The sequence below is a fragment of the Agrobacterium sp. 5Ca50 genome (assembly GCF_055381905.1).
Genome location: NZ_AP026440.1, coordinates 906782 through 964452, shown reverse-complemented (window position 1 = coordinate 964452; position 57671 = coordinate 906782). Strand labels below are relative to the sequence as shown.

Below are 57671 nucleotides of genomic sequence, written 5' to 3'. Positions count from 1 at the left end.
TGGCTGGACGATTTCTGATTACCGGCATCATCAACGGTAACCGTATCACCGCCATCTCCGACCGCCTATCGCGGCAATCCGGCAAATTATACTTCCGCCTTCCAACAGCTCCCGCGGCAATTTTCGATACACAAGGAACACGCAATTCATGAAACGCATACTTCTGGTCCGGCACGGCGAAAGTGAATGGAACGCCGTTCGTCGCCTGCAAGGGCAGGCCGATATCGAGCTTTCCGCGCGCGGTGAACAGCAGGCGCGTGCCTTGGCTCCCATGGTTGCCAGCTTCAACCCCGACATGGTGCTTACCTCCGACCTGAAACGCGCTGCAGATACCGCCGCCCTGCTCGGCCATGCCGACGCAATCAGGGAGCCATTGCTGCGGGAACAGAATGTCGGTGCATGGACGGGTGTCGAAATTGCCCAACTTATGTCGGAAACGCCAGACGCCTATGCCGGTTGGCGCGCAGGCACCTTCGCACCTGAGAATGGTGAGATCTGGGCTCAATTTCGCACCCGCATTGGCCATGCGATTGAGCAGGCCCTAAACACAGATGCCGGTACGGTTTTGATGGTTTGCCATGGCGGCGTGATCCGCGCTGCACTCGACAGCGCTTTGGATCTTGCCCCCAAGAGTATTATACCGGTTGGACCAGCAAGTCTGACAATTCTTGCTTTTCCAAAAGGCGAGGCAAGGCTGGAGGTTTTCAACGCCACAACCTTTGCCCCCATCCTTGACGCACCGGACTGAGATCAATCTCCGTCGACGGAGACCTGCTCACCGGTCTCAGGATGAAAACGCACTTCAATACGGCGACCGTCCTTGTTACGGCCTTCGACTTCGTAGCAGCCGTCATCGATGTCGACTTCACGCACCTCAATACCAAGAGCGGTGGCACGTTCGCGAACCTGTGCCTCACTCATCCACTTGTCGGTCTGGACATTGCCGCAGTGACGATCGTGCCGATCATCGGCGTAGGCGGTAGAGACCAATGCAGTGGTGACAAGTGCTGCGGCGATAACGAGAGTCTTCATGGTCGATCATCCTTTCAGGGGTGGCGGGCAACCTCTGCCCGTTTGATGCCACAACACTATGCGGCGTGCCCTGAGCGATAACTGACAGGCTTTGTCAGCGAATTGTCAGTTTGAGAATGCTAATGTCGGCAGCATGTTGAACCGTATTTTCCATTTCTTGCCCGTAGCATGCATGCTGGTGCTAACCCTGGCACCCATCAATGCCACAGCAAAGGATCTTGATCGTTTGCGCGATGCGGTAAAACGCGGCGATGTGCTACCACTCTCCGTATTGCAGGAGAAGCTGCGCATCTCCTATCCGGGCGACATCATAAAGGTGGAACTCGACGAAGATGATGGCCACTTCATTTACGAGTTCAAAGTGTTGCAGGCCAATGGCCGGCTTTACGAGATTGAGATGGACGCTAAGGATGGCACTATTCTCGATGTTGATGACGACGATTGAGGCCAATGCGGGTTTTGCTTGTTGAAGATGATCTGCGGATTGCCCGCGACGTAAGCCTGCACCTTTCACGGGCGGGCTATCTCGTTGAGCACGAAATCGATGGCGAAAGTGGCTGGTATCGAGGCGACAGCGAGGAGTTTGCCGCCGTCGTGCTTGATCTTGGTTTACCCAGCCTCGATGGCCTTTCCATCCTTAAACGCTGGCGAAGGGATGAGCGCGCGTTACCTGTTCTCATTTTGACCGCACGTGGCAATTGGGAAGAGCGGGTCGAGGGAATTGACGCCGGTGCCGACGACTATCTCGTCAAACCCTTTCATATGGCAGAACTGTTGGCCCGCCTGCGGGCCATCATGCGTCGATCCCAACATACGGCAAGCCCAATCCTGACGGCGGGTCGGATAAGGGTCGATCCACGTAGCCGCACTGTTTCGATAGATACCGAACCTGTCGATGTCACACCCCTCGAATATCGCTGCCTTCACTACCTGATGGCCAATGCGGAGCGACACGTCTCGCAACTGGAGTTGACCGAACAGTTATACGCGCAGGATTTTGAGCGTGACAGCAATTCGGTGGAAGTTCTGATCGGCCGACTGCGCAAGAAGTTTGGCAAGCAGGTCATCACCACCCGCCGTGGTTATGGCTACAGGATTGACAAGGCATGAAGCGACCGCTTTCCATCCGTGCTCGATTTCTAATGGTATCGCTGATTGTCGTGCCCCTAGCACTGGCATTGGCAGCCTTGTTCATGACGTCGATATTCTCAAGCAATCTGGAAGGACGGCTGGAAGACGAACTGAAAGGGCATATCAACACCATTGCCGGCTCGATACGCGTGAGCGCCGACGGTGGAATAGAACATCCACTTGGCTTGATGGATCGACGTTTCTCGCAGGCATATAGCGGGCTTTACTGGCAGATCGGCGACGCTGCACAGCCTGCGCTTTACCGCTCGGAATCCCTTTGGGACACCAGCCTTCCACGACCGGCGGATCTGCCAGACGACGGCGCCGTACATAGTTACGTTGCCAACGGGCCGGAAAACACCAGACTGATTGTGTTGGAACGTCAGATCATGGTCAGTGGGCCAAGCGGCCTGAAGCCGGTTCAGATTTCCGTGGCCGCAGACACGAAGGCACTGGATGACGCAAGCCGTGGATTTACGCTTGAAATCCTCCCTTACCTTGCCGGACTTGCGGTTTTCCTGATTGGCGCTTCGCTAGTGCAGGTAGTCTACGGTCTGAAGCCACTGGCCGACCTGACCAAAGGACTGGACCGCATCAGGGAACGCCATAGTGGGCGTCTCATTGGTACTTTGCCAGCTGAATTTGCACCTGTGGAACAAGCAGTTAATCGCCTGTTGGAAACACAGGCGCAGTCACTCAGCAAGGCGCGTGCCCGTGCCGGTGATCTTGCACATGGCCTCAAGACGCCGCTCACCGTACTTTCCAATGACGCTTTGACCTTACATGAGCGCGGCCATCAGGACCTCGCCGAGGAAATTGAACAGTTGGTGCAATTGATGCGCGGCCATGTCGAACATGAACTGGCACGCAGCCGCATCGTAACCAATGCCGACATGCGCCAGACCGATGCCAATGTCGAAACAATCATCGGGCAAATCGTCAAAACCTTGCAGCGAACACCAAAAGGCGAGGCACTTGAATGGCAAGTCGACATTAACGCGCCGCCGGATGTGCCCGTTGACGCACAAGACCTGCGTGAACTAATTGGGAATTTGACGGAAAACGCCGTTAAATGGGCAGCCGGTCAGGTTTCCATTACCTGGAAAGACGGCCGCTTAATCGTTGCTGATGATGGCCCGGGGGTTGACCCGGAAAAAATCCGCAGCATGACCGAGCGCGGTGTACGACTGGACAGTCAGACACCAGGGAGCGGTTTTGGCCTATCGATTGCACAGGAAATCTGTGAGGTTTATGGCCTGGTTCTGTCCATCGAAAACCGGCAGGGCAGCGGCCTGATGGCGTCAGTGCTCTTTAAAGACATCGCGACAAACAACACCGGCAATTAAACGCAAACGCAGTCACACCCGCCAATATGGTTCAGAAAGGGCGCCTGTTTCACCCAGAAGGTCATCCGGGACGTCTGCCTGCTTCCAATTTTCTCGGATATTGGAAGACCTAAAGCCCAAAGGCGGACATCGTGCCTAGAAAAATGATCCGCCTACGGTCGGCATTGTCCACGCCGACCTGATCAAGATTTTTGCTGGGCTGGCCGCGTCTAAAAAACCGGTGCCTCGCAAAAAAATCGCAATGTCAGTCTTCAAGACCTGTAGCGACGACCGAAATCTTGAAGGCTCCTTCAAGTGTCGGGTCAAAAGAAGCGCCCATAACCACGTCCGTTTCTTCGCTCACGGCTTCACGAACCAGTGTCATGGCTTCATCGATCTCATAAAGCGTCAGGTCTCTACCGCCGGATATCGACACAAGCGCGCCGCGTGCGTGCTTAAGTGACGGCAAGCCCAACAGTGGGTTGGAGATTGCTTCAGCCGCTGCGAGCGATGCACGGTTTTCCCCACGCGCTTCGGCGGTTCCGATCAGCGCACGTCCGCCTCCCTTCATGACGTAGACCACGTCTGCAAAGTCAAGATTGACCAAGCCGTCGCGGAGAATGAGATCCGTTATGGACTTCACGCCCAAGGCGAGAACCTTGTCGGCGATTTTCAACGCACTGTCGAATGTCGTGCCGGGATTGGCGATTCTCAGCAGATTCTGGTTCGGAATAACGATCACGATATCTGCTGCAGCAAGCAGGCCATCGACACCCTGCTGTGCCGCCTTGAGGCGTTTGGTGCCTTCAAAGCTGAATGGCAGCGTCACGACGCCCACTGTCAGGATGCCTTTTTCTTTGCATGCCTGAGCAATGACCGGCGCTCCACCTGTACCCGTTCCACCGCCCATGCCAGCAGTGATAAAACACATATCGTAACCGGCAAGATGATCCATGATTTCGTCCATGGTATCGATCGTCGCCTGCCGTCCGATTGCAGGATCAGCGCCAGCACCAAGCCCACCGGTCAGTTCAGGACCAAGTTGAATAAAACGCTTGGCAGCGGTGTTTTTAAGTGCCTGCGCATCCGTGTTTGCTGCCATAAAATCAACACCATAGTCAGCCTCCGCAATCATGTTGTTGATTGCGTTTCCGCCGCCACCGCCAACACCGATGACGGCAATTTTGGGAGCGGTAGGGGAGGTGTTCATATGCTGCATTTTATTCCTCGTTAACTAACTTTTGCGGACATCACCTATCAGATTTGCATCTGATGCACTATGTCATTTGAACTGCATTTGTTTGCGGAGACATTGTCCTACGCCCCTAGTCCCAAGCATGATCGTATATTTACTATGAGGCGCACAGTGACCGTGAGGCTGAACCCCTTGCAATAGACGGGGAATTTCCAGTTTCTCAGCCACGGGCCTTTTACTATTCTGGTTTACGGAAAGCATGAATATGGGGCCTTGAAACCCTGACCATTTGATCAAATCGCATCAGATTTACGCCGACATCATATGTTCAATGTCGCTTTGTATCGCTGATCAGCCGCCCGAATTTCGTTTTGCAGCATTTGATTCGCTTGCGAACTTATTTGTCGAGCAGGGTGGAAAACATGTTTATCGATTCATATATCAGCGGCGTATTTACCTGCATGTTGCGTATTTTTCATTTTTTGTAGCAGGTTGAATTGGTCGGCGAAAATTCCAACGACATGAAATTTTGATTGTTGCGCTGTCAATTTTTTTTGCTATTAGTGAATACGAACGTTCGTTCTTTTTAGCCAAATTCCTGACGTATGAGGGCACCAACGTGCCGTCCCAAGAGCAGGTGACATCTGAAAACGAGAATTTTGATGACGGAACTTAAAAGTGAAGTTCGATCCCGGCGAAAAGGGGCAATAACCCGCCAAATCATTCTCTTTGAAGCAGAACGATCATTCGCAAAAATGGGTTATCAGCAAACTTCGATCACCAGTATTGCTGAAACACTGAAAATGTCGGCAGCCAATATTCACAAGCATTTTCGCTCCAAGCTCGATCTTGCATACGCCGTTGTCGAACAGAGGTTGCGCCCGGTGCAGGTTATTGCTGGTGTTACGCCAAAAGAAAGGCTGCGCGCTTTACCCCTGAACATTCTTGGCGATCTCTCGCACATGTCGCAGGACGAACCAGAACTGTTCTATATTTTGACAAATATTCTCTCGACCGAAAATGTATCTGACATCATGAGGAGCCGCATTCTCGACGCATGCCCGCAGGTGATAGAAGATATGGAACTGTCCGACGCTGAGAGATTTTCGGAGGCATTGGCGGATATCTTCTTGGCCGTGTGCCACCCGGCCATTGTGGCGACGACGGAATATCGCGTGCTTGTCTCCAGGGTCGACAATATTCTCAACCTGATGAAACAGGTCATGGACATAGGCGCTTCCGCCCCCTTGGCAAAAGCGTGCTGAAATAAATGCAACGGGTTGCCGATGTTATTTATCTTCGGTAACCCGGCTTATTCCTATCTGAATGACATAAAGACATAGCCCTTGGCCAATCTTTACCGACAGTGCCTACTCGTCGGGAAATGTCTCATAGATCTTTCTGATATCACTGAGCAGCGCCTCGCGGTCTTCGTCTGACCATTTGTGAAAACCGAACAATTCCATGCAGGAAAATCCGGAAAGCGCCATGTAGGCTACAAGAGCAGCGCGTGGCTTAGGTCCAGCTTTAATCGCGTTAAGATCATTTTGCTGCCATTGTCGCATAAGTTCTTGCAGACGGTCATCGCTTGAAAGCGAGGCGCTGACGGCCATGCAGACAGCACGTTCCGCTTCTTCCCAGCCTGTTGCAGCAGCTTTTATCCGACCAAAAAGTTCTGGATGTTGTGTCTCAGAGCAAGACGCCACAGACTCTTTGACAAAATCGCCATCTCTTTGAAGTTGCCGATCCACCAAGGCCTCGAGAAGGCCGCTCTTTGTTTTATGATCGTAGACGACCTGAGATTTGCTGATGCCAGCTTCTTTTGCGACAGCATCGATCGAAAGCCCAGACGAGCCCGATTTTAGAACCACCCGTTCTGCTGCATCTAGGACATCATTGGGGCAAATGCGTCTGTTTCTACTCATTGATTTTTATTTGTTTCCCTGTCACCCTCATCCTGTCTCTTATCAAAAATTTGTGACCGGGTCATCTGTCTCATAAGTCAGACTGTGTGTTTGTGGCGTTAAACGCATAAAATCTGTTGGTTGCAGGAAACACAACCCTACAGCTTGGCAGGATGTGCTCGATTTGGTGCAGACGCAGATCGGACAGCGCCGATTTTTCACCTGTTTGAGATGTCGAAGAATGGATTCGTTTCCGTGGAAACAAATCAACAGCAACCGAATCGGTCTGCTGCCGGTCTCTGATCGCCCGAGCATTCTCGCAAACATGTTTCATTTCTGACTTGGTATTTCGTGACGCATTACTTCGCTCAATCGAATGCCATGGCTGTGCGAATGAGGCGACGATCGGCGGCGCACTGATTCTATTTTGATTTTTCAGCGCTAAGTGACGGATGCTGTTAGTCAGTGAAATATTTTTCCATTTCATCCACAATTTTTTCGAATCCCTAGAGACAGCAAAATGAAAGTAATATACAACTCAAGCTGGTTACTGCGTGGAGCTTTTCCAATCCACTGGCAACGCCCCCTCGAAAAGCGCATTGGCCTTTAGTCAAGGCTCCCCGATACTCCATCGGGGAGCAACATTAAGTGACTATTCAAATATTTCCTCACCTAATATTATTCTTTTTCAATTGCATATGCGATTAAGTGACGATTCACGCCGAGTCGTAACTTTTGTTTCTCTTTCGCCACACACCTCCATGAAGCAGGTGAGACAAAGGCCATTCCCAGAGGAACCCAATTGCAACTATAGGTCTTTTCAGTATTTTCAGACTCAGGAAGAGGGGCAACTCACTTCTCAAATTTGCGGGTTTGGGTTCGGGAATATTTTTTCACAAATCGGGTCAAAACTCACCTTTTTCTTTGACTGGAGGTCAATATGAACATCAAGAGCCTTCTCATCGGCTCCGCTGCAGCTCTCGCAGCAGTTTCTGGCGCACAGGCCGCTGACGCTATCGTCGCTGCTGAGCCAGAGCCCCTGGAATACGTTCGCGTTTGCGACGCTTTCGGCGCTGGCTACTTCTACATCCCAGGCACTGAAACCTGCCTGCGCATCGGTGGTGAAGTTCGTTTCACCGTTGGTTTCGGTGAAGACGTTGGTGCAAACAGCACCAGCGACTGGTACTCTGCTACTCGTGGCCGTATCTTCTTCGACACGAAGACCGACTCTGAGCTCGGCACCATCGGCACATACATCCGCCTGCAGGGCAATTACAGCTCCGAAGGTTCTGCTCCTTCTTCCAGCGCATCGCTTGAGCAGGGTTACATCACCATCGGTGGTTTGAAGGCTGGTAAGGCTCTCACATGGTGGGACGACATCGGCATCAACGGCGAGCTGGACGACTGGGATAACCAGACCAACTTCAACACCATCAGCTACCTGTACGACGCTGGCTCGTTCCGCATCGGTCTCGGCGTGGACGACATCTCCAACGTTCACACCGGCACTGCTGGCAACGAATTCGGTATCCAGGCTTACGGCCAGGTTGACTTCGGTGCAGCAAACCTTGCTGTACGCGGCGCATATGACGCTGAAAACGAAGAAGGCACTGTATACGTAACTCTCGTTGCTCCAGTTGGCCCAGGCGAACTGAACATCGGCGCTGCTTGGTCTTCCGGTGCTAACGCTTACGTTAGCGGCATCAGCGATGATCCATACCTCAAGGGCGACCAGGGTGCATACGAGTGGACTGTTTCCGGTTCGTACGCTCTGAAGGCTACTGAAAAGCTGACAGTCACTCCATCTGCTGCTTACTGGAGCACACAGGGCGGCGAAGACATCTGGGGCGTTGGCCTTCTGGCTGAATACCAGCTGGCAAAGGGTCTGAAGGTTGGCGCAACGGTTGACTACACCGACGCTGATTTTGAAGGCGACAACACTTCCGGTTGGGTTCGTCTGACCCGTTCGTTCTAATCTGACCTCAAGTCGATTGGTGAAAGCCCGGCAGCAATGCCGGGCTTTTATATTTTTTGTGATTCAAAAGCGGGAACAGACACTTGATGGTTGGACATCAGTTCCTGACTGATAACCTGATGCCGTGCATACGAAGTTCAGCAATTCCGTCACCGGTTATCCAACCAAACACACTGTCTTGGCGGCATAAATCTCAGAGGCCGGGCGTTTTCAGGACCAAGGGGCAGGCTGGTCGGCGATCACCGAATTGAAATCACTGATCGAGGCGTAACGTGCCGCCCTGACCTTGCCGAACTTGCTGCTATCGACCACGAGGTGCTTTCGGACAGAGCGCTGCATGACCATCTGCTTGATCGGCACCTCGTGGAAATGCGAGCAGGTCACCCCGTGTTGCTCGTCGAGACCACCAGCAGACAAAAACGCCTTGTTGATATTGATGCGCCGCAGCACGTCGATGCCTTCGTCGCCTGAGAACGAAGCCGCTTCCGCGTGGTAAACCCCGCCGAGCATAATCAGGCGTACATCATTGCGCCGTGCCAGTTCCTCGGCAACGTTGAGCGAGTAACAGATAACCGTTAGATGCGCATTGGCTGGAATCTGCCGCGCCAGATGTGGGGTTGTCGTACCGCAATCGATAAACACCGTATCGTAGGGTTCAATCAGCGCCGCTGCTGCGGTACAAGCTCGCGCTTTGGCGACAGCGTGGCTGTCCTTTTCCTGATCGAGCACATAATCGCTGCCGACCGCACCGTCTTGGAAAGGAAGGATATAACCACCAAGGCAACTGAGCTGATCGCTATCGGTGGCAATGTCACGGCGGATGGTTATTTCGGACACGCCAAGCCGGGACGCTGCGTCCCGAAGCCGTAACACACCCGTTTCCTGAACAAGAAGAGCCAGCGCATCCAGCCTGGCATTGCGTGCACTTACTCTGCTCACCGTATCTCCGTTGTGGTTTGTCCCAGCTGCGCTTCATATTGTGATGTTACTTTCTTAGCAATTGCCCTTCCCTGAGCTTGACAAGAGAACACCAAACATGAAACGATCGAAACATAATGATCGGATTGTAACATTATAATTCGCATTATCGGGAGAGGAAAACAACAGGTTTCTGGGTCAAACATCGATCCTTCGGTAATTGGGGCATGGGAAGCCTCTCCGGGAGAGTGAGGAGGCGTCAGGCGCGCGACAAGCGATTGCCGACGTTAGAGATCGAACATTATCGGGTGATACTGCCGTAAAAGGCGTGACCCATTGTGGTTTCATAGGGAGGAGTTGTCAGTGAAAAAAATCTTCGCAACCATCGCGCTTGCTGCGTCGCTTTCTGCGTCGGCTGTTTTCGCGCAGAGCGCCGTAGATACGTCGAAGGTCAACAAGGAGTTGATCACTTCGGCAAGCGGCAAGAAATACACCATCGCAACCGTCGTCAAAGTGGACGGTATCGCCTGGTTCGACCGCATGCGCGAAGGAGTCGAGCAGTTCAAGGGCGATACTGAAAATGACGTCTGGATGGTTGGTCCAAGCCAGGCCGACGCCGCTGCACAGGTTCAAATCATCGAAAACCTGATCGCACAGGGCGTTGACGCTATCGCTGTCGTGCCATTCTCGGTGGAAGCCGTTGAGCCGGTGCTGAAAAAGGCGCGTGATCGTGGCATTGTTGTCATCAGCCACGAAGCATCCAACATCAAGAATGTCGATTTCGATATCGAGGCTTTTGACAACAAGGCTTACGGCGCAAACCTGATGAAGGAACTCGGTAAGTCGATGGGCGGCAAGGGCAAATATGTTGCCACCGTCGGCGGTCTGACCTCCAAGTCGCAGATGGAATGGGTTGATGGTGCCATCGAGTACCAGAAGGCCAACTTCCCTGAGATGTCGCTGGTGACGGAGCGTCTGGAAACCTACGACGACGCCAACACCGACTACAACAAGCTCAAGGAAGCAATGACAACCTATCCGGATATCACCGGTATTCTCGGCGCGCCAATGCCAACCTCCGCAGGTGCTGGCCGTCTGATCGCCGAAGGTGGTCTTTCGGGCAAGGTGTTCTTTGCAGGTACGGGTCTGGTTTCCGTTGCAGGTGAATATCTCAAGAACGACAACATTCAGTACATCCAGTTCTGGGATCCGGCCGTTGCTGGTTATGCCATGAACATGTTGGCTGTCGCGGTTCTTGAAAAGAAGAACGACCAGATCAAGGCCGGTCTCAATCTCGGTCTGCCAGGTTACGAAAGCCTGCTGGTTCCTGATGCCGCCAATCCACACCTGCTTTATGGCGCGGGCTGGGTCGGCGTGACCAAGGACAACATGGATCAGTACGACTTCTGATCTTAATCACGGAGGGAGGGGTAACCCTCTCTCCTCATACATCCGCGTTCCCTCAGCCTTTTACGAGGCCCTTATGACTGAAAATCTGATCGAACTGCGCCATATCGGCAAGCGGTTTGGCGGCGTGAAAGCGCTTGACGACGTGTCGCTAAGCATCCGCCCGGGCGAAATACACTGCCTTGCCGGCGAAAACGGCTCCGGTAAATCCACCGTCATCAAGATCATGTCGGGGGTTTACACACCCGAGGACGGAGAAATCCTGATCGATGGAAAGCCGGTCGGCAAACTTGATCCGGTCAAGTCCGTTCATAACGGCATCCAGGTGATCTACCAGGATTTCTCGCTGTTCGGAAACCTGACGGTCGCCGAGAACCTGTCGATCAACACCTTCCTGATGGAGGGACGTAAAACGGTTGACTGGCGGCGTGTGCGCGAAATGGCACAACAGGCTCTCGACCGCCTTGGCGTGACGATTGATCTTGATGCTGACGTGGAAAGCCTGCCGACATCTGGCAAACAGATCGTGGCAATTGCCCGCGCGCTTATGGCCGATGCCCGTCTGATCATCATGGACGAACCGACCACAGCGCTGACACGCCATGAAGTCGATGCCTTGTTCAAGATCGTCCGCGATATCCAGGCGCAGGGCATTGCCGTGCTGTTTGTCAGCCACAAGATGCGCGAAATGCTTGAAATCAGCGAACGCTTGACCGTTTTCCGTAACGGCAAGAAGGTGGCTGAAGGTCCAATCACCGAGTTCGACGAGTCGGCCATTACCCGCGCCATGACCGGTCAGGAAATCGCCGCTCACAGTTACCAGTGGGTACCGGTCGAGGGCGCTGATGCACCGGCACTTGAAGTGCGAAATCTGACCGTTCCGGGATCGGTTGAGAATGCAGATCTGACACTGCGGCGCGGTGAAATCGTCGGCATTTCCGGCCTGATCGGCTCAGGTCGTACAGAACTTGCACTGGCGCTGTTTGGCATGCGCCCTGACTTTACCGGGTCCATGCGTGTGGAGGGCCGCGATGTTCATCCCAAGACCGTGCAGGACGGCATTGCCTGTGGCATCGCCTATGTGCCCGAAGACCGCCTGACCGAAGGCCTGTTCCTCACACAGTCGATCGAGCGCAACATCATTGTGACGTCGATCGAGAAATTTGTTCGCGGGTTCTTCATCAACCGCAAGAAGGCCGACGACACGACACGCGAGATGTTTTCAGCCATGCAGATCGTTGCACCGGGACCGCATACGCCGGTCAACCATCTGTCCGGCGGTAACGCACAACGTGTGGTTCTCGCCCGTTGGCTGCTGACAGGTGCCAAGGTGCTGATCCTCAACGGGCCGACAGTCGGTGTCGACGTCGGCTCCAAGGCGCAGATCCATAACATCATCCGTAAGCTCGCCGAAAAGGAAGGTCTGGCCGTGCTGATGATTTCCGACGACGTGCCAGAACTTGTTCAGAACTGCAACCGCGTGCTGGTTATGCACCGGGGTCGTTTCGTCGGCGAATTGTCGGGAGACACCATGACCGAGGATGCCGTGAATGACCGGCTCAAGACGTTGAATTGAGGGGCCGAAGAACATGAAATTCGTCAAAAGCACAGAATTTATTATCGCCTGCGTCCTGCTTGCAGCGATGATCATCATCGGCCTTATCAACCCGGCTTTCTGGTCGCTCGATAACATCTTCGGCCTGTTACGGTCCAATGTCGTCATCGGCATCATGGCGCTTGGCGTATTGCTGGTGATGATTTCCGGCGGCATCGACGTCTCGTTTACCGCCTTTGCCATCGCAGCGATGTATTTGACCGTGCGTGCCATGGTTTACCTCGGTTACGACGGCGTTCTCATTCCCTTTATCGCTGCGACATTGATCGGTCTGGCGCTCGGTGCATTCAACGGCTTCATCATTCACCGCTTCAAGATGATCCCGCTGATCGTGACATTGGGCACCGGTTCGATTGTGCGTGGTCTGGTTCTCGGTCTCGTTGGCACCAGCATCGTGAATATCAACAAGATGCCGAAGGAACTGATCGGCTTTGGCAAGACCGACGTGATCTCGCTGACATCTGCCACAGGTTCGACCTTCGGTCTGACAGCGATGTTCCTGGTCTATCTAGGCTTGGCTTTGGTCATTCACCTCATCCTCAACTACACGATGATGGGGCGCAGTGTGTATGCCTATGGCGGTTCGCCGGAAGCGGCCAAGCGGGTTGGTTTCAATACAGGCGCCACGATTTTCTTTGTCTACTGCGTTGCAGGTGCGCTCGCCGGTTTTTCCGGATTGCTGCATTCCTCGATGATCTGGCTTGCCAATCCGCGCGATTTCGTCGGCCTCGAGCTGGATGTGATTGCCGCCGTGGTGCTGGGTGGCGCATCGATCTTTGGTGGGCGCGGCACGGTTCTCGGCACCTTGATGGGCGTCTTCATGCTCGTCATGGTCAAGAACTCACTGATCATCATGAAGGTGGACACCACCTGGCAGAAGGTCGTCGTCGGCCTGATCATCATCGTCGCCACCGCCATCACCGCATGGCGTGATCGTAAAAGCATAGCGTGAGGGGAGAGCGCATCATGAAAAATTCGTTCGACATGCGCCGGCTTCTCGGCAACGACAACAACATCCTGCAGCTTCTTGTCATAACGGTCATCGTTTTTGCGCTGATGACCTGGATGAATCCCAGCAAGTTCCTGAACTACTACAACTTTGAATCCATCAGCTACATCATGCCGGAACTGGGGATCCTCTCCATCGCCATGATGATTGCCATGCTGACGGGCGGCATTGATCTCTCCGTGGTTGGCATTGCCAATCTCGCAGGCATCATTGCCGGTGTCTATTTCCACTCCACCATGGTTCAGGCGGGACAGTCTTCCACCTCGGGCATGATATTTTATACCGGCCTTGGCATTCTGCTGGCCATGGCGGTTGGTCTGGTGGCCGGCCTGGTCAATGGCCTGCTGGTTGCCAAACTGCGCATCACTCCGATCCTGGCAACCCTTGGCACCGGTCAGGTGCTGATGGGACTGGCATTGGTCATGACCGGTGGCCCGGCCATTGTCGGTTTTCCCGACGCATGGAACTGGATCGGCAATGGCAAGATCCTTGGCATTGCCACGCCCTTCATCCTGTTCATTGTGGTCTGCCTGATTGTCGCTGTGCTGCTGACGCGCTCGACGCTTGGTATCAATCTCATGCTGATCGGCACCAATCCGCGTGCGGCCGTATTTGCCGGCATCCGCAAAGACCGGATGATGCTCTATTCCTACATGCTAACAGGTGTGCTGGCATCGTTGGCGGGTATTATTCTGTCTGGACGCACCAATGCTGCCAAATCTGATTACGGTGCATCCTATCTCCTACAGGCCGTGTTGATCGCCGTTCTTGGCGGCACCAATCCAGCTGGCGGCAAAGGCCGTGTTCTCGGCATCGCCATTGCGCTCGTTGCCCTAATGTTGCTCTCCTCAGGCTTCCAGATGATGCGGTTCTCCAACCACCTCATCGATTTCATCTGGGGCGGTTTCCTTATTCTCGTCATCGCCATCAATGCATGGCGCAACCCCGGCAGGTGATCCCATGCAGGAGACAGAATTTAATCTTCGCAGACAGGACTTCACCGAGGTTCCGCATCTTCTGGCCAAAGCCGAGGGGCTTAACGTCACGACATTTCGGTACGCCACCGGCATCGAGGCGTTACAGATCGAAAATCGTCGCGGCCGCATCGTCATCCTGCCCTTCATGGGACAGATGATCTGGAGTGTCGAATTTGATGGCGTCGATCTGACGATGGGTAGCCGTTTTGCCATGCCGCGGCCAGCTGGTTCGATCGTTGAGACATATGGTTGCTTTGCATTTCACAGCGGCATGTTGCGCAACGGGTGCCCATCACCAGAGGACAATCACGCTCTGCACGGCGAAATGCCCTGCGCGTCCATGGACAAGGCCGGTTTCGTCATCGGTCACGATGAACGCGGCGCGTTTATCCGTGTCACCGGCGAAATCGAATATGTCATGGGCTTCGGGGCCAATTATCTGGCGCGACCAACTGTAACACTGCATGCAGAGGATACGCTGTTCGATATCGTCATGGATATCGAAAACCTGTCATCGGCACCCATGGATCTGATGTATATGTGCCATGTGAACTTCGCGTATGCCAAGGGCGCACGTATCGTTCAGCCGGTGGCTTATACGCCGGAACAGGTGAGGGTGCGCACAGCCGTGCCCGGCCACGTTACACCCAACCCCGATTATCTGTCACTTCTGGACACGCTGGCAAAAAAGCCATCCGCCATGGAAGTGCTGGATGAACCACAGCGATATGATCCCGAACAGGTGTTCTACATCAATGGCCTGCCGCAAGATGGCGATGGAAAGACGCATCTGATGATGCAGCGAAACGAGGGTGACGGCTTCGGCATCTCCTATTCACTGGCCGCCTTCCCCAAAACAGTGCGCTGGATATTGGTGAACGGAGATTCGCAAGTCGCTGCTTTTGCTTTGCCCTCGACCTGCGAACCCGAGGGTTATCTGGCGGAAGAAGCCAAAAACAACGTGCAAATCCTTTCTCCGGGCGAACGCAAGGTCTTTCCGGTGCGGCTCGGTTATCTCGACCGTGCCGCCGCCGAGCAGTTCGGCGTCAGGATCGGCACTCTTTGAAACAGCATATTCAGGGAAGTTCATCATGAGCAAGAAAATCGGGGTCGTTGGCTCCAACATGGTCGACCTCATCACCTATGTGGACCGCATGCCGGGACCGGGTGAAACGTTAGAAGCACCAACATTCGAAATGGGTTGCGGCGGCAAAGGTGCCAACCAGGCCGTTGCAGCGGCACGCCTCGGTGCCGATGTGATGATGGTGACGCGGGTTGGTGATGATGTTTTTGCCGACAACACCATTCGCAATCTGAAAAGCTTTGGCGTTGATACCCGCCATGTGGAAAAGATTGCTGGCCGCTCCAGCGGCGTCGCACCGATTTTTGTAGAGCAATCGGGCGAGAACTCGATCCTGATCGTCAAGGGCGCCAATGCCGATCTTCTGCCTGCGGAAGTCGACAAGGCAGCGTCCGATCTCAAACAATGCGGCCTCATTCTGATGCAGATGGAAGTGCCGGTTGAAACTGTCTATCACACGATAGAGCTTGCAGCCAAAAACGGTATTGAGACCATTCTCAACCCGGCCCCGGCGGCAGCCGATCTCGACCCGGAACGTATCCGTCAGGTCACCTTCCTTGTCCCGAACGAAAGCGAACTGGCGCTGCTGTCCGGTCTGCCAACCGATACCGATGATGACATTGTCACGGCTGCCCGTTCACTGATCGCACGAGGTATTCGCACCGTCATCGTGACGCTGGGTGGACGCGGCGCGCGCATGATTACCGCAACGGAAATCGTCAACATCGCCCCGGTTAAAGTCACGCCAAAAGATACTACCGGGGCAGGCGACGCCTTTATCGGTTCCTTTGCCCGGTTCTACGCAGAAACTGGCGACGTCGTTTCTTCCTTAAAAAAGGCGTCGCTTTACGCGGCCCACTCCATCACCCGTCCCGGAACACAGAAGGCCTACGCCAGCGTCGAAGAGTTCGAGGCATTTTGCCGCGAACATGCTGCCGTTAGCGCCTGATCTCAAGAATGGACAGAAAATGAGCGAAAACTTCCCACGAAACAATGGCACACCCCTCAAGCCGGAATGGTTTGAGGATGTGACTGTCAATCGCAGTGCCTCCGAGCGGCGGGCATCAACAATCACCGCGCGGCGCTCGATCAAAAAGGAATATCAGGTCGCATGGCAGATCAAGGCCATCACCTGCATCGACCTGACAACATTGTCGGGCGATGACACGGCCGGGCGCGTCCGCCGCCTTTGCGCCAAGGCGCGCCGCCCGGTCCGCGACGACATTCTGGAGGCGCTTGGTCTTGCCGATGCCGGCATCACCACCGGCGCAGTGTGCGTGTACCCGACAATGGTCGCGCACGCCGTGAAGGCACTGGAAGGAACGAAAATTCCGGTTGCGTCTGTCGCAACAGGTTTTCCATCTGGTCTGACACCGCTTCCACAGCGACTGGCGGAAATTCGTTATGCCGTCGACCAGGGCGCGAAAGAGATCGATATCGTCATTACTCGTGAATTCGTTCTGACGCAGAACTGGACTGGACTTTATGACGAGATCGCCGCGATGCGCGAAGCCTGCGGGGATGCCCATATGAAGGCCATTCTGGCAACGGGTGACCTCAACACGCTGACCAATGTTTATCGTGCCTCGATGGTAGCGATGCAGGCGGGTTCCGACTTCATCAAAACTTCGACCGGCAAAGAGGAAGTAAATGCTACGCTGCCGGTTAGCCTGACCATGGTGCGTGCTCTGCGCGACTACGGCGAACTGACAGGCCAGATTGTTGGCTTCAAACCTGCCGGCGGCTTGAAAACTGCAAAGGACGCGCTGTCCTGGCTCACCCTGATGAAAGAAGAATTGGGCAATCGCTGGCTGGAACCTGACCTGTTCCGCATCGGTGCCAGCTCGATGCTTGGCGATATCGAGCGGCAGCTCGAACATTTCGTAACCGGCCGCTACTCCAGCGCTCATCACCACGCTGCCGCATAAGGACTGAAAAAATGGTATCCATTAAGGACATTTTGCAAACCATGGAATATGGACCTTCCCCCGAGGCGAATGGCGATGTGAAGCAGTGGCTCGATAAACACGGACGCTCATTCGGTCACTACATCAACGGCCGTTTCGTAACTCCGGAAGGCCGCAAAACCATTGCCGTATCAAACCCCGCGAACGGCGAAAGCCTGGCGCAAATCGTTTGCGGCAATGAGGATGACGTCGATCTGGCGGTCAAGGCAGCCCGTGCCGCATTCGGAAAATGGTCGAAACTATCCGGCCATGAACGTGCCCGTTATCTCTATGCCATTGCGCGTCACGTCCAGAAGCGTGAGCGTTTCCTGTCGGTTCTCGAAACCATGGACAACGGCAAGCCGGTTCGCGAAACTCGCGATATCGATATTCCTCTCGTTGCCCGTCATTTCTACCACCATGCCGGTTGGGCTGAGATGGTGGAAGACGAGTTCCGTGGCTTTTCGCCCGTTGGCGTTTGCGGTCAAGTCATTCCGTGGAATTTCCCGCTGTTGATGCTGGCATGGAAGATCGCACCAGCACTGGCCGCCGGCAATACCGTGGTGCTGAAGCCCGCTGATCTGACACCGCTAACAGCCATTGCTTTTGCAGAAATCTGCCATGAGGTTGGTCTACCAGCAGGTGTCGTCAACATCATCCAGGGTGATGGCTCGACGGGTGCAGCCGTCTGTGGCCATGACGGTATCGACAAGGTCGCGTTTACCGGTTCAACGCAGGTTGGTCGTGTGATCAGAGAGCAGATTGCCGGTTCGGGCAAGAAACTCTCGCTGGAACTGGGCGGTAAATCACCGTTCATCGTCTTCGAAGATGCTGATCTGGATGCTGCCGTTGAAGGTGTGGTTGATGCCATCTGGTTCAATCAGGGTGAGGTCTGCTGCGCGGGTTCCCGCCTGCTGGTGCAGGAAGGTCTTGCCGAGACGTTTTACGCTCGCCTGAAAAAGCGGTTGGAAACACTGCGCGTTGGTGATCCGCTCGATAAGTCGACCGATGTCGGCGCCATTGTTTCCGCCACGCAGGTAAAGCGCATCACCGATCTGGTTCGCAAGGGCGTGGATGAAGGTGGCGAACTCTGGCAAAGCAAGAACCCGTTGCCAGCAAAGGGCAATTATATCGCCCCCGGCTTCTTCACCGAAGTTGATCAGGCCTCTACCGTTTGCCAGGTGGAAATCTTTGGTCCAATTGCCGCTGCCTTCACGTTCCGTACCCCGGACGAAGCCGCAGTACTGGCCAACAACACCCGCTACGGCCTGGCCGCATCGATCTGGTCGGAAAACATCAATGTGGCGCTTGATCTGGCGGCACGCGTCAAGGCTGGCGTGGTGTGGATCAACTGCACCAACATGCTTGATGCCGGTGCCGGCTTCGGCGGGTACCGTGAAAGCGGTTTTGGCCGCGAAGGTGCGCGCGAAGGCCTTTATGAATATCTGGCTGCCGATTGGGAAAAGAGCCTTCCGGTCGCCAAGGCCCTTGAAACCTTCACCCCGTCGGCCTTGCCGTCAGGAGACAGCAAGATGGCGGTCGATGGTCTCGACCGGACCATGAAAAACTATATCGGCGGTAAACAGGCGCGTCCCGACGGTGGCTACAGCTACTCTGTGACAGGCAAAGGCAACGCCGTAATCGGCATGGCTGGCATTGGCAACCGCAAGGATATCCGCAATGCCGTGGAAGCAGCATCCAAGGCAACAAGCTGGAGCTCCGCAACAGCCCATAACCGTGCACAGGTGCTTTATTATCTCGCCGAAAACCTCGATGCACGGCGCGACGAATTCGTCGCGCGTATCATCGAAAGCACCGGCGTGAGCGAGAAGAAGGCGACAGAGGAGTTCGAGGCATCCCTGCGTCGAATTTCCTATTACGCAGCACAGGCCGACAAATTTGATGGCGCGGTGCATTCGACCAAAACTCGCCATGTCACGCTTGCCATGAATGAACCATGGGGCATTGTCGGCGTCGTGTGCCCGGACGAAGCGCCGCTTCTGTCTCTGGTGTCGCTGGTCCTGCCAGCGATCGCCATGGGTAACCGCGTCGTAGTCATCCCGTCATCACGACATCCACTGATTGCCGGTGACTTTTATCAGGTGCTGGACACATCGGATGTGCCCGGTGGTGTCATCAACATCGTGACCGGTGAACGTGATGTGCTCGCCAAGACATTGGCTGAACATGATGAGGTAGCTGCTGTCTGGTACTTCGGCTCGGACAAGGGAAGCGCGATGGTTGAAAAGGCATCTGCCGGAAACCTGAAAGCAACCTGGGTCAATAACGGCCGCCAGCCCGATTGGCTGAACCGATCCGAGGCGCAGGGGCGCGATTATCTGCGCAGGGCCATTCAGGTGAAAAACATCTGGGTGCCTTACGGCGCCTGACGCGATCCAACTTCAGGGCCAATCAAGATAAGATCAGTCACGGGGTTTACCGAACCCCGTGACATCTTTGACCAAAGCAACCTCGCCAGATACGGCAGGACCGTATCAACGGTCTCTGATCAAGAAGCGCAACAGATTGGCGTAACCACGTGCGTCATCTATTGCACGATGGGTATGCTCGACCGACCCGAGCCATTCAGCCGGATATTTTTTGACATCGCAGTTCCAGTGCTCACGTCCGGTTTTTCCGGCGACCATCGACATGATGCAAAGTGGTGCATAGCGAAATAACCGGTCCTCCACCCAAGGCCCTTCCAGCAATGGCCTGCCGGTAAACCGTTTCAGATAATAGTCAAACCACGGCCCATCGAGAGAAACCGGATGCGCTGCAAAGATCGGACGGTGTCCAAGCGACCTGATCCAATTGACAAAGCCTTTAATGACGACATCCGGTGGCTGCGCATTTTCTGTGGCCGCCGCATATGCCCCAGGAAACCGCTTCCAGAAATCCATTACAGCCGGGTCACTCCCTGCACCATCGAGGCGTTGCAGAACACCTTCAAACTCGCCAAGAATCTTACCAGTTTCGGGAACCCCGACAGATCCGAAAGAAAGCATCGAATTCAGTCCCGGTATGGGACCGTCAAATTCGCAATCCGTCACGATGTAGATGTAAGCCACAGCAAGCTCCTTGTGTCGTAACGACGATGTCGCCTAAGCGATCTAAGCATGTGAAAATTCAACTGTCATGATGGATTTTCGGCGCCGAAAGCCGATGATCTTTCACAAGGAAGAACACTCTGACCTCTCGGATATCGGGCACGACATGCAAAATCCCTGACATTGCCATCTACCGCATGGTTCATCTGATGTTAAAACAACGCAGGTCTCGACAAACCGCCCAGTTTCAGGCTGGGCAGATTACAAGCCTCTGGACGGATAATGGCGCAATGAAACTTATTGGTATTTTGGGCGGCATGTCCGCCGCGTCGACACAAACCTACTACCGCAAGCTCTGCGAAATCACGAGGCAGCGCCTTGGCGGTCTTCATTCCCCTGAACTTTTGATCCGCTCGCTTGATTTCGCAAAAATTGAGACATTACAAAGCGCTGGCAAGTGGGAAGAAGCCGGGCAGATTTTGAATGCCGAGGCCAAGGCACTGGAACGTGGCGGCGCAGATTTTATCATTCTCGCGACCAACACCATGCATAAACTTGCCGATCAGATGATGAGCGGCGTCGGCATTCCCTTGCTGCATATCGCAGATGCCACCGCTGGCCGCATTAGCAAAGCAGGTCTCCATAGACCCGGCCTCATGGCAACGGCATTCACCATGGAGCAAAGCTTCTACACGGGGCGGTTGATCGAAGCCGGGCTCGATCCGGTTCTGCCTGATGCTGATGACCGCGCAGTTGTTCATCACATCATATATGAAGAACTGTGCAAGGACATCACCACGGATGACAGCCGTTCCACATACGAGCAAATCGCCCAGCGCATCGTCGATACGGGCGCCGACTGCATGATCCTAGGCTGCACCGAAATCGGCATGTTGCTCAATCAGGATAATGTCTCCGTGGAGGTTTTCGACACCACATTGATCCATTGCGAAGCGGCAATTGATATGGCCCTTGCGAGCTGACGAAACCCTTTGACGGATCAAACGACGTCGTCTGCCAGTTGGCATTCTTTGTAAAGAGCCGTTAGCTCCAGAACGACATCCACCAACACTCGTGAGGCCATACGGGCCGCAGGAGCGGTTCGCGGACTTCTATTTCATCACCGACATTCCTCGCCATTCAACCTGCTTTTCAGTATCAGCATGTTTTTCCAGTTCGTGCATGTAAATTAAATTGACAACATGTTGTTGCCTGCCTATGGTCGCCACAGGTTGAGGCTCGGGGAGGGCCAGACCGGGAGGCTTTAGCTACCTTTCGACTGTTGGTCGTGTCACGTCGTGACACGGACTGTTTCCCCGTGTCTTGCAGCGATAATGACCAGACGCAGGAAAGAAGTGATGGCAAGAAAGCGGATCGTACATCTCGGCAACGCGTTTCTCGATACGATCGTTTATCTGCCTTCGTTGCCCACGCAGCCAACGAAAATCCGGGCATTGGACGTTCGAAAAACAGGCGGCGGCATAGCGGCAACCGCGGCCTATACAACGGCCTCACTGGGTGCTGACACTGTCTATCTTGGCCGCCTTGGTCGCGATGAAACAGGTGACCAGATCCTTGCTCGTCTGGCACAGATCGGCGTGGATACAGGCTCCGTGCGCAGAGTGGAAGGCGGGATTAGTCCAATAGGTACGATCCTTGTCTCCCCCGATGGTGACCGCATGGCGTTCGGTTTTATCGGTCGCGATCTGGGAGACGATGCCGACTGGTTGCCACTTGAAAGACTTGATGGTGTTGATGGCGTTCTTGCCGACTATAGCTGGTGGGAAGGTGCCGCCACCATTTTCAGGGCAGCGCGTGAGCGTGGGATCGTTACTGTTCTTGATGCCGATGTCGGCGACATGAATGCGGTCAACCAACTGCTTCAACTCCCTGACCACATTGTCTTTTCCGCCGCCTGTCTCGCACGGTTGACCGGTAGAGATGATGTCGAAAATGGCCTTCGAGATGCGCGTTCGCTTTGCCGTGGTGTCGTGGCCGTTACCGACGGGGAGCGGGGTTTCTTCTGGCTGGATGGTCAGGAAATACGCAACGTGCCAGCCTTTCCGGTGGTGGCGGTCGATACCAATGGTGCCGGTGACATATTCCATGGCGCCTACACGCTTGGCTTGGCCGAAGGAATGGATGTTGAGCAGGCCGCGCGCTTTGCAGGCGCATCAGCTGCATTGAAATGTGCTCGAGGCAGTGGTTGGGAAAGTATCCCGGACCGCGCAGCCGTCGAGCTTTTGTTGAACGGGAGCAATGCATGAACATCACACCAGGCAAACTCTGGGGCCTTCGCCGCCTCGCAGACGACAATGGTCGTTTCAAGATGCTGGCAATGGACCAGACAGGTCCGATCGTCAATCCGATCAAGGCCGCTCGTAAACTTGACCATGCACCTTATGAGGACGTTTCTGCCGTCAAACGGCTGCTCGGCAAATATCTGGCTCCCAAGGCCTCTGCGGTTCTGATTGATCCGCCACTGGGTTATGCCTCGGCTGTTGACGGTATTTCACCCCGCAAGGGCCTGTTGGTTGCGACGGAATGGGCGACTTGGGAAGTAACCCCGACCGGTCGCAAGTCGGAAAACATCCCGGGTTGGGACCCATCCGTCATTCGCAAGGTCGGCGGCGATGGCGTCAAGGTCAATCTCTGGTTCCGTGAGGATGTCAGCGCGGATGTGAAGGCACATCAGCTTGCCTATCTTGATAGCGTCAAGAAGGATTGCCGCGACAACGACATTCCCTTCATTCTCGAGTTCCTGGTTTATCCGTTCCCGGATGAAACCCCGGAAGCCTTTGCCGCCAGACGTGTTGAGCTGGTGTTGAAGTCTCTTGCCGACAAGGAGATCATGAACCCTGATGGCGTTGATGTTTACAAGCTCGAACCGCCAACCGAAACAACTGACGTGCCAGACCCTGACGGCAAGGATGCCGCCATGATCCAGGCCCGGTTTGACAAGATGGCAGCAGGGATCGGTCGTCCATGGGTGCTGCTGAGCGCCGGGTCGACACCGGAAGACTTCTTGCGACTGTTGACCTACGCCTATCGTGCAGGTGCCAATGGTTATCTGGCTGGCCGCGCAATATGGTCACAGGCGTTCTCACATTTTCCTGACCTGCCGGTAATGGAAAAGGCGCTTGCCAATGAGGCACCGGGTTTCATGGACCGTCTGAACAGCCTGACCGACCAGATGGCAACGCCTTGGCAGGATCATGCCAGCACCAGCGGCACGATCACGATGGAACCGGCCGGGGAAGCCTTCGCCCCGCAATACTCACAGTTCATCCGTTCGGCCTCGGCCGTTCACTCCTGAACCTTGCAGCAAAGAGAACAAGCGTGAACTATCTCGATTTCTCAGGTGTCCTGTCGCGTAGCGACCTTCTGATAAAGGGGGTCCTGCTGACAGCGCAGATTTCCCTCATCGCGATGTCGTTTGCGCTTGTCATCGCTATTGTCGCGGCGGTTCTGACGTTAAGCCCGAACCGCCTCATCAGACTACCAGTGCTTGGCTACGTCGAGGCAATTCGCAATACGCCCTTCATTGTACAGGTCTTCCTGATTTATTTTGGACTGCCGGCGCTCGGGCTTCGTTTATCACCGATGGCAGCGGCAATTCTTGCCATGTCGATCTATGGTGGCGCCTATTGCAGCGAGATCGTACGTGCTGGCATCCAGGGCATTCCAAAGGGCCAGATCGAAGCGGGACGTGCGCTTGGCATGTCGCCGTATCTGATTTTTCGCCACATCAGCATGAAGCCGGCAATTGCCGCCGTTTTTCCGTCGCTAGTTGCGCAGTTCATTCTGCTTCTCCTGTCCTCCAGCGTGGTTTCGGCCATTTCAGTGCCCGAACTAACTGGAACCGGCAACGACATTCAGGGCCTGACAATGCGCAATATGGAGATCTACATGGTTATCGCTGTCATTTACGTGGCACTTGTCGCGGCCCTCAAGGGATCGATGACAATCCTTGAGCGCGTGCTCTTTCCCTTCAAGTTTTTGGGACGCTGAGCCATGTTCCAGCAATATAGTCTCACACATGTACAGTTCATGATCGAAGGCCTCGGCTGGACTGTGTTTCTTGCAGCAGTTGCCCTTGTCGGTGGTTCAATCGCAGGCGCAGTTCTGACGTTGATGCGCGTGTCGTCAAACAGCTTCATCAGCCGTGCGGCGCAATTCTATATCTTTGTGATGCAGGGTACGCCGCTGCTGGTGACACTGTTCATCGCGTATTTCGGCGCCGCCTATCTGGGGCTTGCGACCAACCCGCTGATGGCCATCGCCGTTGCGTTCTCTTTTTATGCCGCTGCGTTTCTGGGTGATATCTGGCGTGGCGCCATTCAATCGGTGCCAGCAGGTCAACGCGAAGGGGCTCACGCTCTTGGTCTCAGCCGTACCCATTCGATGTATTACATTATCGTGCCGCAGGCGATCCGCATTGCGACGCCACCAACCGTCGGTTTCTTTGTCCAGCTGATCAAGAACACCTCGCTGACATCGATTGTGGGTTTTACCGAACTGACCCGCACGGCCCAGATCGTCAGCAATGCCACCTTCAAGCCACTCGAGGTCTATCTGACAGCCGCGCTGTTGTATTTCCTCGTCTGCTTTCCGCTTTCCCTATTCAGTCGTCGCCTCGAGCGCCGGCTTGCCACCTGACAATCAACTTTCAACGGAGGAGGACCGTAATGAAAAAGACATTCAGAAGTATTGTAATAGGCGCAACTGCGCTGGTGCTCGCGTCGTCTGCGGCTATGGCCCAGCAGGCAGGCAACACACTGGATACCATCATCCAGCGCGGCAAAATCATTGTCGGCATTTCGCTGTCGACGCCACCCTATGGCATGACCGATCAATCGATGAAGCCTTCAGGCTTCGACGTGGCAATTGCCAATCTGATTGCCAAAGATCTGGGCGTGGAGCTTGAGGTCGTCGACCAGGTATCGCAGGCGCGTATTCCAAACCTGACCACCGGCAAGGTCGATATTGTGATCTCTTCACTCGGCATCACCTCTGAACGCGCAAAGGCGATCATGTACACCAATGCCATCTATGTGGATGAACAGATGGTGATCGCCCCTGCCAGTTCCGACTTCAAGACGCTTGAAGACCTTGTTGGCAAACGCGTAGGCGTGACACGCTCAACCACCAACGACACGATCCTTACTGAAAAGGCCGTCGAAGGCACCAACATCCAGCGCTTCGATGATGATGCCGCCACCAATCAGGCCCTGTTTTCCGGCCAGGTCGATGCCATTGTGTCAGGTGTTGCGGCCGCAAACGCCATCAATGCACAGACTGATCAGTTCCAGCGCAAATTCGCCGTTCGCCAGTCGCCAATGGGCATTGGCGTACGCCGCGGTGACTTTGATCTGCACCAGTGGCTGAACACCGAGATCATGTTGCTGTGGAACTCCGGTGCAATCCAGGCTGCACAGAAGGAGTGGCTTGGCATCATCAACGAAAACGTTCCGCGCTTCTAATTCTTGCAGGACGGCGGCGGGCACAAAGGCCGCCGTCCATCTCACATTTCCATCTGAAAGGTCCGACCGATGTCGCGCATCACACTTCGCCAACTTCTCGATCACGCCGCCGAATTTCAATATGGCGTCCCCGCCTTCAGCGTAACCTGCATGGAGCAGATGCTGGCGGTGATGAATGCAGCCGATGCGGTCGATTCTCCCGTGATCCTTCAGGTCGGAACAAAGGCACGCAGCTATGCGACCGACGTGATGATCGAACATCTGTTCGCGGCCATCGAAAAACTCTATCCGCATATTCCAATCGTTGTGCACCAAGACCACGGAAACAGCGAAGCGACCTGTGCCACCGCGCTCCAAATTGGCTTCAGCTCGGTGATGATGGATGGCTCGCTGGAAGCCGATGCCAAGACACCGTCAGATTATGATTACAATGTTCGCGTTACCTCGACAGTGTCGTCGATGGCCCATTGGATGGGTGCTTCGGTTGAGGGGGAGATTGGTGTTCTGGGCAAACTGGAATCGCGCAGTGATGAACGCCTGCTGACGGATCCCGATCAGGCTGTCGAATTCGTGAAGGCAACAAAGGTCGATGCACTGGCAATTGCCATGGGCACCTCGCATGGCGCCTATAAATTTGACCGCAAACCCGATGGAGATGTGCTGGCCATGGACCGGCTCGAAGAAATCCACCGCCGTTTGCCCGACACACATCTCGTCATGCACGGCTCGTCGTCTGTCCCGCAGGAATTGCAGGACATCATGAACAAGTACGGCGCCGACATCAAACAGACCTGGGGCGTGCCGATTGAAGAAATCCAGCGCGGCATCAAACACGGTGTGCGCAAAGTCAATATCGACACCGACAACCGCATGGCACTGGTTGGCCAGATCCGCCGCGTCATGCATGAAGATCCCAAGGAATTCGACATTCGCAATATGATGAAGCCGGGAATGGATGCCATCAGCAAGCTCTGCCGTCAGCGCCTTGAGGAGTTTGGAACCGCTGGCAATGCAAGCCGCATCAAGGTTATCCCGATGGCGGATATGGCCCGCCGTTACGCATCCGGATCGCTTGATCCGAAGATTGCCTGATAAGCCTGGAGAGCAAGACATGACCGGAAGCGAGATCGTTGTGGAAGCGCGCCAGATGTCGAAATATTTCGGTGCCTTTCAGGCACTGAACGGCATCGAGACAACAATTCGCAAGGGCGAAACGATCGTCATTTGCGGACCATCAGGCTCGGGAAAGTCGACCTTTATCCGCTGCCTGAACGGGCTGGAACACCATCAGTCCGGCAAGTTGAAGGTGTGTGGCATAGAACTGACCAACAAGCGCGAAAGTGTGGATGCGGTGCGGCGACGCACGGGTATGGTGTTTCAGAACTTCAATCTTTTCCCGCATATGACTGTGCTGGAAAATTGCATGATTGCGCCGATGAAGGTCAAAGGCATTGCTCGGGAAGAGGCACGCGCAACGGCTGAACGTTTTCTGGCCCGTGTGAGGATACCAGAGCAGGCAAACAAATACCCGGTGCAGCTATCCGGCGGCCAGCAGCAACGTGTTGCCATTGCACGGGCATTGTCGATGAGCCCGGAACTGATGTTGTTCGATGAGCCAACCTCAGCACTGGATCCTGAAATGGTGCGTGAAGTGCTCGACACCATGGTCGAGCTGGCCAATGAAGGATCAACCATGATCTGCGTGACACACGAGATGCATTTCGCGCGTCAGGTGGCAGACCGCATCATCTTCATGGATCGCGGCGCAATCGTTGAATCCGCCGCGCCGGAAGAGTTCTTCGGTCAACCGCGTACTGAACGTGCCCGCGATTTTCTTGCACAGATGTTGCACTGACGGAAGCTTGGTGCAGGCACTCTAGCGCCTGCGTATTGGCGCAGAAATCGGCCGGTAATCCGGCCGTTTTTTATTCGCTGTCTTCACCGAGCTCGTTTGTCGGCTCCAGATGGCTGGCATCAAGCAGCGCTGACCGTGCCTGCAACAGATGGTATTTCATGTAGCTGCCGGCTGCATCGGCATCTTCAGCTGCAATAGCGTTAAAGATGCGGGTGTGTTCTTCGATGATACGCCGACGGCGTGCCGTTGAACGTTCGCGGGCAAGTTCAAGACCGATATTCATCGTTTCAGTGACAGGCATTCGCAAATCCTCGAGCAATGCCGGGAAATATTGATTACCTGCAGCATGGGCTATGGCGTTGTGAAACGCGATATCCTGTTCCTGTCCCAGCTCATTGGCCTCGATGGCCTTGCTGAGATCATCGATGGTCTGGCGTATCGTGCCGAGATCGGCACGGCTGCGGCGCATCGCGGCAAGGCGTGCGGCCTCCGTTTCCAGCACAATACGTGGCTCGAAAGCCCGCAGAAAACCTGAAAGGCTGGCCGCATCAGCCAGTTCCGTTAGCCGTGTCGAGGGTCGGGTGGACACGAAGGTTCCGATGCCACGGCGTGATTGAATCAGGCCATCAGTGCTGAGGCGCAACAGGGCCTCGCGCACGACGGGGCGTGAAACGTCGAAAGCAAGCGAGAACTCGGCCTCGGACGGTAATTTGTCACCAGGTGCGAACTTGCCGGAGGTGATGCCTGAGAGAATGGCACCGTAAACCGTATCGGCCAGGCGCTCCTTGCGAGCGGGTGTCAGATCGATCTGTGCCATGTCGAGACGTTGGAACTCCGGAAAATTGGCGATGGCGATTCAACTCGAGGGTCTATTCTATCGCGGCTCGCGGCAAGAGGGAAGCAGCGCATTGCCGTTCGCTTGACATATTGTCAATTAAATTTACAAGTTGATTTTCACATCGTTCTTCCCACCCAATCAAAATCCGGACAATGATTATGAGTGCTTTCGACACAATCAGGCGTGTTACCGATCGTATCCTTGAGCGCTCACGCGACACGCGTTCCGCCTATGAGGCAACCGTAGCCGAAGCACTTTCAGAAGACGGCCCACGCCGACAGAGCATGCCCTGCGCCAACATTGCGCATGTGGGCGCCGCCTGCTGTCCCGGCGACAAGCAGGCTATTTTGGGCACAACTGCGCCCAATCTCGGTATCGTCACCGCTTATAATGACATGGTTTCCGCGCATCAGCCGTTTGAGGATTTTCCGACAATCATTCGGACCGCTGCCGCCAAGCTCGGCGCAGTTGCTCAGGTTGCCGGTGGCGTCCCTGCCATGTGTGACGGCATCACGCAGGGGCGCGACGGCATGGAGCTTTCGCTGTTTTCGCGCGACGTCATCGCTATGTCGACTGCGATTGCTCTCAGCCATGATGCCTTTGATGCTGGACTTTACCTTGGCACTTGCGACAAGATCGTGCCCGGCCTGTTCATGGGTGCAGTGGCTTTCGGTCATCTGCCTGCGATTTTTGTGCCGTCCGGGCCGATGACAACAGGCCTTTCCAACGAAGAAAAAGTCAAAGTTCGGCAGTTATACGCAGAAGGCAAGGTCAAACGTGACGCCCTACTGGAATCCGAGACACGTTCCTATCATGCCAAAGGCACCTGTACCTTTTACGGCACCGCCAATTCCAACCAGATGCTGATGGAGATCATGGGCTTGCATTTGCCGGGCTCAACCTTCGTCAATCCGGACACACCACTTCGTGATGCCCTGACGCGGGCGGCCGTCAAACGTGCCGTTGATCTTTCGCTGCTGGGCAAGGAGCCGACACCAATTGCCGATATTGTCACTGCCAAGTCTGTGGTCAACGGCATTGTCGGGCTTCTGGCAACCGGTGGTTCGACCAACCACACCATGCACATGGTGGCCATGGCCCGGGCCGCGGGGATCATTGTAACTTGGGACGATTTTTCAGAATTGTCCGATGCGGTGCCGCTGATCGCCCGTGTCTACCCAAATGGTCCGGCCGATGTAAACCAGTTCCATGCAGCAGGCGGCATGCGGGCGTTGATTGATACGTTGCTCGTTCATCGCCTCGTCCATGCCGACGTTCGCACTGTAGTGGGTGACTGTCTTGAGGACTACATCGCAGAGCCAAAACTGATTGAGGACGAGGTCGTCTGGCAGGTACCGGCACAACCAGTGGTCAATCCCGCAGTAATCAAGACGGCCGATAAACCCTTCCAGGCAAATGGTGGCCTGAAGGTTCTGACAGGCAATATCGGTCGCGCAATCATCAAAATTTCGTCCCTCAAGAAAGACCAGTTTATCATTGAAGCGCCAGCCCGGATTTTTGAGCGGCAGCAGGACCTCATCACGGCCTTTGAGCGCGGTGAACTGAATCGCGACTTCGTCGCCATTCTGCGTTTCCAGGGACCGAAAGCCAGTGGCATGCCGGAACTTCACAAACTGAGTTCGGCACTCGGCGTGTTGCAGGATCGCGGCTTCAAGGTGGCACTTGTTACCGACGGTCGTATGTCAGGCGCCTCAGGTAAGATCCCCGCTGCAATCCATGTCACACCTGAAGCTGTAGAAGGCGGAATGATCGCGCGCATCGACGAAGGTGATATTGTGGTGCTCGATGCCATTGCAGGCACACTTTCAGTACGTGTTGACGAGGATCAATTGGCACAAAGAAAAGCTGCATCCAGTAAGGCGACCACGCGTGGCACGGGTCGGGAACTGTTTCTGCATGCCCGCGAACGGGTTTCTGGCGCGGAGGCGGGAGCAAGCTTTGTCGTATAGGGCGTCACCCTATACGACGGGCCTTCTTGGGGGTTAGGTCGCTAGGCGTTTGGAGCTCAGGACCGTTTTTTGATTGTGCTGTAGATGATGTTTCGGTTGGCGCCGAACCACACTTTGCTGTCTACGGTGCTCGGATCAGCACTGGCATTGGTAACGCGCCACATATCGGCTTCCGAACGCTGGAGAAGCTCCCAGTTCATGTAGGACTCCATGTAACCGTCATCGGCCATTTCATCTGAGAAATTGGCGTAGAGAAACATGCCGCCCGGCTTCAGCATGTCCATGCAAACCTGGGTGAGGCGGATCGCCACCTTGTCGGTCAGATAATCGTACAAGCCTGCGGCATAGATGAAATCAAAGGTTCCGATCTTATGTTTTTTGGCGAGCAGGCCACGAACCGAGCCGTCGATTGGTTCGATGCACGTGCCATGGAACTGGCTTGAAATCGATGCGATGCTGAGCGGGTCCTGATCGAGGGCAACCCAACGCTTGATGCTACCGTTCTTAACCGCCTGAGAATTTTCTGCTTCACGAAGATGGCCTGCAGCAACGGTCAGAATTTCCGTCTCCGGTCCCTTCTCGGCTGCAACCATATCAACATATTCGGTCAGAATGTCGCGGCGCTCGCGAACGGCAACCGGTCCCGGAGCGTTGCGGGTATATTCAAAAATGTTAAGGCCGAGAGGCGTGGATTTTGCCACCTCATGTGCCACTGCCTCATGACCGTAGATGAAGTCGATAAGGCTGGCATCGCCAGAGTATCCGCGTGGTTTTTCAAACGACCAACGGGTGAATGGGCACTGCTGCATGATTTTTGCGGAAGGGTGCGCCTGAATGATCGGAATAAGTCCCTGCCACACGGCCGGACCATATTTCCACCGCAAATCATGCATCTGGGCAATCAGCCATTTTGTCGCTTCGGCGAGGTCGTTACCGGCGCTGAAGCGCTGATTTGCGAGGTTCATGATCAGTACGAACTCCGCCTCTGCCGTTGCCAGAAGATCAGCCTCGGCGGTTTTGTCAGATGGGTGGCGATGGTTAGTGACCGACTGGGGAGTGATAAGACTTTCACCGTCAAGGGAGAACAAAGGCTGAGCCACGCGAACCTCACTGCTGAATAAAGGGTTAAAGAAAAAGATAAAATCTTCAGCATTTTCCGTGCACGTCAAGTTCGCGGCGGTGATGTTTTTCAACAACCCCCACCTTTCCAGTTTGTGAGAAGTTTAGAAAAAGTTAATAACCTCAGGATATATGAGAGTTGGTGCACTCTCGGTTGAGAGTGGCATGGGAGCTTGCGCAGGGTGAATCATCGTTGACTTCCGGCTCTGGCCGGATGGCGGCTAGAATCAATGCGCTGGATGTTGGGTGAATAGGGCATGATGCACTTGTTAGCCGAGACCACCGTGCCCGCGATGCGGCCGGCGCTTTCCCCTGAGCAGATGCGTAGCCTCTATCAGCAGGAAAGTGAACTCAACCGAAAAGACGTGACGCGTCACGGTCTTTGGATCGCTGTTGCCGCTTATATCGCTTACTCTGCGACCGATTACCTGTTCCTGCGCGATGTCGCGCTCTACACCATTGCGGGTCGCGTTGCCGTGGGCATCGTTGCGTTGTGCGTTCTCGAAATTCTGCTGCACTTCAAAGCACGTGCCGATATCATCGATCTTATTGCCGCAGTCTCCGTGCTTTCAGGTTATGTTGTTTGGCTCGCTACGGCACAAATGACCAGCCATGTGAATGCCTTTTCCTACTACATGGTGTTTGGCGCCATCTTCATGATGAGCTTCAACCTGTTTTTCAGCTTCCGGTTTCCACTGGCATTCGCGGCTTCGGCGACGAACCTGACGATCTTCGTCGGTTTTCTCTACGCCTTTGAGCCGATGGGATTGCTTTACAAGCTGATCCTCGGTGCATTCTGTATTTCCTGCTTCATTTTTACATCCTACGTGAACCTGCAGCTCAACAGAGAGCGTTACAAGGTTTTCCTCAACGCCTATGAGGCGCGGCTGCAGCAATCAGCAGCCGACGAACGGGGCAAGGCTTTGCTGCACTTGTCCATCACCGATTCGCTGACCGGCCTTGAAAATCGCCGTGCGATCGACCAGCGACTGCGTGACTACTGGAACAATTGGCGAGAGCACGGCAAGAGTTTTGCTGTCCTGCTCATCGATGTCGACTTCTTCAAACGTTACAATGACTGCTACGGCCACCAGGAAGGTGACCGTTGCCTGATTGCGGTGTCGCAGCGACTGAAAACCGTTGCATCACTGCATGGCGCCATCATTGGCCGATATGGCGGCGAGGAGTTCATTGTCATTGCACCTACCGACACACCCAAACGCGCCGCCGATCTGGCGGAAGCGATTTGTATCGCCGTCCGTGTCATGGCGTATCCGCATGAAGCAAGACGCGACGGAACACCCTTCGTCACCGTCAGCGTGGGTGTTTCGCACACACGCGGTAATGCAGTCCAAGTAGACAGGGTCATTCACGAGGCCGACCGTGCGCTCTATGCCGCAAAGGCAAGTGGCCGCAACTGCGTCAAACTATTCGACACCAAGGACCCCTGGGCGAGCGACGATAGTGAAAACATTGCAGCGATCCTTAAAATCGCCGTTCAACAGCGCCTTGTTACTCTGGTTTATCAACCGATCCGCGACGTCAAGACAGGCGAATTGAGTGGGGCTGAAGCCTTGATGAGATTAAGGATGCTGGACGGAACGCCCGTTCTGCCAAGCACCTTCATTCCGATCGCCGAGCGAACAGGGGCGATTGTCGATCTCGGTCGCTGGGCGATCCGAACGGTTTGCAGCGATCTGTTGGCGACCAATCTTGTGCCCGTTGCCAGTGTTAACGTGTCGCCAATCGAGTTGAAGATGCCCGGTTTTGCGACCTATGTCGCAGCTACACTGTCAGAATTTGGCCTGATGGGTGCGCGGCTTGCCTTCGAAATCACCGAAGGCGTTGAGCTGGAAATGGATCAGGAGGTGGTTCGCTGCATCAGTGACCTCAGAAAACTTGGCGCTCAAATCTGGCTCGATGATTTCGGCACTGGTTTTGCCGGTCTGTCCTGGCTTCGCCTGATCGAATTCGACACCGTGAAGATCGACCGCTCCTTCCTGCATGATTGCGACACAGAGCGCGGTCGGATGATGCTGCGTGATATCATCAGCCTGCTGCGCAACCGTGGCCTGCGAATTCTTGTCGAGGGTGCAGAAACCGAAGCCCATGAGCTGTTGATGCGGCAATACGGAATAGACCAGATCCAAGGTTTCCACGTTGGACGCCCTGTACCCGTCAGCCAATTCGAAACCTATGAAGTGGTGCGTCGGTCAACGCCTGCGGGAAACTCCCTCATCCAGGGCTAAGAGCGCTAAACTCCAGCGCTCCATAGATTCCCAAGGGGCGTCATGAACCAGACGCCCAACATCCTGTGAAAGTCGTTTTAGTTACCAGCGCGGCACGCGTCTTTCGTAACCGGGATCGAACAACTGCATATAGGCAGTGTCGTTGCGTTCCTTCATCTCAGTCTGTTCGTAGAGCGCAGCAAGATCGGCGAGTTTCTGGTGGTCAAGTGACACACCAAGACCCGGGCCTTGCGGCACATTGAGCTTGCCATCGCGGAACGTGAAGGGTTTGCCTTCAATCACATCGACGCCAGTCCATGGGAAATGTGTATCGCAGTCATAGCTAAGGTTGGGTGTCGCTGCGGCAACATGGGTCATTGCAGCCAGCGTGATACCGAGATGCGAGTTGGAGTGCATGGATACACCGAGGCCCAATGTCTCACAGATCTTGCCAAGATGTGTCGAGGCACGCAGACCGCCCCAATAGTGATGGTCGGACAGGACGATCTGGACAGCTTTTTTGCGAAAGGCTTCGGCGATCTGGTCAAACTCAAGAACGATCATATTGGTGGCCAGCGGAATCGATGTTGCTGCGGCCACCTCCGCCATCTGGTCCATACCAATGACGGGATCTTCAAGATACTCCAGAACCCCTTCCAGTTTGCGTGCCATGTAAATGGCCGTGTCTACGGTCCAGCCGCCATTGGGATCAATCCGCAAGGGATGATCTGGAAAGGCTTCGCGAAGCTTCAGCATCGTCTCGATTTCGAGATCGGGATGCAACACCCCCCCTTTGAGTTTCAGGGACTGAAAGCCGTATTTGTCCACCATCCGGCGGGCTTCCCCAACCATCTGGTCTGGCGTCAGCACTTCCCCCCATTCGTCCGGTTCTTGACCGATATGAGCGGCAAACTTGAAAAACAGATAGGCGCTGAAGGGAACCGTGTCACGAACCGCCCCACCAAGCAGGTCACAAAGCGGCCGTCCAAGCAGCTTGCCCTGAATATCAAGACATGGAACTTCAAATGCCGAGGCAACAACGTCCGTCAGCTTGTGATCGGCAACGGCGGTTTTCGCGTTGATGCCTCCACCACCGGGCAAGGCAGCAATCACTCTTGCCTTCAACTCGTGAAGGTGAAACGGGTCAAGCCCGATCAATGACGGAGCCGCCCGTCTTAAACCGTCCAGGGCTTTGATACTGCCATAGCTTTCTCCCAAACCAACCGTACCGTCATCACAGATGACTTCGATGATGGTTCTCAACGCATGGGGCTGGTGCACACCCTTGCAATTCAGCAAGGGTTTGTCGGGGATGGCAACCGGCGTTAATTTGATGTCAGCGATACGCATAAGAACTCCTATCGCCACCAGGTGCGCGCTGCCGTCAACGCGTCATCCAGAGGTGGCAGTTCGGGATGCCAGTGGCGCTCCCATTCGAGACTGAGAGGGATGTGTCGTTTACTCGACCTGACAAGCGACATAAGATTCGCCATGGGGAAATCACCGTGGCCGGGAAGCACGTAATGGCGAAGGCCATCGCTTCCCATCTTGCTGTCCTTGACATGCAAATGGACGACATTGTCGGCGATATCAGGCCACAGGCTGTTGAGAGCAGAACCCTTGGCCCAGGTGTGATGGGTGTCCCATAACATCAAGGCGTTTGGCACGTGTTTGACGAAGGTCTTCAGTTGCGCAGCATCTGCCAGAGCATCATGGGTTTCGATCATCAGATCGACATTCAGCCCGCGCGATTGCCGGTCGGCTTGCCATTGATCAAGCAATGCAGTTGCGCGTCTCATCCCGTCGGCAGCTAACTGTTTGCCGCCGTCAAAGATTCTGAGATGTGCCACGCCTGCCGCTTCCGCCCATGCAACAAAGGGTTCGACGGCCGACAGGTCACGACTTTCAAGCAATCGGATCGATGTATTGAGGGCCACGACCTTGAGGTCGCGTTGTTGAAGAAAGGCCGCAAACTGCGACGGGCGATCAAACTCCGTATCCAATGCCGAAATCACGTCAACCGCGCCGGAAAGTGCACGCAATTCCACGGAAGATATACCGTGCCGTCTCGCAAGGTCAGCGGTTTCATGCAGGCTTAGTTCAGAACATCCAAGCGTCGAAAAACAGTATTCAACAGGGCTCATGCCATACGCTCCATGTCCTGTTTGCGGACGGGGTAGAGCGGTGGAAGGCCGGCAACAAATCGCTCTATTTCAGTAATTGCGACATCGGAAAGGGCACGCAGTTCGTTGCCCAGCGCTCCGGCGATGTGTGGCGTCAGCACGACATTCGGCAGGTCGTAGAATGGGCTGTCGACCGGCAAGGGTTCCGGTTCCGGCGTGTCGATCAGAATACGCAGGCGGCCGGATTGTGCCTCCGATAACAATGCCTGGTGATCGACCAGCCAGCCCCGTGCCGTATTGATGAACACCGCATGGTCGGCCATCAGCGCGAGCTCTTGAGCGCCAATCATATGGTGGGTCTGCGGCAGGATCGGCGCATGTAGCGAAACAATGTCGGACCATGCAAGAAGCGCGTGTAACTCCATTTTTGTCGCACCAAGTGCAACTGCCTCATCCTCAGACAGGAATGGATCGTAGACGGCAATTTCAAAACTGCCTCGTGTCAGCATATCGATGACCTGCCGTCCGATACGAGACGCGCCAACAATGCCGACTTTGCGGGAATAGCTGCCAAGCCAAGGCAGATTCATGCCACGGCGGCTGCCAAAACCACCGGTGCCGCGCTCAGCCCGGTGTTCATCCCGCAGGCGAAACACATCCTTGCCGCACATGATGATGGCCGCATAGGTAAACTCGGCCACGGGTGTGGCCATCACGGATGCGGCTGTTGTCACCAGAATATCTGAGTTGTCCCAAAACTCGGCAGGCGCGACTACGCGCACCGATGATGCCGCATAAGCCAGCATCTTGAGGTTGGGTGCCCGGGCAAGGCGTTCTTTTGTCAACGACGGTGTACCCCAAGCGGCAAGCAGAATGTCGGCATCAGCCAGAGCTTCGCGACCCGTACCCGTGTCAAAATCCGTATAGGGAAATCCATCAATGATATCTGTCACTGCATTCAGTCGCGCCCATTCGTGCGCGCTGAAAAACCCATCGGGAAGCTCGCTGCGCATGGCTATCAACAGCTTCGGTTTCTTATCATGTCTGCTCATGCGCGCACCGGACTTGAAACAGGCCGCACATCAATGCGCGCAATATCGATGTTGATCGGCTTTGAGCCACCCTGCATCAGAACATCGAGACAAAGCTCGGGAGGTGCGTTGCCCGGCCGGAGTTTTAATGGAGGCGTCCGCAATGCACCTTTCCAATGGGTATCGGGAAAAGGGAAAACTGTACCGTCTTCTGCGCGAAAGGGGTTTAACGCACTGGCCTGTTGCCCGTCTTCGGCAACATCCTTCAAGCGTAGTGTTACTCCGAGAATTCCGGGATGAGCCGGCACGTCGATATCGCAGATCGCCTCAATCCAGCTGCCGGTTCCCGGATGTTCAATCTGCCCGCCAAGACGGTGGCTTTGGTCACCTTTATCGCTGAGTGTCTTCGCCGATAATTCGGTGACCAAATTGCCCGCTGGATTGTCGACAGCATCGAAGCGATCATCTTTCGGCAGAAGACGGTCTGGCGCACGCGGTAACATTGCTTCGAGATACCCTGCCAGCAGCTTACCGACAGCAAAGGCACCGCGTACTGAAAAATGCGTTCCATCGTCAGAATAACCGGAATAGGGCTCTCCGAATTCATTATCCGGATCAACCCATGCCGCGTTCCAGTCAAACACATGGCAATTGGGGTGGTTGGCGGCGAATTCAGCACTCTGGCGATTGATCCAGTGCGCCTTAGCCCTTTCGGAACCATGGGCTGGCCACTTGCCCACACCACGCGCCAGAATGGGCAGCAGAATGACCGTCTTGCCCGCCGCCAGCAAAGCCAACGCAATACGTGCTCTGGTATCTGCAATCGTCTGGCGCGTTTCCACCATCATGTCGTTGGTGCCGGCGTCAAGCAGGATAAGGTCGAAATCCGATCGCAGCAATAACGACAACCGCCGTTCGATCTCGATTGCCTTCTGCCCTGACACCCCAAAATTGAGCCCGCTAAAAAACCGGCTGACGCCAGGTCGATTGCTCGGTTCCCAACCGGGCGGCACCGATGGATCGTGATGGACAGGACAACGAAGCCTGCCGTGAGACAGAACCTCGGCCCAACTCATCCAGCCGCGTGCCGATGTCGCGAGCATCCCGGCATCGCCAATGTGGTTTTGCTGGACGAGCGACGTGCCAAGAATGGCAACGCGGCTCGCCCTTGGTAACGATACGGACATGGTTTTACCAGGCTATCAGGAGAACAGGACGCCGCCATTGATGTCGTAGCAAGCGCCGGTGATGTAGGCCGCATCGTCAGACGCGAGGAAGGCTACCAGACCGGCAACATCCTCACTCGATCCTTCGCGCTTCAACGACGTGGCACCGGCCACCCGCTCACGCACTTCCGGTTTGGTGAAAGTGTCGTGGAAGGTGGTCGAGATCATGCCCGGGCAAACCGCATTGACGCGAATGTTAGGACCAACTTCCTTGGCAAGGCCGCGCGTGAAAGTCATCACTGCACCCTTGGATGTCGCGTAGGCCAAAGCGCCTGGACCACCGCCGTCGCGGCCGGCCTGCGACGAGAAGGTAACGATGGCGCCGCCTTTTGCCATCTTCGGCACGGCTGCCTTGGTGATCAGGAAAAGCGAGGTCAGGTTGACGTCGAGTACCTGATGCCAGAAGGCTTCGTCCATCTCGGCCAGAGACTTCCGGGCAATCAGGCCGCCTGCCACGTGCACCAGACCGTGGATCTCTCCGAACTTGTCGGCTGCCGCAGAGATTGCGCCTTCGACATCAGTGGCCTTGGTAAGGTCGGCCTTGACGGCCAGCGCCTTGCCGCCGAGCTTTTTAATTTCGGAAACGGCTGATGCTGCACCTTCCGCTGCGCCGTTATAGGTCAGCACCACATTGGCACCTTCCTGAGCAAACCGGATAGCGCATGCGCGGCCAATATCGCGACCTGCACCAGCGACGATGACAGTTTTGTTTTTGAAACGTTGCATTTGAAAACCTCGTATTGATTAGAACTGCTTGGGAAGAGAGAGTTTGAAGCGCTCGTCATCGACATCGCTGAAGTAGATGTCTGTCGAAAAACCCTGATCATCGATGAAATTGAAAATCCGCTTCGGTTCGCTCAGGCTGTAAGGCACCAGAAGGGTGACCAGACGGTGTCGTGTTGCGGCCGGTACGGTCGCGCTAACGTGGTGATGGATTTCGAGCCCTTCGAATTCCTTCGGATCGATACCGGGAAACCCTTCAACAGCCGAAATCTGCGGCATGCCGGCCGATGAATAGACAAATTGGCCATAAAAGCCGGCTTTCTTGCCGGTGTAACGGAAACTGGAACGACCGGTCTGCGGCGCGCCGATCGTGTGGCAAAGCCATTGCAATTCCTGCCGCTCGGCGCACTCCACCTCATCGACAAACACGAAATAGCTGTTGTTGACGAAATGGATTTCACGCTCTGCCTTGCGAACCAGCGGGTTTGCAACCTGATAGGCCGCCGTCGCATCACCGACGATCTTGATATGACCAGGCTGCTCATCGACTGAAACGATACGTCCGGCGGCACGCCGTGCCAGTGCCTTGTCCTTTTCGGCATATTGGCCTTTGCCGCCAATAAGCACCGCATTTTTCGAGCGGGTCTGGCGGCGCCAGTTCACATGCATTTGTGAATTAAAGGCGACATAATAACCGGACTGGATCGCCAGATCTTCGCCATAGGCATAGAGCACAAAGGCGTTCTGATCGCCGTGGCTGTGGCTCAGCGAACCGTACGGGCTGGATTTGAACACGAACTGCAGATGCCGGTCCGGATCTTCCATGTGTTTCTGGATGGTCACCCAGCCAATGTCATTGAACACGGACAGTGCTGGCAGATCACTTGGCGGAACAGCCTCCACCTGCTGGTAGTCGTGACGATAAACAAGATCGTCAAAATTCAGATCCCACCAGCCGTAATTATAAAAGGCCATTTCGGTACCAGCCGCATCCTGTTTGATGCGATCGAAATACCATTGGTAATGGCCATTGCCGGTCACACCGGCAAACTGGCGCACATTGTAGCCGACCTTCAGACCGGGCAGATCCCCCATGGTGGAATCGTCACCAAAATTGGCGCGGCGCGTTCCCGGAGCCTTGGTGTAGAGCGGAAACCGTCCGGTGTTCTGGAAGAAAGGACGCTGATAGAGGTCGTAACCGATGTAAGAGCGGATCAGGTTGGCGGCTTCGATCAGATACGCCATGCCGGTCATCCAGTAGTGCGGACCTTCGGCCCAGCCACCATCGGTGCCCGCCCATGGGGAATAGAGGGTCGACAGGAACTCAACCGTATAGTCGAGCCATTCGCCACCTTCTTCGCTTTCACCCAGCAGCGAAATGCAGGCTGGTGTCAGCACTGCAGACAAAGAGCGTACGGCGTGACTGTCATAGGGGAAGACGTGGATGCGGGCATGCGAGATCACATGGTCAGCAACCTCTCGCGTACGGCGCAGTAAAACGGTTTTGACCGTCTCGCGCTCTTCCTCGCTCAAATGGTCATAAAGCCAGTCATATCCCCAGGCGAGAGCGACAACGACACGGAAGCCAGCCTCGTCATTGTAGGCGCGGGAGGTCGCGCCAGTCGGATCCCAGGCGGCAACAGCCAGCAGCCAGTCCCGCGACCTGTCGAGCAGGTCTTCCCGACCCAGAACACGTCCCGCAATCGCCAAATGGCGAATGGCGTAAATCACTTCCTGGCAATCAATATACATTTGCCGCCACAAGGTCGCGACGCGGACGTTGTCGGGGTAGGGTTTCGGTTCAGGCATGATCGGCCGGTCCAACCAGGGTTTGACGGACTTTTCAAAAAAGTCGGACCATCCGCAATGATCGGCATCCTTTGCCACCGCGGCTGAGAAGGATTTTAGCTGATCGCCATTCAGCCAGAGCCTTGGATGGCTGGTGTGGGCGGCGGCATGACGGGCTGCCCGGCCTGGTAACGGTGTTTTTGGCAAAGCAGCGGTGATTTCGAAATCGCGCACCTTGCTCCAGTTGGAAAGAGGTTGTCCTGCATTCTGATCCCAGAGCGCGTAGCTCCAGTGATAATGGCCATCCACCAGCACCGTGTCCGGGGTGAAGAAGTTCCAGGCCAGATCTTCATAGACAGTTGTTTTCGCATCGGAAAAATCGGGATCAGTCGAGATGCGCAGCACATAGCGCGCACCGTCATCAATATCGGGAAGCCAGGAAAAACGCGGTGGATTTTCTGCAGGCGGTAATTGCTCACTCGGCATGTAGCCAATGGTCAGGGAACCCGGGCGCGGTTCATCGAGATGAGCTTGTCTGGCGATCGCCGAGGCAGAGGGACGCATTGCGCTCTAACTCCTGTAAAAACAAAAAAGGAGATGGCGGCGACAGGGCCGCCATCGCGATAGACTGATTTACTGGGCCGATTTGTACTGACGGTCGTAGGCCGACTGCATCATCTTGATGACCTCATCGTAACCCAGTGCGGCCAGCCTTTTCTTGTAGGCATCCCAACCGGCATCGACGTCCTGTGCACCCAGGATCCAGGTTTGCTGCATCTCGGTCATGTAGGTGAGAAGGCTCGGCCAGTAGCGGTCGAAGATTGCCTTTTCCTCGGCGTTCAGCGACACGCCCATGAACTCGTCCTTGAGGCAATTGCACTTGTCGTACATATCGATGCCTTCAAGCGCGATCTTGTTGGTCCACTGGCGTTCATATTCATAGTCCATCCAGTAACCGCGCGGCACTTGTGCACCGACGGCCCAGAGCTGGGCATTGACCGGGTCCTTGTTTTCAAGAACTTCCTTTTTGAACTGCGGCTTGCCGTCGACCATCTCATAGGTCAGGCCTTCAACACCGAAGTTCGACAGGATGCGGCCCTGCTGGGAGAACCAGAAATCGAAGTACTTGATCGTTTCGACTGGATGTTCATTGGTGGCGGAAATTGCCCATCCAACCGGCTGAACACGCAGTCTGCGTGCATCTTCGAAACGCTCCCCAGACGCTGACTTTGGTGGCAGCATCGGTTTCAGCGCAAAACCTTCGATCTTTGGCGCCAAAGCATCATTGTAGGTCGAAGTGCTGGCAAACCAGTCATGGGTCATGCCGCCAAGATCGTTGCCCAGCAAGTATTCACGCGAACGGGCACCACGGGTGAAGACTTCCTTGTCGATCAGCCCTTCCTTGTACCACTTGGCAACGTTTGAGATGCCAGTTTTATAGTTCTCTTCAGCCCACGGATGGCGCAGTTCGCCGTCATAGACTGCAAAGTCTCCATAACGCTCAGAACCTGACACGCGTGCGTCCCAGAGATTGATGAGACGGATCGCATCAATCGGTTCACGGGCAAAGTAAGGAACCTCATCCTTCTTGCCGTTGCCATTCGGATCCTTGTCGCGGAATGCCTTGAGGACCTCATAGACTTCCTCCGGCGTCTCCGGCTGTTTCAGCCCCAGCTTGTCCAGCCAATCCTGGCGGATGAACCAGCCACGGGAATATTTTCCATCCGGCACGTATGGAATGAAATAGAGCTTACCGTCAGGGCCGGAAATCGCGTTGCGAATATCCTTGTGGCTATCAAAGAATGCTTTGAGATTGGGGGCATGTTCTTCGATCAGATCATCAAGCGGAACGAATGCGCCTTCCAGCCCGTAGCGGATAAAGTCTTCCTTCAGGCCGCCGGAGGCATCGCCGCCGATGATATCTGGCAGATCACCCGATGCGATCAGCAAGTTAAAGGCATCGCGACTGCTGGTCGTTGCCAGTGACGCAACATTACGCACGTGGATGTTGGTGATCTCAGCGGCTTTCTGCTCCACCGGCCATTTTTCTGAGTAGACGTATTTATCGCGGAAGTGAAAATGGATCGTCAGTTCCAACGGGTCTTCTGATATCTTGCCGGTGTCTTGTGCGGCAACAGGCATTGCCATTGTCACGGCTGTCATTAACGCCAGAAGGGGCGTGCCTTTTCGTAGTTGTTTCACAGGTTCTCCTCCCTTGTGCTGCTACTCTTTGACTCCGCCCAGCAGAATTCCTTTTGTGAAATACTTCTGTGCGTAGGGGTAAATGATCAGAACGGGAATGATCGACGCGATCATGATCGCAGAGGTTACCGTTTCGAATGAATATTGGGCTGTCAGTAGGCTTGAAGCGAATTCATCATTCGAATTGAGATCGACGACGACGCGTTTCAGGTAGACCTGCAGCGGGATTTTTTCTTCACCGCGCAACAGGACCATGGCCCAGAAATAGCCGTTCCAGCGCGACACGATGCAGAACAATGCAACGGTGACGATTGCGGGTTTGGAGAGCGGGATAAAAACCTTCCACAACAGCTGCAACTCGCTCGCACCGTCCATCTTGGCGGCTTCCTCGAAGGATTTGGGCACGGCTTCGAAGAAGTTACGCAGCAGGATGACGTTGAATGCGCTCGCCGCGAAGCCAATGATGATACCGAAACGACTGTCGAGAAGACCGAGGTCACGCATGTTGAGGAAAAACGGGATCATGCCTGCGTGGAACCACAGCGTGAAGGCAATCGCGATGTTGAAGAAGGTGCGACCACGCAACCTTTTACGCGACAAGGCATAGGCGCCGGGTATCATGATCAGCAGGCTCATGAACGTGCCGCCAAAAGTGTAGATGAAGGTGTTGCCGTAGGCGATCCAGAACATTCTGTCGGACAGCACATGTTCATAGGCCGCAAGCGTCACATCAACCGGCCACAAAGTCACGCGCCCGGCGGTCACCGCTGCACCCGATGATATCGAGACGGCCGCGACATAGATAAATGGGTAAAGGGTCGACAGAACAAACAGCCCCAACAGGATGGCGTTGGCCCAGCCAAAAATCCTGTCACCACGGGAATACAAATTGAAACTTGCCATTTTTCAGCTCCTCACCACAGCGATGTCGACGAGACTCTTCGGCTGATACGGTTAGCCGAATAGACAAGAACGAAAGCAATGACCGCATTGAACAGACCGGCAGCCGTGGCCAGATCATACTGCGTGCCTTGCAGACCGGTGCGGTAGATGAAGGTCGACACAACGTCGGCCGTTTCATAGGTGGATGGACGGTAAAGAAGGATGATATATTCGAAACCGACCTCGACCAGATTGCCGATGCGGATAATCAGCATGATGATGATCGTCGGCAGAATGCAGGGCAGGGTGATCCGCCACATCATTTGCCAGCGCGACGCGCCGTCAACACGTGCGGACTCGTAAAGTGTCGGGCTGACACCGGCGATCGCTGCAAGATAGACTATCGATTCAAAGCCGGATTCTTTCCATACCGACGAACCAATGAACACCGGACGGAACCATTCGGGCTGCGTCAGGAAGTATATTGGCTCAAGGCCAATGCCTTTCAGGAAAAGGTTGACGATGCCGATGGAAGGCGACAGGAAGTTGATGACGATACCGGCAACAATTACCACGGAAATGAAGTGCGGCAGGTAGACGACAGTCTGCGCCCAGCGTTTGCCGATTTCGCTCTGCACTTCATTGAACATCAAGGCCAGGATGATCGGCACCGGAAATGCAAAAATCAGTCCGAGGCCGCTGATCGTGATGGTATTCCAGAAGGCACGTACGAACATGTCATTCTGGAAAAGCTCGATGAAATTCGCAAACCCGACAAAGGGACTTTTTTCGATGCCGCGGAAGATAGAAAAGTCCTGGAAGGCGATGATCAGGCCGTACATCGGCTTATAAAGAAACAGCGCAAACCAGATGGCCATCGGTGCCAGCAGCAAATAGAGCTGCCAATCGCGGCGCACATCGTGCCACACATCATAAAGTGATTGTTGGAAATGCTGTTTCATGACCGCGTCTCGCTTGCGGTCTTGAGGGATCGACCTGTTTCGGAATCGAAAACATGGATGCGGGTCGTATCGATAGCGAGCTCAGTCACACCATTGAGCGCGTGGTCCGCGTAAAGCGTTTCAGCCTTGGCTATAAACGGCTGGCCGTCGGCCTTACCATGCAACAGAGCCTCCGCTCCAAGTGGCTCGACAAGTTCGATGTTGCAGTGAAGAACCTCACGCCCTTCTTCCGTTTTTACGGACATGATTTCAGGCCGGATACCGAGCTTGACCGACTGCCCCTGCGTTGCATTTTTTGCAAATGCATCGGGAATTGTCAGGCTCTGGCCAGAGCTGCCGGCAATCACGGCTTTGACGCGGCCGTCCTGTTTGTCGATTGTCGCATCCAGCAGGTTCATCGGCGGTGACCCGATAAAACTTGCAACGAATGTGTTTGCCGGCTCGAGAAACACTTCCATTGGTGAGCCGACCTGCTCGATATTGCCGCGGTTCATGATGACGATGCGGTCCGCGAGCGTCATCGCCTCGACCTGGTCATGGGTCACGTAAACGCTGGTTGCCTGCATGCGCTTGTGCAGCTGCTTGATTTCAGCCCGCATATGGGTGCGCAATTTGGCATCGAGATTGGAGAGAGGCTCGTCAAATAGGAAAATCTTCGGGCGGCGCACAATAGCGCGACCCATGGCGACGCGCTGACGCTGGCCGCCCGAGAGGTCGGCTGGCTTGCGTGCCAGATATTCCGTCAACCCCAGGATTTGTGCGGCTTCGGTAACGGCCTTGTCGACCACATCGCGTTTTTCGCCCCGTACACGCAGGCCAAAAGCAATGTTCTCTGCCACGTTCAGATGCGGATAAAGCGCGTAGTTCTGAAACACCATCGCAACATCGCGGTCTTTCGGGGCGATCTTGTTGACGACGCGCCCGTCAATCGAGACGGTGCCGTCGGAGATATCTTCCAGGCCTGCGAGCATTCGCAGTGTGGTGGATTTTCCGCAGCCCGATGGCCCGACGAGCACAACGAATTCTTGCGGTTGAATGGAAAGGTTGATGCCATGTACGACTTCGAGAGCACCGTAGCGCTTGACGACATCGTTGATTTGAACTGCAGACATGAAAGGCCCCTCCTCAAAAGCCTTGAATGTTCAGTCAGGCAGGGGCCTTGGCTCCTCTTGACACACGCTTTCTCGTGACGCGCGTATTGACCTGCTCAATGAAGGTCCAGATTTTGGGGTTCTTGGAGAGTTCTGCGATCTTGGATTCAAGCGATCCCAGATGACACTGGACGGCGTCGCGCGCCGCTTCAACGTTGCCTGACGCGATCGCATTCACGATCGCCTCGTGCTCTTCGATCACCTTTTCCGTGCGACGCACCGCAAACACCCTTTTAAGGTGGCGCATGCGGTCCATTTCACCTTTGGCCTGGTTTACAACGCTCCAGGCACCGGGCAGACGGGCAGCGGTGAATATTGTGCGGTGAAACTCTTCATCCAGCAGGAAGAAATCGGTGAATTCCTCATCTTCCGCAGCGGTGCGCTGCTGGGAAATACAGGTCTTCAGCCGCGCAATATCTTCAAGCGAATGCCGCTTGGTCGCTTCGATGACAGCGCCCTCTTCCAGCTTGAACCGGATGAAGCAGGCCTCCATGTAACGCTGCACATCAATCGGCGAGATGTAGGTTCCGCCCTGCGGCACAACCGTCACGAAACCTTCCTCGGCCAGGCGGATGATGGCCTCGCGCACCGGCGTCTTGCTGACATGCAACAACGCCGCAATTTCCTTCTCAGACAGCGCCCGTCCCGGAAGCAACTTCACTTCGACAATCAATTTGCGAAGCAATGCGTGGATCCGGTTGGTCATGTTGCCATCGACCGGCAAGTCCTGTGGCGTGACAAGATCAGACAGAGGCAACGATGGAAATTCAACAGCATTAGACATATCAATAACCAAACTGAGATATCAGAATATAACTTGACATATCTGTTGTTTTTTAGAGAGTCAAGCTCGTGATGACGACGGAGACGTCGCCCCGGCCAAAATTCATTCGGATTTTCTCGGAACCCGTCTTCGTCCACAGGGTCAAATGCACTGATTACAAAGCCTTTTCAGCCGAATGGGCACAACAGACGGAAATGACAATGAACAGTTCCAACAGCGAGAAATGACCATGAACCCCGATACCCGTGAGAAACTGATGGGCGTATCCGTCGCAACACTGTGCTCGGCGCTCTACAAGCGCGGCTTGAAAAACCAGACTATCCAGGATGTGCGGCCGGTGCGAGCGAAGGGACGTAACATGGTCGGCCCGGCATTCACGCTTCGCTATATGCCGGCGCGTGAAGATCGTAATCCGATGTCCGTGTTTCGCGACCCAAAACATCCACAACGCCATGCCATCGAGACCTGCCCGGAAGGCTCAGTACTGGTCATGGACAGCCGCAAAGACCCACGCGCGGCTTCGGCTGGTGATATTCTGATTACAAGGTTGATGGTACGTGGCGGGGCAGGTGTGGTTACAGATGGCGGCTTTCGCGATGCAATGACGATTGGGGAACTGGACATCCCGGCCTATCATAACCGTCCATCCAGCCCGACGAACCTGACACTGCATGAGGCAATTGATATCAATGTGCCGATCGGCTGCGGTGACGTGGCCGTTTTTCCAGGGGATATCATGGTGGGTGATGACGACAGCGTTATCGTCATACCCAAGGAGATCGCCGATGAAATTGCTGATGAGGCCGTCGAGATGACGGCCTATGAAGATTTCGTCACTGAGAGGGTCAAAGCAGGCCAGACGATTATCGGTCTTTATCCGGCAACGGATGAAAGCAACCTGGCCCTGTTTGCTGAATGGCGAAGCCAGAACGGGCGGTAACCCGATCCGGGCGCGATTTTGATCGCGCCCACTTCAGCATTAGACGGCGTGAGGCAATGCGCCCTTACCGGTCATTTTGTCAGCGGAAAACGCTACCCCACAGGAAGCAGCTTTCGTGCGTGACGGATATGCCGGACCCGACACCATGAGATAGGAGGTCATGATGGCCTCGAGCCCGGGGAGAGGCTGGCAGTACCTGCCAGGCCGCTCAGCAGTGGCCGGCTCTAACGCCTGCCAATTGTGTAATTTCGTGTGTCGACAGGTCGGCGGTCAGCTCACTTTTCAATTCGCCCATCAAAGTCTTGCGGGCTGCGTCCAATTGAAAGGCTGCCGATTTCGAGGAAAGGCTTTCAGCGATCCCAACGGTATATTCGAGCATATTGATTAGCGCGAGGTATTCCTCATGGCGCTCGCTGAGCTGAATGCTGGCATTGATGTTCGTCATGCTATCCTCGATATGTTGTCGAGGTCATTTTTAAGCACGAAAACCGTTTGCGTGCGCGTTGCAAAAGCGTTGCACACGCGAAACGGGATTTATCATACTTGTTCGCCTTCGTTTGCGCGAAACAAACTACGCCACACGGAAATCTCGTTAAAAGTCCAAGTCTTGGCCGATCGAGCAGCAATTGGTCGCTGGATCACTTCAAGCAGGTCAACGGCATCCAGGCGCTTTTGATCAACCCATGCTTGACTTATTACGTTGCGAAGCACAATCACATCAAAGCCTGCAACTTCCGCGATCCGCGTCCAACTCCTTTCCTTGAAGAAGATGCCACGCGCTGCACGCGAAATATCAAGGCAATCGGCGGCTGCCAGCACACCGAGGTTTTCCGCACGCGCCAAAGTAGCATCAACATTGACCATCGGTATGGTCAGCGGCATGTAGGCCAACTCAGCTGGCCCATGCAGCAAGGCGACATCACCATCGTCATCGCGTCGACCACTGGCATAATCGTCAAAAATCTTGCCAACGCCGATCATGCCGAAGGCTGCACATTCTGCGGCACGCAGCGCGCCCATGCTGGCAGCTCCGAATACCCCGATGTTCTGGGAGAGCGCAAACAGAAGCTCCTTATGCCAGACGGGCGGCACAAATTCGAACTGACCATCGATAAGGCCAATCGCCGTTGCACCGTCCCGCACGGCGCGCATGACATCACCCTGGCAGGCAGGAGGCCTGATCTCGACATCCGACAGTTTGCCAATGTCTGGGAAGCTCGGACCGACGAAGACGACCTTCATTGCAAGGCTCGCGAAATCGCCCGGCCACCAAATCTCTGGCGACGTTCACCGTCGGGGTTTTCAAGCTGCGGAACAACAACCTTTACCACCGCGGCGGGCAACCAGTCGGGTGAGATATCAACCGCGTAGATGTCAGGGATAGCTTTGTTTCGCAGGCGCTCCACAACCCTTTGAAAAGCCTGCTCAGCGCAACTGGCATTAATGCGGGGCAAATCTTGGAGTTGCATGGAAACCGGCGCATCGAACGCGGCGAGGATGGTCGGGTCGGCCGGTTGGCTAAAGGTCTTCGGCATGACGTCATCTCTTGCCCCGGCAATGAAGGTCATGCGTGACTGCACGGCTTCGGTAATCGCCCGCATGACAGCGATCTCAGGAGAGATGGAACATCCTGCCCCAAGTGTGATGTCAACATGACGGAAGCCGTCACCGGCTTGCGGTTGATGTCGCGGCTTCAGAAGCGCAACCACACAGGGGACCGCGAGGTCGCTAGTGATGTCGAAAACAGCGATTTCCATGTCTGCAGCCGAAATTCTGCCGAGCAAACCCTGCAAGTCGGGATTTACGATCTGGCTGGTGTCAATTCTTGGCTGATAGCGCTTCGCTGACGTTGTTACCTGCCACAGTGTCATAGCATCGCGTTCAACACGCTCCAGCAACCCATGCAGTGTCGCTTCGATCAAACTATTGCCGGACGCAAGTCCATCAGACGACTGCCAGAAACGCGGTGCGATCAGCGTGCGGTCGAGTTGAATGGCTTCCACAGGCAGCCAAACTTTTTGTCCTGTCAGCAAATTGGTCGCACTTGCCCATAAAATCGTTTCGTCATCGCGGATCGGCATTGATTTTACAGCCAGCAGGCTATCCAGCGTGTTTACGACCTCGCCAGCCGAGCGGAGAGATGAAGGCGTATCAGATACTATCTGACAGGCCGGGGTGGCGGCAACGGCACGTTCAACGGCTTCCATCACAGCGGACGTTCGCGCAGCATCGTCATTTATGCCCTTGCCTTGCGCAATCACAATCGCTTTGGCGTTTGGCGTATAGGCGCACCAGACCGGCACACCGATACAATCAAGGCTGGTTTGTTTAGCGACCCTGGTAATACCGAGCCGATAAAGAATAGGAGAGACCCGTTGAAAGGTCTCTCCCGCAGAACATGAACGGAAATCGACAGTATCGATTTCTAACTGATCAGGATTCATGGTGTCCCGATGCGGCGACCTCAGCAGACGAAAATGCGACCGCAAAGTTTACACCCTTGACGATTGTCGATCCCTGCTGGCGAAGCGTCTGAGCGTTGGCGAGGTCACTACCAGCAGGAGGCGCGCTCAGTGGAGAAACGGTGCCTGATGTAAAATCTACGAGCCAGAGCTGTTCATCTCCGGGAAGTCCAATAACTGCAACCTTAGACACGATGTTCTCCTTTGTTAAAAACCGGCCTTGATCAGGCCTTCCCGGTAAAGCTCTGTCTGCCAGGGCTCCTTGTGGGGTACCATCTTGAGCCAACGCTCGAGATCGAAATCAGGATTACTTTTCAGAACGCGCAACCTGCAGGTACGTGCCTTTGCCATGTCGCCAAGCATACCCCAGCATGCTGCGGCAAGGCGTGATGCCGGTGCGCTATCGCGCATCTGTCCGATGTAATCCAGAGCCTGACGAAACTCGCCAAGGAAGTAACTGGCGCCAGCCGCAGTCCACAGGTAGGTGTCGGGAGACAGCGGATTGAGCGCAATGGCCGAACTGATCTTGTCCAGCGCAGCTTTGGGGTCACTGGCGTGAACAAGGCTGTCTGCGTGACTGTAGAGCACGTCCGCATAGGTCGGGTTGAATGTTTCGGCCTGGCCTAGTGCCGCCAGACTGTCGTCGATTTTTCCGCCATAGAGCTGGCTAACGCCGAGTTCCTTGTAGGCGCCGGCAAATTCGGCATTCTCGGCTACGGCTATCTTGGCCTGCTCTTCGGCATGCTGGAGAAGATCGCCGTCGCCTCTCGCCGTCAACAGCCATTCCATGGTCAATGTTCTGGAAATTCCAGCCCGCGCAGCAGAGAAGCTCTTGTCACCATCAAGGGCCTGCCTGAAATACCGTCGCGCTTTTCTGATCGATGGCAGATCCAGTTTGGAAAGGCTCTGCAGGCCACGCAGATAGGCATAATAGGCGTCAGGACGGCTGTGATAATCGGCCACATTGGACGTGCGACCACCGACCTTGTCGAAGATCGACTTTTGAATGACCTCGGCGATTTCGAGCTTCTGGATCGCAACTTCGTCGGGTTTCAACTGAAAACGGGTTGCCCACAAAACCTCGTCACTCGGCATGAAGATCAATTGCACAAACAGCTGATCATCAGACCGCTTGGTATCGAGCGCATACATGACCGAGTGTTTTTCGAGAATGCCCGCCTTATCTTTCGAGGCGCGAATACGTTCGGCAGTGTAAGGGGCAACGACCGAGACCGATCGGCTGGTGCAGAGGCCGATTGTCAAATCTTCAATCAGCGCATTGGCCACGGAGCCATATTGCTGGGCACTGTGAAGTGTCTCAGGGGGCAGCAGTGCAATTCGCGGCGGAACGGTAATGTCAAAGGCCGTTTTTACGTCCGATGATTGAAGGTTGGCAGGCTGCGGCGGTAAAAAGCTGACGAGAGGACGGGCAACTGCACCAGTTTGCTGTTCACCCAATTCCACAGGCGACGAAATCGTTCTTCTCACCTCCTCGTCGTCAGGATCGCATTCAAGAAGCAACACTGCAGCACGTCGAAGATCGGACCGGCTCTGGTCGGAGGCCGGTAGCGTTTGAAACTGCATGAATTCGGTACGCAGCTGGCCAACCAAACGCGTGCGGACGTCACGAACCCAGGCATCCAGCGCGCTTGATCCGTCGCCATGCAAGGGAAGAAACTTCAAAGCCACGGCGTCTGTAGTCGCTTTGAGGCGTTCTGTGGGATCTGTCAGCGCTGACATCGCAAGATCACAGCGCATGGCCTGCGGAGCAAGCGACAATGTCGTGCCGTCTGCGACAACCAGCGGGCCTGAGGGATCAGTTGCCATTGCGAGGCGCCGAAGCATGGAGCGCATATTGGTGGCTGCGGCCTCTCCACGGTCAGGCCATAAAAAGCTGGCCACTTGCCGCCGGGCGACCGGCCTATCCATGTCATGAAGATAGGCCAGAAACACCAGTGACAGGCCGGGCACAGATAAATTCTGCCCAGCGCCGTCGCGTAGACTGCTGTCACCAAGTGTCGTTAAAACAAAGCCCATATGGTATCAGATGGAGACGTTATTATGATCTTCCTCACTCGCACTGGACGGGTCGTTTTTTAGCGTCCGAACGAGATTGAGAACACTCTGACGCAAGCGTGGGCTCTTGATCGAGTTGAACGCGGTCACCAAGGCAATTGTCTCCTTGGAGCTCATCAATTCATTAAACTCGCCCATAGGGGAGCCGGCACTGTTGACCAGTGCGTTTGGACCGTTTTCAAAGAAAAAGCTGATCGGGACCTCAAGCACTTCGGAAATGTGCTGTAGTCGGCTGGCGCTGACCCGGTTGATACCCTTTTCGTATTTCTGAACTTGCTGGAAGGTTAGGCCAAGTCCATCGGCGAGCTGTTCTTGCGACAGACCAGCAATCGATCGACGAAGGCGAATACGAGAACCAACATGAACGTCAATAGGGTTGGGAAGTCTATTCATTGCAGTGATCCCCAAAACGTTTCGTTGCAGGAATCTATGCGTGAAAATTCCGGGTTGCGCAATCTACTTTTGCCAAAGATTTTCTACTCCCACGCGACCATTCAGCACCAACGCGCAGTTGATTGTATCAGCTTTGATGGCTCGATAGCGCACTGCGAGATCCCCCGATCAACGGCAGTGACGTTGCAATGACCGGCAACAACAATACTGCCCAGGCGACGCCATAGCCAAAACAGTCGGCAAGCAGTCCGAACAGGTACGGTCCAGCCGCCATCACGGCCAGGCAGATCGTCGAAGCGAAGGCGATTGTAGAGGCAATCGAACTTTTCGGCGCACTCTCGGCAATTTGCAGCAAATAAAGCGGAAACCAGCCAATCCCAAAAAATCCAAGGACGAGCAGAATGGCTGCAATCGTTATCGTTGACGATCCGACCGGCAGGACAGCAAGAAGGATAGCCGACGCAGCAGCAATGAGTGAAACGGCTCCAAAGGATCTGGCACGTAGACCGGGCCAAAGCCGATCACTCAGCCACGGCAACAGGATGCGGCCGGGTATGCCTGCAAGCTGCGTTGTCGCAAACAATGACGATGCTGCGATCAAACCGAGTTTCAACCCGTCTGCAATAAAGCCGATCATGTGGGCCGTGAACGTGAATTGAAATGCTGACATTGCGATGCCGAGGCGCAGTACGGGCCAGAATTGTGGATCCTGACCGACAATCCTTGCCAGCGACAACAGGCGCAGAGGTGTACTCTTTGAAGACGTAAACTCGCTGCCCTCGCGGTAAAGCCCGAAAAACAAAATCGCACCCAGAATGGAAACTGCAGCACCCAGCCAGGTTGCAGCCTGCCACCCGTAATGGATTGCCAAAAGCGGCAACAAAGCTGCGGCAATCATCGTGCCGAACGGAACGGCAGCCTGCCGAAAGCCGGTGGCAATTCCACGGTGCGATGGGGGAAACCACCGCATGATCGCTCTCGTGCCACCGGGCTGCACCGCAGCATAGGTTCCACCGAGACATGCCATGCAGATCAAAAGGGCAACAAAACTGTTGGCGATCGTGGCGGCACAGGCCATGGCAATTGCCATGCCGATCATCGCTAAGCCGACGATCCTCCGCTCGCCATAAAGGTCGATTGCGCGACCGAGTGTAAACATAGTGACGATCTGCACCCCATTCATGACGGTGACGGCAAGTGATGCGGAGGCTAGAGATATACCAAATGCCTCCCGCCAGAACGGCACGAGGATATAGACGCCCTGGGAGACAAAGGAGCCTGCGGTCTGCGTTCCAACCGCAATCACCAAGATGGCCCAGATATTGGGACTTGTATCGATAGAGGATGGTGAGGGTTCGGGGGATAGGCGACGCAGCATAAAAGGGCTCCAGACAGGCAGATCACACCTGCATAGCCATCCGCACCCATATTTGAAATTAGGGCTTGCGCATTACAGCGATAACGGTTTGTTATAGATGGCATGCGCTCCCTTGATCCTGAAGCTGTCGAAGCCTTCCTCCTTGTTGCTGAACTGCAGTCCTTCACGCGCGCCGCAGGTGTCATGAACACCACCCAAGCAGCGATATCCCTGCGTCTGCGTCGGCTGGAAGAATTGTTGGGCGTACGCCTTGTTGAACGCACACCTCGGCGCATTCGGCTGACCAGCGCGGGAGAGCGTTTTTTGGAACCGGCCCGCGACTATGTCAGCGCCGGTCGACGTGCCCTTGATGTGTTCGGCGCAGAGCCGATGCGCCTTGCGGTTGGCGTCTCACATCATCTGATCGGCGCCGATCTTCCCCATTTGTTGCGATTGATCAGCGAACGGGAAACCGGCATCACCTTGCACTTAAGGACCGCTGGCACGAGAAACCTGCTGGAACTCTATGACACAGGTGAATTGGATGCGATCGTGGTGTTGCGCCACGACGATATCAGACGCGACGGCGAAGTGCTGTCGCAGGAAAATTTCGGATGGTTCTGCTCACCGGGTTTTCAACTGCAACAGGATGCGCCCTTGCCACTTGCACTGCAGCCGGAGCCATGCAACCTGCGTGCAATGGCATTGCGCACTCTGGACGCGGCAAAACTGCCCTGGCGGGAAGTGTTTGTTGGCACCGGCGCAACGGCAGTCGGGGCAGCGGCGGAAGCCGGTATTGGCGTCGCCCTTATGGCGCGCAGCGCGGCACCGTCAGGTGTGATCGAAGTGATTGCCCGCACACTTCCACAACTACCTCCACTGGACGTTTTGTTGGTCTCAAATGTCACCGGGGATCTTGCTCCGGCTGCATTGCGACGGATTGCCAAGGCGTTCCGTTCATCCGCCTCGGGGTCGTAATTTTCATGGAGCAACGACAGAACTTGCCTCACAATGGTCCATTTCATTCACACTCACGCGATATTGCTCGATAATCGATTGTCAAAAAGACATCTTTGTCCCACATCGCATTATAAAAATTGTCTTCACAACCAGGATCACAGCTGAATGCACATTAGATATGGTCTCATCGCCCTAATCCTCGCAATCGCTCCACCTGCTTATTCGTTTGAAGGTGCGGCACCGGTTCTGGCACCAAAAGAGCAGCAGGCACAGGCCGCGCACCTGAGTTCGCTGTTTCTCGCCCGCAATGCCTACAAACCGGTCGCCCTGGACGACGCGCTGTCAGCCAAGGTCATGGACCAGTATGTCGACGCCCTCGATCCTGACCGGAATTTCTTCCTGCAGGCCGACATCGACAGCTTCATGGCCAATAGGACCAAGCTCGACGACGCTATAAACACCGAAAATCTCGATATCCCGTTTTCGATCTTCAACGTCTATTCGCAGCGCATGATCGACCGCATGAGCTATGCGCGGGAGCTGTTGAAAAAGAACTTCGATTTCAGCGTACAGGAAAACTATTCGCTGTCAGAAGACAAAGGCCCCTGGCCACAAACACAGTCCGAGATCGACGACATCTGGCGCAAGCGCGTCAAGGCCGATTGGCTGCGTCTGAAACTTGCAGGCCAGTCCGACGCGGCGATCCGTGATACGCTCGATAAACGCTACAAAAACATTCTTGAACGCGTTTACACCTACAAGAGCGAAGACGTTTTCCAGTCATTCATGGCTGCCTATACCGCATCAGTTGACCCGCATACCGACTATTTCGGCGCAGCTGCATCCTCTGCTTTCGACATTTCCATGAAGCTTTCGCTGGTCGGCATTGGTGCCGTTCTGCAGGAGCGTGACGGTTACACCACCGTGCGCGAACTCGTACCAGGTGGCCCAGCACAATTGTCGGGACAGCTGGCTGTCGGCGACCGCATCGTCGGTGTCGGCCAGGGCGAAGAAGGTTCGATTGAAGAAGTCGTTGGAACGCGCCTTGATGCCGTCGTGCAGTTGATCCGCGGCGAGAAGGATTCCGTTGTCCGTTTGGATATCCTGCCGGCGGCCGCTGGCGACGCAGCCACACACCGGGTAATCCATCTGGTGCGTGACAAGGTCAACCTGGAAAAGCAGGCTGCTCAGAAGGCAGTTCTTCCAATCACCAGCGAAGGTGTAACCCGCAAGATTGGCGTGATTACCCTGCCGACATTTTATGAAGACTTTGATGCTCGCCAGAATGGCGACAAGGACTATAGAAGCGCAAGCCGTGATGTCGCCAAACTTCTTGCCGAGCTAAAGCAGGAAAAGGTTGATGGTGTACTGGTCGACCTGCGCGACAATGGCGGTGGCTCATTGTCCGAAGCAATCGAACTCACAGCATTGTTCACTGGTAAAGGCCCTGTGGTCCAGCAGCGTAACGCCGGTGGTAAAATCAAGATACAGGGTGATGATGTCTCCAAAGCGGCCTGGACAGGTCCGGTCGGTGTGCTGATCAACCGTGCATCGGCGTCAGCATCGGAAATTTTTGCCGCAGCGATACAGGATTATGGCCGTGGCGTGATTATCGGTGAACAGAGCTTCGGCAAGGGCACCGTGCAGACAGTTGTCGACCTTGATCAGGTAGCACGTAACAGCGAACCAAGATTTGGCCAACTGAAGTTTACCGTCGCCCAGTTCTTCCGTGTCGATGGCGGAACAACGCAGTTGCGCGGCGTGACACCAGACATCATCCTGCCTGGCCTCTACGATCCGAAGAAACTCGGCGAGGCAAGCTATGACAACGCCTTGCCATGGGCACAAATCAAGCCTGCGAAATACAAGGCTGATGCCAAAATTGCCAATGTCCTGCCGCAACTGCAAAGTCGTCATGACACCAGAGTGAAAACAGATGCCGATTTCCAGCGCTTTGTGGAAGATGTCACCGAGCTGAAGGAACAGCGCGAAAAACGTGCGGTTTCCCTCAACGAGAACGAGCGCCGCAAGGAACTGGCAGCTGCTGAAAAGCTCCGTAAGGCGCGTCAGGAAGAAGATGGCGGCCTGTTCAGCCGACAGGATGACGGCCTGCAGGCCGACGAACGTGGCCTGCAGGCCGACATAGCACTGGAGAATGCCCGCAAAAACGCCAAGGATGTGCTGCGCAATGAAGCTGCTTCCATCGTTGCTGATCAGTCGGAACTGCTCGATACGATCCGCTAAGCTCGGCTGAAACCAGACAAAAACTGTTGGCAGGCATTTTACCAATGCCTGCCAATTTCATATCAGAGACTGCCTTAACGGCCTCAGTTGAGGATAAAGATCGCAGCGTTCAGGGATGTCGCGTAACACAACCACAGGGCATAAGGGCCAAAACACCAACGGGCCGTCTGATCCGTGACCTTTCGCATAAAGGCGATGACGGTGATCAACAGGCAAAGGATGATAAAAAGTCCGAGGCCAACCTTGTGAAACCCGAAGAATACCGGTGTCCACGCCCAGTTCAACAGCATTTGCGTCATCCAAAGACGA

The 57671-nt window shown here is 55.0% G+C and carries 55 protein-coding genes (2 of these 55 running past the window's edge); 28 read left to right on the top strand and 27 right to left on the bottom strand.

Going from position 1 to position 57671, the window contains the following annotated elements:
- Positions 1 to 152 carry the end of an ABC transporter ATP-binding protein gene (locus ACZ5FM_RS26620; RefSeq protein ID WP_312949136.1) on the top strand. Its footprint begins 889 nt before the window's first position, so only the last 152 of its 1041 coding nucleotides appear in the window; its start codon lies beyond the left edge, outside the window; it ends in the stop codon at positions 150 to 152.
- Positions 149 to 748, top strand: a complete 600-nt coding sequence (locus ACZ5FM_RS26615; protein WP_312949138.1) for a histidine phosphatase family protein — start codon at positions 149 to 151, stop codon at positions 746 to 748. The genes ACZ5FM_RS26620 and ACZ5FM_RS26615 overlap by 4 nt, the downstream gene beginning before the upstream one ends.
- 2 nt (positions 749 to 750) lie before the next feature.
- On the opposite strand, the gene ACZ5FM_RS26610 is transcribed toward ACZ5FM_RS26615, so the two are convergent.
- Positions 751 to 1032 (bottom strand): PepSY domain-containing protein, encoded by a 282-nt coding sequence (locus ACZ5FM_RS26610; protein ID WP_312949140.1) that lies wholly within the window; start codon positions 1030 to 1032, stop codon positions 751 to 753.
- Positions 1033 to 1204: 172 nt separating this feature from the next.
- Between ACZ5FM_RS26610 and ACZ5FM_RS26605 the strand changes: the two genes are divergently transcribed.
- The 3 genes from ACZ5FM_RS26605 to ACZ5FM_RS26595 are packed head-to-tail and all read left to right on the top strand — an operon-like array spanning position 1205 to position 3509.
- Complete coding sequence (locus ACZ5FM_RS26605; RefSeq protein WP_312949142.1) at positions 1205 to 1477, top strand: PepSY domain-containing protein; 273 nt, start codon at positions 1205 to 1207, stop codon at positions 1475 to 1477.
- A 5-nt stretch (positions 1478 to 1482) separates the two neighbouring features.
- Positions 1483 to 2142, top strand: coding sequence for a response regulator transcription factor (locus ACZ5FM_RS26600; protein WP_312949144.1), 660 nt, complete (start codon positions 1483 to 1485; stop codon positions 2140 to 2142).
- Entirely contained in the window at positions 2139 to 3509 is a 1371-nt protein-coding gene (locus ACZ5FM_RS26595) for a sensor histidine kinase (RefSeq protein WP_312949146.1), read from the top strand. The genes ACZ5FM_RS26600 and ACZ5FM_RS26595 overlap by 4 nt, the downstream gene beginning before the upstream one ends.
- 244 nt (positions 3510 to 3753) lie before the next feature.
- Here ACZ5FM_RS26595 and ftsZ read toward each other — a convergent pair whose 3' ends face one another.
- Positions 3754 to 4707, bottom strand: coding sequence for a cell division protein FtsZ (gene ftsZ, locus ACZ5FM_RS26590; RefSeq protein WP_192490707.1), 954 nt, complete (start codon positions 4705 to 4707; stop codon positions 3754 to 3756).
- A 638-nt stretch (positions 4708 to 5345) separates the two neighbouring features.
- On the opposite strand from ftsZ, the gene ACZ5FM_RS26585 reads away from it, so the two are divergent.
- On the top strand, positions 5346 to 5948 hold the full coding sequence (locus tag ACZ5FM_RS26585) for a TetR/AcrR family transcriptional regulator (RefSeq protein WP_192490708.1): 603 nt from the start codon (positions 5346 to 5348) through the stop codon (positions 5946 to 5948).
- Between the two features lie 105 nt (positions 5949 to 6053).
- Here ACZ5FM_RS26585 and ACZ5FM_RS26580 read toward each other — a convergent pair whose 3' ends face one another.
- Both ACZ5FM_RS26580 and ACZ5FM_RS26575 read right to left on the bottom strand, forming a co-directional pair.
- Positions 6054 to 6608, bottom strand: a complete 555-nt coding sequence (locus tag ACZ5FM_RS26580; protein WP_250983879.1) for a TetR/AcrR family transcriptional regulator — start codon at positions 6606 to 6608, stop codon at positions 6054 to 6056.
- 70 nt (positions 6609 to 6678) lie between these two features.
- Complete coding sequence (locus ACZ5FM_RS26575) at positions 6679 to 7074, bottom strand: hypothetical protein (RefSeq protein WP_464041276.1); 396 nt, start codon at positions 7072 to 7074, stop codon at positions 6679 to 6681.
- Positions 7075 to 7527: 453 nt separating this feature from the next.
- Between ACZ5FM_RS26575 and ACZ5FM_RS26570 the strand changes: the two genes are divergently transcribed.
- Positions 7528 to 8562 carry a porin gene (locus ACZ5FM_RS26570; RefSeq protein WP_312949150.1) on the top strand — a complete coding sequence of 345 codons (1035 nt, stop codon included), beginning with the start codon at positions 7528 to 7530 and terminating at the stop codon, positions 8560 to 8562.
- A 210-nt stretch (positions 8563 to 8772) separates the two neighbouring features.
- On the opposite strand, the gene ACZ5FM_RS26565 is transcribed toward ACZ5FM_RS26570, so the two are convergent.
- Complete coding sequence (locus ACZ5FM_RS26565; RefSeq protein ID WP_312949152.1) at positions 8773 to 9501, bottom strand: DeoR/GlpR family DNA-binding transcription regulator; 729 nt, start codon at positions 9499 to 9501, stop codon at positions 8773 to 8775.
- Positions 9502 to 9843: 342 nt separating this feature from the next.
- Here ACZ5FM_RS26565 and ACZ5FM_RS26560 point away from each other — a divergent pair, with 342 nt between their 5' ends.
- The 8 genes from ACZ5FM_RS26560 to ACZ5FM_RS26525 all read left to right on the top strand — a co-directional run bounded on the left by ACZ5FM_RS26560 (position 9844) and on the right by ACZ5FM_RS26525 (position 19905).
- A complete protein-coding gene (locus tag ACZ5FM_RS26560; RefSeq protein WP_192490712.1) occupies positions 9844 to 10890 on the top strand; it encodes an autoinducer 2 ABC transporter substrate-binding protein in 1047 nt (348 codons plus the stop codon).
- 73 nt (positions 10891 to 10963) lie between these two features.
- A complete protein-coding gene (locus tag ACZ5FM_RS26555) occupies positions 10964 to 12463 on the top strand; it encodes a sugar ABC transporter ATP-binding protein (protein ID WP_312949154.1) in 1500 nt (499 codons plus the stop codon).
- Between the two features lie 13 nt (positions 12464 to 12476).
- Positions 12477 to 13454 (top strand): ABC transporter permease, encoded by a 978-nt coding sequence (locus ACZ5FM_RS26550; protein WP_192490714.1) that lies wholly within the window; start codon positions 12477 to 12479, stop codon positions 13452 to 13454.
- A gap of 14 nt (positions 13455 to 13468) precedes the next feature.
- Complete coding sequence (locus tag ACZ5FM_RS26545) at positions 13469 to 14467, top strand: ABC transporter permease (protein ID WP_275642761.1); 999 nt, start codon at positions 13469 to 13471, stop codon at positions 14465 to 14467.
- Between the two features lie 4 nt (positions 14468 to 14471).
- Positions 14472 to 15554: an aldose 1-epimerase family protein gene (locus ACZ5FM_RS26540; RefSeq protein WP_312949159.1), complete on the top strand. Its 1083-nt coding sequence runs from the start codon at positions 14472 to 14474 to the stop codon at positions 15552 to 15554.
- 25 nt (positions 15555 to 15579) lie between these two features.
- Positions 15580 to 16518, top strand: coding sequence for a ribokinase (gene rbsK, locus ACZ5FM_RS26535; RefSeq protein WP_312949161.1), 939 nt, complete (start codon positions 15580 to 15582; stop codon positions 16516 to 16518).
- A 19-nt stretch (positions 16519 to 16537) separates the two neighbouring features.
- A complete protein-coding gene (gene deoC / locus ACZ5FM_RS26530) occupies positions 16538 to 17497 on the top strand; it encodes a deoxyribose-phosphate aldolase (RefSeq protein WP_464041275.1) in 960 nt (319 codons plus the stop codon).
- An 11-nt stretch (positions 17498 to 17508) separates the two neighbouring features.
- Entirely contained in the window at positions 17509 to 19905 is a 2397-nt protein-coding gene (locus ACZ5FM_RS26525; RefSeq protein ID WP_464041274.1) for an aldehyde dehydrogenase family protein, read from the top strand.
- A 105-nt stretch (positions 19906 to 20010) separates the two neighbouring features.
- Here the strand turns inward: ACZ5FM_RS26525 and ACZ5FM_RS26520 are convergent, their stop codons facing one another.
- The gene (locus ACZ5FM_RS26520) at positions 20011 to 20586 is read right to left on the bottom strand and encodes a 3'-5' exonuclease family protein (RefSeq protein WP_312949167.1); all 576 of its coding nucleotides are present in this window, start codon (positions 20584 to 20586) and stop codon (positions 20011 to 20013) included.
- Between the two features lie 269 nt (positions 20587 to 20855).
- On the opposite strand from ACZ5FM_RS26520, the gene ACZ5FM_RS26515 reads away from it, so the two are divergent.
- The 8 genes from ACZ5FM_RS26515 (at position 20856) to ACZ5FM_RS26480 (ending at position 27903) form a co-directional block, all read left to right on the top strand.
- Complete coding sequence (locus ACZ5FM_RS26515) at positions 20856 to 21548, top strand: aspartate/glutamate racemase family protein (protein ID WP_312949169.1); 693 nt, start codon at positions 20856 to 20858, stop codon at positions 21546 to 21548.
- Positions 21549 to 21923: 375 nt separating this feature from the next.
- On the top strand, positions 21924 to 22832 hold the full coding sequence (locus ACZ5FM_RS26510) for a PfkB family carbohydrate kinase (RefSeq protein WP_275642755.1): 909 nt from the start codon (positions 21924 to 21926) through the stop codon (positions 22830 to 22832).
- Entirely contained in the window at positions 22829 to 23881 is a 1053-nt protein-coding gene (locus ACZ5FM_RS26505; protein WP_275642754.1) for a tagatose 1,6-diphosphate aldolase, read from the top strand. Before ACZ5FM_RS26510 ends, ACZ5FM_RS26505 begins: the two co-directional genes overlap by 4 nt.
- A gap of 23 nt (positions 23882 to 23904) precedes the next feature.
- Positions 23905 to 24576, top strand: a complete 672-nt coding sequence (locus ACZ5FM_RS26500) for an amino acid ABC transporter permease (RefSeq protein ID WP_275642753.1) — start codon at positions 23905 to 23907, stop codon at positions 24574 to 24576.
- 3 nt (positions 24577 to 24579) lie between these two features.
- Entirely contained in the window at positions 24580 to 25224 is a 645-nt protein-coding gene (locus tag ACZ5FM_RS26495; RefSeq protein ID WP_275642752.1) for an amino acid ABC transporter permease, read from the top strand.
- Positions 25225 to 25253: 29 nt separating this feature from the next.
- A complete protein-coding gene (locus ACZ5FM_RS26490) occupies positions 25254 to 26048 on the top strand; it encodes a transporter substrate-binding domain-containing protein (protein WP_312949174.1) in 795 nt (264 codons plus the stop codon).
- Positions 26049 to 26117: 69 nt separating this feature from the next.
- The gene (gene fba, locus ACZ5FM_RS26485) at positions 26118 to 27140 is read left to right on the top strand and encodes a class II fructose-bisphosphate aldolase (protein ID WP_312949177.1); all 1023 of its coding nucleotides are present in this window, start codon (positions 26118 to 26120) and stop codon (positions 27138 to 27140) included.
- 19 nt (positions 27141 to 27159) lie between these two features.
- Positions 27160 to 27903, top strand: a complete 744-nt coding sequence (locus ACZ5FM_RS26480; RefSeq protein WP_275642749.1) for an amino acid ABC transporter ATP-binding protein — start codon at positions 27160 to 27162, stop codon at positions 27901 to 27903.
- A gap of 70 nt (positions 27904 to 27973) precedes the next feature.
- Here the strand turns inward: ACZ5FM_RS26480 and ACZ5FM_RS26475 are convergent, their stop codons facing one another.
- Positions 27974 to 28720: a FadR/GntR family transcriptional regulator gene (locus ACZ5FM_RS26475; RefSeq protein WP_312949179.1), complete on the bottom strand. Its 747-nt coding sequence runs from the start codon at positions 28718 to 28720 to the stop codon at positions 27974 to 27976.
- 179 nt (positions 28721 to 28899) lie between these two features.
- Between ACZ5FM_RS26475 and edd the strand changes: the two genes are divergently transcribed.
- Complete coding sequence (edd, locus tag ACZ5FM_RS26470) at positions 28900 to 30711, top strand: phosphogluconate dehydratase (RefSeq protein WP_312949181.1); 1812 nt, start codon at positions 28900 to 28902, stop codon at positions 30709 to 30711.
- Positions 30712 to 30767: 56 nt separating this feature from the next.
- Here edd and ACZ5FM_RS26465 read toward each other — a convergent pair whose 3' ends face one another.
- Positions 30768 to 31811 (bottom strand): class I SAM-dependent methyltransferase, encoded by a 1044-nt coding sequence (locus tag ACZ5FM_RS26465; protein ID WP_464041273.1) that lies wholly within the window; start codon positions 31809 to 31811, stop codon positions 30768 to 30770.
- Positions 31812 to 32087: 276 nt separating this feature from the next.
- Between ACZ5FM_RS26465 and ACZ5FM_RS26460 the strand changes: the two genes are divergently transcribed.
- A complete protein-coding gene (locus ACZ5FM_RS26460; RefSeq protein WP_409515602.1) occupies positions 32088 to 34079 on the top strand; it encodes a putative bifunctional diguanylate cyclase/phosphodiesterase in 1992 nt (663 codons plus the stop codon).
- Positions 34080 to 34160: 81 nt separating this feature from the next.
- Here ACZ5FM_RS26460 and ACZ5FM_RS26455 read toward each other — a convergent pair whose 3' ends face one another.
- The 11 genes from ACZ5FM_RS26455 to ACZ5FM_RS26405 form a co-directional block, all read right to left on the bottom strand.
- The gene (locus ACZ5FM_RS26455) at positions 34161 to 35408 is read right to left on the bottom strand and encodes a glucarate dehydratase family protein (protein WP_312949185.1); all 1248 of its coding nucleotides are present in this window, start codon (positions 35406 to 35408) and stop codon (positions 34161 to 34163) included.
- An 8-nt stretch (positions 35409 to 35416) separates the two neighbouring features.
- The gene (locus tag ACZ5FM_RS26450) at positions 35417 to 36202 is read right to left on the bottom strand and encodes a sugar phosphate isomerase/epimerase family protein (RefSeq protein ID WP_312949187.1); all 786 of its coding nucleotides are present in this window, start codon (positions 36200 to 36202) and stop codon (positions 35417 to 35419) included.
- Positions 36199 to 37233 carry a hydroxyacid dehydrogenase gene (locus ACZ5FM_RS26445; protein ID WP_312949189.1) on the bottom strand — a complete coding sequence of 345 codons (1035 nt, stop codon included), beginning with the start codon at positions 37231 to 37233 and terminating at the stop codon, positions 36199 to 36201. Before ACZ5FM_RS26445 ends, ACZ5FM_RS26450 begins: the two co-directional genes overlap by 4 nt.
- Positions 37230 to 38399 carry an SGNH/GDSL hydrolase family protein gene (locus ACZ5FM_RS26440; protein ID WP_312949191.1) on the bottom strand — a complete coding sequence of 390 codons (1170 nt, stop codon included), beginning with the start codon at positions 38397 to 38399 and terminating at the stop codon, positions 37230 to 37232. Before ACZ5FM_RS26440 ends, ACZ5FM_RS26445 begins: the two co-directional genes overlap by 4 nt.
- A gap of 15 nt (positions 38400 to 38414) precedes the next feature.
- Positions 38415 to 39164 carry an SDR family NAD(P)-dependent oxidoreductase gene (locus ACZ5FM_RS26435; RefSeq protein WP_275642741.1) on the bottom strand — a complete coding sequence of 250 codons (750 nt, stop codon included), beginning with the start codon at positions 39162 to 39164 and terminating at the stop codon, positions 38415 to 38417.
- A gap of 18 nt (positions 39165 to 39182) precedes the next feature.
- Positions 39183 to 41513 carry an alginate lyase gene (locus ACZ5FM_RS26430; protein WP_312949194.1) on the bottom strand — a complete coding sequence of 777 codons (2331 nt, stop codon included), beginning with the start codon at positions 41511 to 41513 and terminating at the stop codon, positions 39183 to 39185.
- 69 nt (positions 41514 to 41582) lie between these two features.
- A complete protein-coding gene (locus ACZ5FM_RS26425; RefSeq protein ID WP_312949442.1) occupies positions 41583 to 43112 on the bottom strand; it encodes an extracellular solute-binding protein in 1530 nt (509 codons plus the stop codon).
- A 60-nt stretch (positions 43113 to 43172) separates the two neighbouring features.
- Positions 43173 to 44054 (bottom strand): carbohydrate ABC transporter permease, encoded by an 882-nt coding sequence (locus ACZ5FM_RS26420; protein ID WP_192490729.1) that lies wholly within the window; start codon positions 44052 to 44054, stop codon positions 43173 to 43175.
- 11 nt (positions 44055 to 44065) lie between these two features.
- Positions 44066 to 44995, bottom strand: a complete 930-nt coding sequence (locus tag ACZ5FM_RS26415) for an ABC transporter permease (RefSeq protein ID WP_192490730.1) — start codon at positions 44993 to 44995, stop codon at positions 44066 to 44068.
- Positions 44992 to 46107, bottom strand: coding sequence for an ABC transporter ATP-binding protein (locus tag ACZ5FM_RS26410; protein WP_312949197.1), 1116 nt, complete (start codon positions 46105 to 46107; stop codon positions 44992 to 44994). The genes ACZ5FM_RS26415 and ACZ5FM_RS26410 overlap by 4 nt, the downstream gene beginning before the upstream one ends.
- A 34-nt stretch (positions 46108 to 46141) precedes the next feature.
- Positions 46142 to 46930, bottom strand: coding sequence for a GntR family transcriptional regulator (locus ACZ5FM_RS26405; RefSeq protein ID WP_312949199.1), 789 nt, complete (start codon positions 46928 to 46930; stop codon positions 46142 to 46144).
- Between the two features lie 229 nt (positions 46931 to 47159).
- Between ACZ5FM_RS26405 and ACZ5FM_RS26400 the strand changes: the two genes are divergently transcribed.
- Positions 47160 to 47870, top strand: coding sequence for a ribonuclease activity regulator RraA (locus ACZ5FM_RS26400; protein ID WP_312949201.1), 711 nt, complete (start codon positions 47160 to 47162; stop codon positions 47868 to 47870).
- 208 nt (positions 47871 to 48078) lie between these two features.
- On the opposite strand, the gene ACZ5FM_RS26395 is transcribed toward ACZ5FM_RS26400, so the two are convergent.
- From ACZ5FM_RS26395 to ACZ5FM_RS26365, 7 genes are all read right to left on the bottom strand, one after another.
- Positions 48079 to 48315 (bottom strand): hypothetical protein, encoded by a 237-nt coding sequence (locus ACZ5FM_RS26395; RefSeq protein ID WP_192490733.1) that lies wholly within the window; start codon positions 48313 to 48315, stop codon positions 48079 to 48081.
- Between the two features lie 92 nt (positions 48316 to 48407).
- Positions 48408 to 49112: a TfuA-like protein gene (locus ACZ5FM_RS26390; protein ID WP_312949203.1), complete on the bottom strand. Its 705-nt coding sequence runs from the start codon at positions 49110 to 49112 to the stop codon at positions 48408 to 48410.
- Positions 49109 to 50314, bottom strand: a complete 1206-nt coding sequence (locus ACZ5FM_RS26385; protein ID WP_312949205.1) for a YcaO-like family protein — start codon at positions 50312 to 50314, stop codon at positions 49109 to 49111. Before ACZ5FM_RS26385 ends, ACZ5FM_RS26390 begins: the two co-directional genes overlap by 4 nt.
- A complete protein-coding gene (locus ACZ5FM_RS26380; protein WP_192490736.1) occupies positions 50304 to 50525 on the bottom strand; it encodes a hypothetical protein in 222 nt (73 codons plus the stop codon). The genes ACZ5FM_RS26385 and ACZ5FM_RS26380 overlap by 11 nt, the downstream gene beginning before the upstream one ends.
- A gap of 14 nt (positions 50526 to 50539) precedes the next feature.
- The gene (locus ACZ5FM_RS26375; protein WP_312949207.1) at positions 50540 to 52369 is read right to left on the bottom strand and encodes a hypothetical protein; all 1830 of its coding nucleotides are present in this window, start codon (positions 52367 to 52369) and stop codon (positions 50540 to 50542) included.
- 6 nt (positions 52370 to 52375) lie between these two features.
- Entirely contained in the window at positions 52376 to 52801 is a 426-nt protein-coding gene (locus ACZ5FM_RS26370) for a helix-turn-helix domain-containing protein (RefSeq protein WP_312949209.1), read from the bottom strand.
- 127 nt (positions 52802 to 52928) lie between these two features.
- On the bottom strand, positions 52929 to 54179 hold the full coding sequence (locus ACZ5FM_RS26365) for an MFS transporter (RefSeq protein WP_464041272.1): 1251 nt from the start codon (positions 54177 to 54179) through the stop codon (positions 52929 to 52931).
- Between the two features lie 93 nt (positions 54180 to 54272).
- On the opposite strand from ACZ5FM_RS26365, the gene ACZ5FM_RS26360 reads away from it, so the two are divergent.
- Together ACZ5FM_RS26360 and ACZ5FM_RS26355 are read left to right on the top strand one after the other, a co-directional pair.
- Positions 54273 to 55136, top strand: a complete 864-nt coding sequence (locus ACZ5FM_RS26360; protein ID WP_464041537.1) for a LysR family transcriptional regulator — start codon at positions 54273 to 54275, stop codon at positions 55134 to 55136.
- A 147-nt stretch (positions 55137 to 55283) separates the two neighbouring features.
- A complete protein-coding gene (locus tag ACZ5FM_RS26355) occupies positions 55284 to 57362 on the top strand; it encodes a carboxy terminal-processing peptidase (RefSeq protein ID WP_275642732.1) in 2079 nt (692 codons plus the stop codon).
- An 83-nt stretch (positions 57363 to 57445) separates the two neighbouring features.
- On the opposite strand, the gene ACZ5FM_RS26350 is transcribed toward ACZ5FM_RS26355, so the two are convergent.
- Positions 57446 to 57671, bottom strand: partial view of a TspO/MBR family protein gene (locus ACZ5FM_RS26350; protein WP_464041271.1) — the final stretch only. The gene runs 236 nt beyond the window's last position; 226 of the gene's 462 nt are visible here — the last part of the coding sequence; the start codon falls outside the window, past its right edge — the gene reads right to left on this strand; its stop codon occupies positions 57446 to 57448.

Bases quoted from the DNA above. Each gene is read 5' to 3' on its own strand.
- ACZ5FM_RS26615 (WP_312949138.1), top strand. From the start codon at position 149: ATGAAACGCATACTTCTGGTCCGGCACGGCGAAAGTGAATGGAACGCC.
- ACZ5FM_RS26610 (WP_312949140.1), bottom strand. From the start codon at position 1,032: ATGAAGACTCTCGTTATCGCCGCAGCACTTGTCACCACTGCATTGGTC.
- ACZ5FM_RS26605 (WP_312949142.1), top strand. From the start codon at position 1,205: ATGCTGGTGCTAACCCTGGCACCCATCAATGCCACAGCAAAGGATCTT.
- ACZ5FM_RS26600 (WP_312949144.1), top strand. From the start codon at position 1,483: ATGCGGGTTTTGCTTGTTGAAGATGATCTGCGGATTGCCCGCGACGTA.
- ACZ5FM_RS26595 (WP_312949146.1), top strand. From the start codon at position 2,139: ATGAAGCGACCGCTTTCCATCCGTGCTCGATTTCTAATGGTATCGCTG.
- ftsZ (WP_192490707.1), bottom strand. From the start codon at position 4,707: ATGCAGCATATGAACACCTCCCCTACCGCTCCCAAAATTGCCGTCATC.
- ACZ5FM_RS26585 (WP_192490708.1), top strand. From the start codon at position 5,346: ATGACGGAACTTAAAAGTGAAGTTCGATCCCGGCGAAAAGGGGCAATA.
- ACZ5FM_RS26580 (WP_250983879.1), bottom strand. From the start codon at position 6,608: ATGAGTAGAAACAGACGCATTTGCCCCAATGATGTCCTAGATGCAGCA.
- ACZ5FM_RS26575 (WP_464041276.1), bottom strand. From the start codon at position 7,074: ATGAAATGGAAAAATATTTCACTGACTAACAGCATCCGTCACTTAGCG.
- ACZ5FM_RS26570 (WP_312949150.1), top strand. From the start codon at position 7,528: ATGAACATCAAGAGCCTTCTCATCGGCTCCGCTGCAGCTCTCGCAGCA.
- ACZ5FM_RS26555 (WP_312949154.1), top strand. From the start codon at position 10,964: ATGACTGAAAATCTGATCGAACTGCGCCATATCGGCAAGCGGTTTGGC.
- ACZ5FM_RS26550 (WP_192490714.1), top strand. From the start codon at position 12,477: ATGAAATTCGTCAAAAGCACAGAATTTATTATCGCCTGCGTCCTGCTT.
- ACZ5FM_RS26545 (WP_275642761.1), top strand. From the start codon at position 13,469: ATGAAAAATTCGTTCGACATGCGCCGGCTTCTCGGCAACGACAACAAC.
- ACZ5FM_RS26540 (WP_312949159.1), top strand. From the start codon at position 14,472: ATGCAGGAGACAGAATTTAATCTTCGCAGACAGGACTTCACCGAGGTT.
- rbsK (WP_312949161.1), top strand. From the start codon at position 15,580: ATGAGCAAGAAAATCGGGGTCGTTGGCTCCAACATGGTCGACCTCATC.
- deoC (WP_464041275.1), top strand. From the start codon at position 16,538: ATGAGCGAAAACTTCCCACGAAACAATGGCACACCCCTCAAGCCGGAA.
- ACZ5FM_RS26525 (WP_464041274.1), top strand. From the start codon at position 17,509: ATGGTATCCATTAAGGACATTTTGCAAACCATGGAATATGGACCTTCC.
- ACZ5FM_RS26515 (WP_312949169.1), top strand. From the start codon at position 20,856: ATGAAACTTATTGGTATTTTGGGCGGCATGTCCGCCGCGTCGACACAA.
- ACZ5FM_RS26510 (WP_275642755.1), top strand. From the start codon at position 21,924: ATGGCAAGAAAGCGGATCGTACATCTCGGCAACGCGTTTCTCGATACG.
- ACZ5FM_RS26505 (WP_275642754.1), top strand. From the start codon at position 22,829: ATGAACATCACACCAGGCAAACTCTGGGGCCTTCGCCGCCTCGCAGAC.
- ACZ5FM_RS26495 (WP_275642752.1), top strand. From the start codon at position 24,580: ATGTTCCAGCAATATAGTCTCACACATGTACAGTTCATGATCGAAGGC.
- ACZ5FM_RS26490 (WP_312949174.1), top strand. From the start codon at position 25,254: ATGAAAAAGACATTCAGAAGTATTGTAATAGGCGCAACTGCGCTGGTG.
- fba (WP_312949177.1), top strand. From the start codon at position 26,118: ATGTCGCGCATCACACTTCGCCAACTTCTCGATCACGCCGCCGAATTT.
- ACZ5FM_RS26480 (WP_275642749.1), top strand. From the start codon at position 27,160: ATGACCGGAAGCGAGATCGTTGTGGAAGCGCGCCAGATGTCGAAATAT.
- ACZ5FM_RS26475 (WP_312949179.1), bottom strand. From the start codon at position 28,720: ATGGCACAGATCGATCTGACACCCGCTCGCAAGGAGCGCCTGGCCGAT.
- edd (WP_312949181.1), top strand. From the start codon at position 28,900: ATGAGTGCTTTCGACACAATCAGGCGTGTTACCGATCGTATCCTTGAG.
- ACZ5FM_RS26460 (WP_409515602.1), top strand. From the start codon at position 32,088: ATGATGCACTTGTTAGCCGAGACCACCGTGCCCGCGATGCGGCCGGCG.
- ACZ5FM_RS26455 (WP_312949185.1), bottom strand. From the start codon at position 35,408: ATGCGTATCGCTGACATCAAATTAACGCCGGTTGCCATCCCCGACAAA.
- ACZ5FM_RS26450 (WP_312949187.1), bottom strand. From the start codon at position 36,202: ATGAGCCCTGTTGAATACTGTTTTTCGACGCTTGGATGTTCTGAACTA.
- ACZ5FM_RS26445 (WP_312949189.1), bottom strand. From the start codon at position 37,233: ATGAGCAGACATGATAAGAAACCGAAGCTGTTGATAGCCATGCGCAGC.
- ACZ5FM_RS26440 (WP_312949191.1), bottom strand. From the start codon at position 38,399: ATGTCCGTATCGTTACCAAGGGCGAGCCGCGTTGCCATTCTTGGCACG.
- ACZ5FM_RS26435 (WP_275642741.1), bottom strand. From the start codon at position 39,164: ATGCAACGTTTCAAAAACAAAACTGTCATCGTCGCTGGTGCAGGTCGC.
- ACZ5FM_RS26430 (WP_312949194.1), bottom strand. From the start codon at position 41,513: ATGCGTCCCTCTGCCTCGGCGATCGCCAGACAAGCTCATCTCGATGAA.
- ACZ5FM_RS26425 (WP_312949442.1), bottom strand. From the start codon at position 43,112: ATGACAGCCGTGACAATGGCAATGCCTGTTGCCGCACAAGACACCGGC.
- ACZ5FM_RS26420 (WP_192490729.1), bottom strand. From the start codon at position 44,054: ATGGCAAGTTTCAATTTGTATTCCCGTGGTGACAGGATTTTTGGCTGG.
- ACZ5FM_RS26415 (WP_192490730.1), bottom strand. From the start codon at position 44,995: ATGAAACAGCATTTCCAACAATCACTTTATGATGTGTGGCACGATGTG.
- ACZ5FM_RS26410 (WP_312949197.1), bottom strand. From the start codon at position 46,107: ATGTCTGCAGTTCAAATCAACGATGTCGTCAAGCGCTACGGTGCTCTC.
- ACZ5FM_RS26405 (WP_312949199.1), bottom strand. From the start codon at position 46,930: ATGTCTAATGCTGTTGAATTTCCATCGTTGCCTCTGTCTGATCTTGTC.
- ACZ5FM_RS26400 (WP_312949201.1), top strand. From the start codon at position 47,160: ATGAACCCCGATACCCGTGAGAAACTGATGGGCGTATCCGTCGCAACA.
- ACZ5FM_RS26395 (WP_192490733.1), bottom strand. From the start codon at position 48,315: ATGACGAACATCAATGCCAGCATTCAGCTCAGCGAGCGCCATGAGGAA.
- ACZ5FM_RS26390 (WP_312949203.1), bottom strand. From the start codon at position 49,112: ATGAAGGTCGTCTTCGTCGGTCCGAGCTTCCCAGACATTGGCAAACTG.
- ACZ5FM_RS26385 (WP_312949205.1), bottom strand. From the start codon at position 50,314: ATGAATCCTGATCAGTTAGAAATCGATACTGTCGATTTCCGTTCATGT.
- ACZ5FM_RS26375 (WP_312949207.1), bottom strand. From the start codon at position 52,369: ATGGGCTTTGTTTTAACGACACTTGGTGACAGCAGTCTACGCGACGGC.
- ACZ5FM_RS26370 (WP_312949209.1), bottom strand. From the start codon at position 52,801: ATGAATAGACTTCCCAACCCTATTGACGTTCATGTTGGTTCTCGTATT.
- ACZ5FM_RS26365 (WP_464041272.1), bottom strand. From the start codon at position 54,179: ATGCTGCGTCGCCTATCCCCCGAACCCTCACCATCCTCTATCGATACA.
- ACZ5FM_RS26355 (WP_275642732.1), top strand. From the start codon at position 55,284: ATGCACATTAGATATGGTCTCATCGCCCTAATCCTCGCAATCGCTCCA.